A 57011-nucleotide genomic window follows, 5' to 3' on the forward strand; every position below is an offset into this window, starting at 1 on the left:
GCCGCCGCGCGCGGCTGGTGCTGCGCGTGTGCGGGGCGCGGGGGGGTTGCTTGACTTTTCGGGGGTGGGGGGGGGGGGTGCGGTCCCCGTTTTGCGGCCCCCCCCCCCCCCCCCACTTCTGTTCCCGCTCCCGTGGCGGCCGTACGGCCTGACTCAGACGGTGCCGCGCCAGGCACCGGTCTCCGCGCCCCGGGACTCGATGAACGTCTTGAAGCGCTTGAGGTCGCCGGTGACCTGGCGCTTGACGAGGCCGAGCTTGTCACCGACCTTCTCGGCCGCGCCCTCCGGGGCGAACTCCATCCGCAGCGTCACCTTCGTGCGGGCGTCGTCCAGGCGCTGGAAGGTGACCGCTCCCGCCTGCCGCGCCTCGCCCCCGACCGTGGTCCAGGCGACGCGGTTGTCCGGAATCTGCTCGGTGATCTGCGCGTCGAACTCCCTCTTGACCCCGCCGATGGACGTGGTCCAGTGGGTCAGGGTGTCCGACCGCTGCTCGACACGGTCCACGCCGTCCATGAACTCCGGGAACGACTCGAACTGCGTCCACTGGTTGTACGCGGTGGTCACCGACACGTTGACCTCGATCGATTCCTCGACCTGCGACACGTGGGTCTCCTCTCCGGAACACGGGCCCGCGGTAGGGCGGACCCGGAAGGTGCTGTGTCCAGACCCGCGAGTACCCGCGAAACGCTCCCTCATGGTCACGAGGGCCACATCGGCCGAAGAACCCGCCCCGCACCCCCGCTTCCCGGCCGTTGTCGCGGGCCGGGTCATCCCTGCCCGCCGGGGTGCGCGGAGGGGTGCGCGAGGGGCGCGGACAGCGCCGCGTCCCCGTCCCGTACGGGCAGCCGCAGCGGCCCCCGCACCAGCAGTCCGGGCCGGTGGGCGAGGGTGTCGGGGGGTGCGGCCAGGGTCAGGCCGGGCAGGGCGGCGAAGAGGCGGGGCAGGGCGATCGTGGCCTCCAGGCGGGCGAGGCGGGCGCCGAGGCAGAAGTGCGGGCCGTGGCCGAAGGCCGCGTGGGGTGCCGGTCGCCCGGCGGCCAGATAGCGGTCCGGCCGGAAGTCGTCCGGGGCGGGGAAGTGCGCGGGGTCGCGGTTGGCGGCGGCGAGGACGACCAGGACCGAGGCCCCGGCCGGTATGACGGTGCCCCCGTCGAGGGTTACGGCCTCCGTGGTGCGCCGCCAGGTCGTGCCCTCCAGCGGGCTGGCGTGCCGCAGGGTCTCCTCCACGACGGCGGCCCACCGCCCGGCGCCGTCGCGACGCGCGGCGGTGAGTTCGCCGGGGTGGGTGAGCAGCGCGAGCGCGGCCGACGCGAGGAGGTTCATCGTCGTCTCGTAGCCCGCGAAGAGCAGCAGGAACGCCATGGCGAGCAGCTCCTCGTCGTCGAGGCCGCCCTCGTCCGGGGCGGTCACGAGCGAGCTGAACAGGTCGTCGCCGGGGGCGCGCCGCTTGTGCGCGATGAGGGTGCCGAAGTACGCGTGCAGGCTCGACCAGGCCGCGTCGGCCGCGCCGGGCTCCAGCGCGTCGGCGGGCGAGCCGACGCGGTACGTCCAGGCGCGCAGGTCCGCGCGGTCGGCCTCGGGCACGCCGAGGACCTCGCCGATCACCAGGACCGGCAGCGGGAACGCGAAGGCGTCCACCAGGTCGGCCACGCCGTCGCGGGCCAGGCACCGGGAGACGTCGCCCGCGAGCTTGCCCGCGAGGCGCTCGACGCGCGGGCGCAGGGCGTCCACCCGCGCGGGCGTGAACGCCGCCGTGGCCAGGCGGCGCAGCCTGCTGTGGTCCGGCGCGTCGGTGTTGAGCATGTGCCGGGCCAGGCACTGGCGGGCGCGCTCCGCCGCCGACGGAGGCCTGGGCCGCCCGGCGTGCCGCGCCGGCACGTTCGAGAACCGCGGGTCGGCGAGCACCCGCCGCGCCTCCTCGTACCCGGTCACCAGCCAGGCGTGCGTTCCGTTCGCCAGCTCCACCCGGGCGACGGGGTTCCGCTCACGCAGGCGCGCGTAGAACGGGTACGGGTCGCGGGCGAACGCCGGGTCCGCGGGATTCAGCAGTTCAGACACCCGCTCATCCTGATCGAACACCCGGTCCCGCGGCGGGGGCCGACCGTGCAGAGCTGAGGGGCGTGAACTGTGGGGTTCACACAAAGCCGGTCCCGTACGCGCCCCGGACCGCGCGCGGCGAACACACGGCCGAGGGCCGCGCACACGCGATCGGGGGCGGGCACGGAAGCACCGCCCGGCGTGACGCCACGGGACGCGGCGCCGGCGTCCTGCGCGAAGCCGACAACCGCCTGTCGGCCTCGACGTGCGGGCGCGGCGAGCCGGCGGCGCGTGCGAAGGGGCGTCGGACCGGTGCGGTCCGACGCCCCTCGGGCACCAGGGCCAGTGGGATGGGACGAAGGCGGATGTGCGATGCGGTGACAGGCCGGGGCACCGCCCCGCCCGACCGGCGGCGGCGCCGGCCGGGCGGGGCGAACCGGGCCGCGCACCAGGGCCGAGCGGGCCCGATCTCACGGTGCGCGGCGACCGGCGCATGAGACGGTGACCCTCACAGGTGGAGCGAGAGGCTTCCGCCGGCCAGGCCGGCGGTATTGCCCGCGGCGTCGAGGGCACTGCCGACGCCGGGGAGCGGAGCCGCAGCGGCGAACCCCGCTCCCCACAGGCTCAACACGCTTGCCGCGGCGAGCGTGACCAACACACGACCGATCGCTTTCATCTGTCCTCCTTGACAGGTTCGGCCAGCAGGTACCCCTTGCGGCTACCTCCGGGAGCGCCGCGCGACGCACGCTGTGCTCCCCCACGCCGCCTGATCGCCCCGCGCTCCGAGCGCTGCGCGGCACTCACTCCCGCGCCGGCACTTCTCGCACGCCGTAACTGCCCCTGTGCGCAGGGCTGTCGAGGAACCTGTCCCATGGCGGGAACCCGGCGCTCCTCGCACGCCATCCCCGCGAAAGGTTGTACGCGACGCACGTGGCGATCACCACGGTGATGAAGACGGGGTGAAGAACGTAAGGTCACCTCGTTCACACCTGTCGCCGGGGCATCATCTGTCCCGGCACCTTCTGTGGGGGGACTCCACTCAATGGGACACCGCACCCGTACGGCCGTGCTCGGCTCCGCTCTCGCCGTGGCCGCCCTGGGCTTCGCCGCGCCCGGCGCCACCGCCGCGCCGCAGGACATCACGGTCGAGAAGGTCACCGTCAACGGCGGCAAGCCGGTCGTGCTCGGCACCACCGCCGCCAAGACCTTCAAGGTGACCGTCACGGCCGCGACCGACTCCGCGTTCACCGACACCGACATCACCCTGTACGGCCCGAACTTCGCCATGGCGAGCTCGCAGGGCGACGCCTCCTGCTCGTTCGCGAACGGCAAGTCGACGTGCACGGCGACGTACACCATCGACCCGGACACCGACTTCTACGACAACACCCCGGCGGGCGGCTGGTACGTCAACGCCCTGCTCCAGTCCGACACGGACAGCGTGTACGCGGAGAAGACCGGCGCCTTCAAGGTCCAGCGTGAGTCGAAGCTGACGGTCAACGCCTCGCCCGAGCCGATCAAGAAGGGCAAGACGCTCACCGTCACGGGCGCGCTGACCCGCGCCAACTGGGAGACCCACAAGTTCTCCGGCTACACCAAGCAGTCGGTGACGCTGGAGTACAAGAAGAAGGGCGCCAGCGCCTACTCCGCGGTCAAGACGGTCAAGTCCGACACCAAGGGCAACCTGAAGACCACGGTGAAGGCCACGGCCGACGGTTCGTACCGCTGGAGCTTCGCGGGCAACTCCACCACCCCGGCCGTCAAGGCCGCCGGTGACGCCGTCGACGTGCGGTGACCACCCTGCCGTAGGCACGAGGTGAGCGGCGGGCGCGCGTCGGCATGGCGCGCGCCCGCCGCGCCGCCTCACAGAGCCGGCCGCTCCGCATCCCACGGAGCGGCCGCTTCCAGTTGGGCGGCGAGGGCGAGCAGCGTGCCCTCGCCGCCCAGCGGCCCGGTGAACTGCACGCCCAGGGGCAGGCCGCCGGGCGTGCGGTAGAGGGGGACGGACATCGCGGGGCGGCCGGTGATGTTGGCGAGCTGGGTGAAGGGGTTGGGGGCGAGGTTCGCCACGACGGCCTGCCGCCACAGGCGGGTCCTGCTGAGCCTGCCCGCCACGCCCGCCCTGAGCAGCGCCTTGCCGACCTGCCGGGTCACCCACGGTGTGTCCAGCTCGCCGATCCGCACCGGCGGCCGGGCGAGCGTCGGCGTGAGCAGCAGGTCGTACGTCTCGTGGAACGCGGCCAGTTGCCGGGTGTAGAGGTTCCAGCGCCCCAGCCGGACGGTGTGCTCCACCGCACCCAGCGCGCGGCCCGCCGCGGCGAGCAGCCGCGTGTCGAGCTCGAAGTCGGTGTCGGCCGCGCCGGTCCTGTGCTTGAGCTCCGCCATCGTCGCGGCGTTCTGGGTCGCGTACATGGCCATGAAGTCGTCGGCCATGCGCAGCCCGTCGACGGCGGGTTCGGCCTCCTCCACCTCGTGGCCGAGGCCGGTGAGGAGCTTGACGGCCGTCTCGACGGCCTCGACCGCCTCGCGCGCCACCGGGGTGCCGATCGGCGAGCGGGTGCTGACGCCGACGCGCAGCTTCGGCGGGGTGCGCCGGGCGAGGTCGGCGTACGGCGCGTCGGGGCGTGCCGCGAGGAACGGGGCGCCCGGGTCGGGGCGGGCGGTGAGGACGTCGAGGAGGGCGGCGCTGTCGCGCACGGTGCGGGAGACGACGCCGTCGCTCGCCGCGCCCGCGAGGAGTTCGCCGTGCGCGGGGCCCGCGGGCACCAGGCCCCGGCCCGGCTTGAGGCCGAAGAGCCCGCAGCAGGCGGCGGGTATGCGGATCGAGCCGCCGCCGTCGTTCGCGCCCGCGGCGGGGACGATGCCCGCGGCGACCGCGGCCGCGGAGCCGCCGGACGAACCGCCCGGCGTGTGGGCGAGGTTCCACGGGTTGCGGGTCGGGCCGCCGGCCTCGGGCTCGGTCACGCTCTTGATGCCGAACTCCGGCGTGTTCGTCTGCCCGAAGACGACGAGCCCGGCGTCCAGCCACCGCCGGACCACCTCGCTGTGGCGCCCCGCGACGAGCCCCTGGGACGCCCGCGAGCCGCCGCCCGTCGGCCGGCCCTCGTAGTCCTGGAGCAGGTCCTTGATGAGGAACGGCACACCGGCGAAGGGCCCGGAGAGCGGGCCCGCGGCGCGCTCGCGGGCGATCACCGGCATGGGGCGGACGATCGCGTTGATCTTCCCGTTCACGGCCTCGGCCCGCGCGAGGGCCGCCTCCAGGAGCTCGGCCGGCGTCACCTCGCCCCGCGCCACCAGCTCGGCGAGTCCGACCGCGTCGTACGTCCTGTAGTCCCGGTAATCCACCGCGCACCCCATCGAGTTGGCTGACTTGGAGTCAAGAACGCACGCGAGCGTAGATCGTCGGCGTCGCGGGCGGCAACGGCCGGAACCGGCCCCTGCCCCGCCCCCGGCCCCGGCCGAACTCACGCGGCCCGCCCCGGACTCACCCGGCCGGTTCCGCCCCGCCGTCCCTCACCGCCCGGGCAGCGGCGGGTAGCTGCGCCGGCCGCGGCGGTGGGCGATCTCGCCGAGCACCACGTCCACCGCGAGGAACGCCGCCAGCGGGATGCCGAGCAGGGGCACGAAGTAGCCGAGGACCGCGACCGCCGCCATCAGCGGAACGAGGACGTACGCCGGGACGTGCTGCCACGCGCCGCGCGGCAGCGGGCGGCCGAAGGCGCCGGTGCGCCCCCGCAGCCACCACATGCGGTAGCCCCACACGACCAGCAGGACCAGGGCGAGGGCCAGGACGGCCAGCGCGATCTGGTTCGCGAGGCCGAAGAGCGTGCCGGCGTGCGCGTCGATGCCCCAGCGGGTCAGCTTGGCGAGCACCGGGTAGTCGTCGAACCGCAGGACGTCGACGACCTGGCCGGTCCGCGCGTCGACCGCGGCCGAGTCCTGCTTCTCGGGCCAGCTCCGCTGGATCTGCTTGACGACGTACGCCGGCGACGGCGCGGCGGGGTCGGCGGGCGGCACGATCTCCACCGGGTCCGAGAGCCCCTCGGCCCGGGCGGCCTTGAGGACCGCGTCGAGCCCGATGTCACCCGCACCGGCCGCGCCTCCCCCGCCACCGGTGCCCGCGACGCCCCCGGCGCCGTCGGCACCGCCCGCCGTGCCCGCGCCCGCGGACCCCCCGCCGTGCCCGGCGTGCTCCCCGGCACCAGCGCCCGCACCGCTCGTCGAGACCGTCGGTGTCGTCTGGCCCAGGGCCTGGCGCAGGTCGCTGATGCTCTGCCCCGCGTACGCCGACCAGGTCAGGCCCGTGGCCGACAGGAAGAACAGGCCCGCGGCGGCCCAGGCGCCCACCGTGCCGTGCAGCGAAAGGAGCCGGCGGCGGCCCGCCGTGCCCCGTACCCTGCGCCGCGCCCGGCGCCGTCCGAACCACAGGACGAGGCCGCCGCCCGCGATCACCCACAGCCAGCTCGCGGCGAGTTCGCTGTACAGCCGCCCCGTCTCGCCCAGGTGCAGGTCCTTGTGCAGGCCGGAGATCCAGGTGCGCAGCGGCAGCGCGCCGCTGGAGCCGTACTGCTCCTCGGCGCCGCGCACCTCGCCGGTGTAGGGGTTCACGAACACGGCGAGGGTGCGGTCCTCGGCCACGCCCGGCACCCCGGAGAGCAGGACCCGCGTCGTCGCGCCGTCCTCCGGGGAGGGCCGCACCGCGGTGACCTTCCCCCGCGGGTGTGCCTCGCGGGCCGCGGCGACCTGCCGCTCGACGGGGAGTTCCCTGTCGCCCACGGGCACCCGCAACTCGTCGGCGTACACGATGCGCTCGGCCGTGTACGAGGCGGCGTACAGCAGGCCCGTGACGGCGGCGACCAGCAGGAACGGGGCGATCAGCACGCCGGCGTAGAAGTGCAGGCGCAGCACCAGCGGGCGCAGCGAGGCCCACGCGGACCGCCGTGGGGCGGGCTGTTCCGCGGGCGCGGGGCGGCCGTCGGGCGGGGCGGGGGCGGGAGGTGCGGTGGACATGGCGTGCTCTCCTGGTGCCGGTCGGTGGTACAAGTGCTCCGGCGGTGACCGGACCGGTCCATGGGTCGAGCGGCACGCGAGGGGAGTTCCCCGCCCCTGATGTGATGTACATCACTGTAGTTGGTGCTGTAGTAGGACAACATCGCACGTCACCGGCACGCGCGGGTGACATCGCGCCGCCCCTCCCGGAGGGCCGGTCGCGCCGCACACCCCCGTTGACCTCCGGCGGGGCCGGGTAGCGGGGCCCGCGCGGGCAAGCGGTCTGTGAACAGGGGTGGTTCGCCGGGTGAAATCCGCGCGACGATGGGGCGTATGACGGCGGCGCAGCGTGCCATGACCCAGTTGGAGTCGTGGCCGGATCTCGTAAGTGGCCCTCCCCGGTGCGCGGTGGGCCGCTCGTACGGCACACCTGGCGCGCCCGGAAAGGCGGGCTACGAGCTGGTGCACTTCCACTCCGACGACGCCGCGGACGTCTGCCTGACCCGGGCGGCGGTCGACCGGCTGCGGCCCCAGTTGACGCACAACACCGCGATCCGCGTGCGGCCCGGAGCGTCGTGGGTGACGGTCCTGCTGGACGGCGACATGGACATCGCGCTGCTGCTCACGCTGGTCAGTGTGGGCCTCAAGGCGCATGACGACGCGCTCGCGCTCCGGGGCGCGCCGGGGCCGTCCGGCAGGGCGGCGGGCTGCCCCTCGCCGCCGTGCGACTGGGAGGCCCGTGTCCCGGAGGCCCCGCTCGTGCCGGTGCCGCCCCCGCCCGCGCCGGCCGTGCCGACCGCGCCCGGCCCCGCCGGGCTGCGCGGTCTGCGCGCGACCTGGAAGGCGGTCGGACGGCTGATGCCGCACGGGCACTGAGCCCCGCCGGGGCGCGGCGCGGTGGGTGAGCATGCGCGCCGCGCGGGCCTCGTCGGCGCGGCCGTCAGGCGCCCGCGCCCGCCGGGACGTCGTCGGTGAAGCCCAGGCGCCGGTTCAGGGCGATGACCGGGGCGTTGCCGGGGTGGTGCAGGGTGCGCAGCTCACGCGCCCCGGCCGCGCGGGCGAAGTCGGCGGCCAGGACCTTCATGGCCACCGCGATCCCCCGCCCCCGGTGGCCGCGCAGGACGCCGGTCATCTCGCTGAACGCGTGACCCTCGGGCCGCAGGGTGGTCGCGGCCATACCGGCCCAGGTCCCGCCGTCCACCGCGAGGACGACACCGCGGGGGTCGTACAGCGGCGTCTCGACGCGCTCGGCGAGGTACTCCTCGTACGTGTGGAAGGGCCCGCGCCCCGGGATGTCGGCCGAGCAGGTCTTGTTCAACTCGTACAGGGCCCGCCGGTGCCGTGGGGTGTCACCGGCCTGCGCCATGGTGGTGAAGGTGATCCCGTCCTGCCGGCAGCGGCGCAGGACCGGCTCGAACCGCTCCCGGTCGAACGCGTCCAGGTCGAGCTTCAACCGCACCCAGTCGACCGCCATGGGCCCCTCCCGCCACGTCCATGATCCGAAGTCGCAGCCTATCCGGCGGCCTTGGCCTCACCACCCTGGGTGGACGCCGTGCGGACAACCCGTTCGTATGATCGTCGGTGACTTCTGGGGCGCCGCGGGCGTTGCCCACGGCGTGCGGACCGGAACGGCCGGTCCGCGGGCCGGACGGGTCGCGCCCGCCGGACGAGTCAAGGAGCAGCCTGTGAACGGCAGTTGGGTGAGAAAGGTGTCCCGCTGGGCGCTGGTGGCCGCGGTGGCGACCGGACCGGTCGTCCTGGCGTCCGGCACGGCGCACGCGGACGAGACGCACCGCGACTCACACAACGCGCCCGTGGTGGCGCTGATCAACACGGGGCAGATCGACGACCCGATGGAGGACGTCCTGGAGCACACGCTGAACTTCGGCGACGGCTACAAGTGGGACTGACACGCCGGGCCGGGTGACACGCCCCGGATCGCGAGGGCCGGACGGCAGTCGCCGTCCGGCCCTTCGGCTGCCCGGCGCCGGGGAGCGCCGCGTCCCGGCACCATGTCCCGCCGCCGCGCCCTGGCCGCCGTACCCCGGCGTCGCATCCCGCCACCGTGCCCCCCCGCCGTGCCCTGCCCGCCGTGCCCCGGCACCACGTCGGTGCCGTGCCCCGCCGGCCGGGTCACCTCCAGCCGTACGCGTACGCGGCGACCCACGTGATCTCCAACTGGGCGCTGCTGCCCGGCGCCGCCACCGGGCCCTCCAGGGCGCTCTCGTTCTGCAGCACCCAGGACAGCGGGTGGTCGGGCACGTCGCGGGTGTCGCGGCCCACCTGTCGGCCGTCGACGAAGAAGCGGACCTGGCCCGGTGTCCACTCGGTCGACACGGTGTGCCACTGCGTCCAGTCGTCGGCCCCGTGGAACGAGCCCTGCCTGCCCCCGCCGCACGGGTGGTGGAAAGCGCTCAGGGAGGCCGTCCACTCGCCCTCGGGGTGGTCCATCTCGCAGCCGCCGCCGTAGTGCAGCCACGCCGACTTGTACCCGGCGGCCGGCTTGGTGACCTTGATGCGCGCGCTGTACTTGCCGTACTTCATCTGCATGACGGGCCGCGGTACCACCGCCGCGGCGTGCACGGGGCCGCCGTCGGCGGGCCGCCACATCCGGATGCGCATACGCCCGTCGCCGTTCGCCGCAGGGCCGACGCTCACGGTGTCCTCGGGGTGGTAGACGCCCGCCACGCTCCGGCCGCGCTGCCGTTCGTTGGCGGTGTCGCGCCAACCCGTGGGGTACGCCCACCAGTTGTCGCGGTACTCGCCGCGCAGCCCGCGGCAGTACGCGGCCGAGGTGTCGACCCGGTGGTCGCAGTCGCTGAACGCGCCCAGCGGCACCCGGTCGCCGTTGAAGTCCTCGGCCAGGACCTGCCAGAACGGCCCGCAGTCGCCGCGCGGCAGCGTGGTCCCCGCGGTGCGGCAGGCGTCGGCGGACCGGGGCGCGCCGTCCGCGCGCGGCAGGCCGAGCAGACCGGCGAGCAGGGTGACCGCCGCGGCGGCGAACAGCGCGGGCCTGCGGCGGCGTGGTGCGGCGTGTGTCCCCATGGCAGTGGCTCTTCCTCCCGTGCGCGGGGTGCGGCTCCGGCGCGGCGCGGACGCGTGTGGACCGTGGTGCGCCGGGGAGGAGAGCATCCTTGCCGGGCGGGCGGGAGAGCGCCATCCCCTGGAGGGGGCATGCCTGGAGTTGCCCGTTCCGGTTGGACCGGCCCCGTGGGGCTGCCGCGCGGGCGGGCTCACTTACGGGTGCACGCGCCTACGTACGCGCGTAGGGCGCACGGCGCGTGGGCCGCGCGGCGCGTAGGCGCGCGCGTCCTCGTGCACGGCGCTGGTCCGCGTACTCCGCGCCACGGCTCCCGGTACGGGGGGAGGACGGGCGGAGGACGCCCGGGTGGGGCCCCGCCCGCCCCCGGCCCCTGTCCCGGCTCCGCGCTCGCCTATCGTGATCACATGGTCGATCTGCCCCTCTCCGCGCTCGAGGTCTCCGTCGTCGAGGACGGCGCCACCGCCGCCGACGCGCTGCGCAACTGCCGGACCGTCGCCGGGGAGTTGGACCGCCTCGGCTACGACCGGCTGTGGTTCGCCGAGCACCACCACTCCCCCGCCATCGGCGCCTTCCCGCCCGTGCTGCTGGCCGCGCACACCGCCGCGGCCACCGCCCGGATGCGGGTGGGCTCGGGCGGCGTGCTCGCCCCCAACCACGCGCCGCTCACCGTGGCCGAGCAGTTCGCCACGCTGGCCGCCCTGCACCCCGGCCGGGTCGACCTCGGCATCGGCCGGGGTCCCGGCACCTTCCACGAGCCCACGGCGCGGGCGCTGCGCCGGGGTGCCGGCCCCGCCACCGACGAGGAGTACCGCCGGGACGTCGCCGCGATCCTCGGCTTCCTCGACGAGGCCGGCCTCGGGGAGCTGCCCGAACCGTGGCTGCTCGCCTCCAGTGACGCCGGTGCCGCGCTCGCCGCGGCCCTGGGCCTGCCGGTCGCGTTCGCGCACCACATCCGCCCCGACAACACCGTCACCGCCCTGGAGCGGTACCGGGACGCGTTCCGGCCGTCCCGGTGGTGTGCGCGGCCGCGCGTCCTGGTGTGCGTCGAGACGGTGTGCGCGGACACCGAGGAGGAGGCGGCCGAGCTCGCCGGGCCGATGGACGTCATCAAGGCGGGCCTGCTCAACGGCCGTGCGGAGACGCCCTTCCCGACCCCGGCCGCCGCGGCGGCGCACCCGCTCACCGGGCGCGACCGCGAGGCCGTGGCGGCGTTCGCCGCCCACCAGGCCCGGGGCACCCGGGAGGCGGTCGGCGCGCGGCTCGCGCGGCTCGCGAAGGACACCGGCGCCGACGAACTGATGCTGGTCACCCCGGTCTTCGACCCGGCCGCCCGTATCCGGTCCTTCGCCCTCGTGGCGGACCTGCGTACGAACGGCACGGGAGCGGACGAACCGGGGCAGGTCTGACGCCATCGACACCATGGTGCGGGTCGACGGCGGCGAGGTCTGGGCGGACGACACGGGAGGCGAGGCACCCCCGGTGGTCCTGCTGCACCCGGGGGTCGGCGACTCCCGGGTCTGGGACGGCGTCCTGCCCTTCCCCACCGGGCGGCACCGGATGCTGCGCTGCCGTCGTGTCCGGCCGGCCGGGAGCGACCACTTCCCGACGCTGCGGGAGCCGCGGGCGGTGGCGGAGCTGATTCTGGAGGTGTGCGGCCGGGCGGGCTGAGCGGTGCCCCTCCCGGCCGCACCCCCCACCCCCGCCGTCCCGTCCGCGTGCCGGGAGAGGTGGTTGCGTGACCGGCGGCGGGGCCCGGGGCGTCGGGGCCCCGCCGCCGGAGCCTGATCGGAAGGGGAGCCCCGCGCGCGTCCGGCCGGGGCCCCGGGGAACGCCGGCGGCGCGGCGGCTGCCACGGCCGCCCCCAGGCAGACGGCCGTCCTCGCCATCCGCGACAGCCGCCGCGCCTTCGCACCCGTACCGGGCACCCGCCTCCTCTGCGCGTCCGCCGCGCCGGTCGGACCGGCGCGACGGACCAGGCGGTGCCGGCGGGCAGGACCGGCGCTCCCGCGCGCCGCTCCACCCTGACGGGGGATCAGGGGCGTTCCCGCGGCGACCCCGGGACGGTCGCCGACGCGCCGACGGCTACTGCGGCACGTTCAGGACGAAGTCGAACTCGGCCTCCTTGGCGCCACCGACGTCCCGGACGTTCATCAGGAGCCGCGCGTCGAAGATGGGGTCGGTGTTGTTGCGCGGCTCGTTCGGGAAGTAGAGCTGCGTCGTCAGGATGGGCCGGCCCGGAGCCTGGAGCTTGACGTGCAGATGGCGGGTGCGGCCCGGGTAGAGGCCGGGGAAGATCGTGGTCAGGGTGAACGCGCCCTGCGCGTTGGTGAACTGGTGGCCGCGGTACCGGTAGCCGACGTTGTCGTACGCGCCCCGGTTGTCGGCCTGCCAGAAGTCGAGGAGCACATTGCCCAGGGGCTTGCACCGCAGGCCGAAGACGTAGCCGGTGACGGTCAGGCGGACGCCCTGCGCGCCGGGCTGGATGAGGTTGGTGCGCCGGGGGGAGTTCGGTTTGAAGTACGGGCCCTCCATCTGCGGCGGCGTCGGGTCGTCGCCGTCGTCACAGCTCGGGGTCAGCTCCGGCACGGTGCCGGTGCCCGCCGAGGTGCGGGCCAGGGCGGGGGCGCCCATCATCGCGACCGGTACCGCCACGCCCGCGGCCAGGGCCGCCTTGAGCACGGTCTTGCGGCTGGGGCCCCGGCGGGAGCCGTCCGGCGCGGTGCCGAGGTCGTCGCCGTCCACGGGGACATCGCCCGTGCCGTTCGCGTGCGTCTCGCCGTCCATCGCTCCTCCTGTGTGGGGGGGGTGGGGATCGGCTACGAAGCTATGCGGAGGGCCGGTTCCGGGCGATGGACGGAAGGCGGTGGTCGTGGTGAATATCGCCACCGCCGCGGCGGAAGTCGCCCGGGCTCGTCCCCGTTTCACGGCGGAAGAAGCGACAGAAGTAGGCGGGATCGGTGAAACCGACCCGGCCCGCGACCTGGCGGACCGTCAACTCCGTGCGGACCAGGAGGCGTTTGGCCTCGTGGACGCGCGCCTGGCGGAGCAGCTCCCCGGGGGTGCGGCCCATGGCGGTCTTCACCACCTCGTTCAGATAGCTCACGGAGACGCCGAGCCGGGCGGCGCACTCGCGGACCGACCACAGCGGCGTCCCGGCCGTGTCCAGCAGGGCGAGGAAGTCGGCGGCGACGGCGGCGGGGCGGGCGGGCGGGGCGCCGCCGCGGGCGTCCCGCTCGGGGTCGAGCAGCCGGGCGGCGCGCACCACGAGGACGTGCAGCAGGGCCTGGAGCACGCCCTGGAAGCCCTCGGCGCCGGTGCGGTACTCGTGGTCCAGGTCGGCCACCAGGCGGTGCACCCAGGCCGACTCCTCCTCGGACAGGTGCAGCCAGGAGCGGCGGCCGAGCCTGCGCAGGGTCTCCTGGTCGCGCGGGTTGTCCAGGAGGAAGTCGTCGGTGAAGAGGATCACACAGCCCTCCAGGTCGCGGACCTGGTCCCAGTAGTGCACCTGGCCCGGCGCGAGGAAGCACAGATGGGGCGGGCGCAGCGTGAACCGGGAGAGGTCGACGACGTGGCTGCCGGTGCCCCCGGTCACGTACACGATCTCGTGGAAGGTGTGCCGGTGCGGGAAGGAGGCGCGCGACATCGGGCCGATCGTGTCGAAGCTTCCGATCGCGAAGGGCAGGGCGTTGGGCCGAGGCACCTCCAGGCGGTGGATGGGCAGCCCTCCCCTCTCGGGCTCGCTGCCGTTCGCCGTGCCGCCGGGCAGGACTGTGGTGCCGCGCATGCGTCCGCTCCTCACCCTGACGCGTCCGGGCGCGGTCGCGCCGATCTTGTCAGGTTCAGACCAATCGGTGCGTCCACGATGACACGCGAGCGGAGCGTGTCCCACCGCAACTCAGGCCAAGTTGCGGCGGAACATGTTCGGCTGCCGCGGCCACGGCCGTACCCCCGTACCGGTCGTGGCCGCCGCAGCCGCCTGTACCCGCGCGGTCGGCGCGACGGTCGCGATGCCGTCGCGCGGACCGCGCGGGGGTCTCAGTGCCCCATGCCCGCGCCGCCGTCCACCGGGACGACGGCCCCGGTGATGTAGGCGGCCTCGGGTGAGGCGACGAACGCCACCGTGGCGGCGACCTCCTCGGGGCGCGCGAGGCGGCCGAGGGGGATCTGCCGGAGCAGGGCCTCGCGCTGCTCGCCGGTGAGCGCCTCGCTCATGGCGGTCTCGGTCAGGCCGGGCGCCACCACGTTCACGGTGATGCCGCGCGAGCCCAGCTCCCGGGCGAGGGAGCGGGCGAAGCCGACGAGGCCGGCCTTGGACGCCGCGTAGTTGGCCTGCCCCGCCTCGCCGCGCAGGCCCACCGCCGAGGAGATCACCACGATACGGCCGGCGCGGGCGCGGAGCATGCCGCGGGTGGCGCGCTTGGCGACGCGGTAGACACCGGTGAGGTTGGTGTCCAGGACGGAGGTGAAGTCCTCCTCCGTCATCCGCATCAGGAGCTTGTCGTGGGCCACGCCCGCGCAGGCCACCAGGACCTCGACGGGCCCCTGCTCCTCCTCGACCCTCCGGAACGCGGCGTCGACCTGCTCGGCGTCCGTGACGTCGCAGCGTACGCCGAGCAGCCCCGCCGGGGGCTCGCCCCCGCGGTAGGTGACGGCGACGCGGTCGCCGGCGGCCTGCAGCGCGCGGGCGGTGGCCAGGCCGATGCCGCGGCTGCCGCCGGTGATCAGTACGGAGCGGGACACGAAGGACCTTTCGAAGTGAGGGGTGGTACGGGTGCGGTGGGCGTCCTCGCCGCGCGGGGCGGCCGCCGGGTCAGCCCACCCGCCGGACGCGGGTGCGGGTGAGCAGGCCGCTCATGGCGGCGGCGGTGTCCATCACGGCGTGGACGCAGCGGGTGCGGGCGGCCGCGCCGCGCAACCGCTCCCGCGGGGCCAGCAGGGCCACCGCCCCCGCGAGGACGGAGCCCCGCCACACCGGGGCGGCCACCGACTCCCAGCCGGGCAGCGGCGAGGGGCCCACGGCGTGACCTTGCTCACGGACGCGGTCCAGCGCCACCCCCGGCGGCGGCACCCCGTCGAGACAGGCCAGCATGGCCAGGCCCGCGGGGTCCTCGTCGAGCGGCGCGCTCCACACCCGCCGCAGCGCCGTCCGCGGGGCCGCGGCCAGCTCCGCGGCGTGCGCGCCGACGGCCCGGTCGATGCAGAACCGCAGGGCAGCGCCCACCAGTAACGGAGCGTACAGGAGCGAAACTTGCCCGGTCCGTGACTGTAGAGTGACGAGCTCGGCACGCAACGCAGGCGAGGTCTGACCGACTCCAGTATCCCTGACCTCATCGACGAGGTGGGTGGATCGGTGTGACGTCTCCGTCAGCGCGTAGTGCCCCCGGGGACCACACTGCTCGGCGGCGCCCTCCCGGACGAGGGCCCGCACGTAGCGGTGCGCGGTGGGCGCGGGCAGCTCCGCCCGTGCCGCGACGACGGCCAGCGGGTGCGCCCCGGGACCCAGTTCGCGCAGGGCTCGGAGCACGGCCAGCGTGCGGGCCACCGCGCTGCCGGCGGGCTCTCGCACCGCCGTGGCGGCCACCGGTCGCAGCACCGTGTCCTCCTCCTCACCGGCGTGGCCCGTGGCCCCGCCCCGCATGTCCGGTCCGGTCACCCATTCTCGCGGCGGGCCGCGGTGGATCACCAGGCCGTGTTTTTTCCGGTCCGCGTTTTTCAGGAAGTTCAACTTCCGATGAAAATGTTTCCTACGCATCGGTGACATCGCCCGGCACAGCGCGGGAGAAAGGTTGGAAATTGAACAACAAGGAGGCCCTGCAGCAATTGCTGCAGTTCAAGCGGAGCCAGATCAGCCCGACCGACCTCGGTTCGCCCCGGCGCACCGGGCGCGGGCGGCGCTCGCGCGGGCTCTCGCAGGCCAGGGTGGCGCAGGAGCTGTTCGTCTCCGAGCGCACCTACGCGCTGCTCGAGCGCGGCGAGATGGCGCAGCCGTCGGCCGAGTTCCTGGACAACGTGGCCGCGGTGCTGCGCATGGAGGAGCCGGAGCGCACCGCGCTGTATGTCTATGCCCTGGGTTATGAACCGCCCTTCCCGATGGACCCGCTGGCCGGAACGCAGGTGGGCCCCGCGTGGCTCACCGCCGTGAACCGGGTCAAAGGACAGCCGTGCTACATCAACGACGTGGCCTGGAATGTGCTGGCCTGCAATGACGATTTCATCCGGATGTTTCCGCAAGTACCGGACACGGTGCCGCAGTTGCCGGAGCGCAACCTCATGCGGTGGATGCTGCTGCGCGAGGAGGCGCGGGAGTGCCACCTGGTCGACTGGGAGCGGAACTGGGCCCTCAAGGTGACGGCGCAGTTGCGCACCGCGTACGCCGCGCACCCGCACAACAAGGACCTCCAGCAGCTCGACGAGGAGGTCAACGACGACCCGGTCGCGGGTCCCATCTACCGCCGGCACGACGTGGCCTACGTCCACCCCGACGGCGACGCGCGCCTGATGCGGCACGCGGGGATCAGCACGGCCGGGCTCGATCCGGCGAGTTTCAGCCGTTGCTGTCCCCGGCACGAGCCGTCGGTGCTCGGCTCGGTGACGATGTGCACGGCGCAGCCGCTGGGGTCGCCCGGGTCGCGCTTCTTCTTCCTGGTCTTCGTCCCCACGCCGCCGGGTGAGAATGCATGACCATGAACACTGCTCCGACCCTCGTCCCCCTGGCTGCCGGTGGCACCGGTGGCACCGGTGTCTACGTATGGGCCCCGGGCTCCGCGGGAAGCTGGGGACTCGCCAACTGCGGCCTGCTCGTGGCCGACGGGGAGGCGGCCCTGGTGGACACCCCGTACACCCTCGACCGCACCGACGACTTCCTCGCCGCCGCGCGCGGGGTGCTCCCACCCGGCACCGAGATCACCACCGTGCTCACCACCCACGGCAACGGCGACCACGGCTGGGGCAACCAGCGGGTGCGCGGCGCACAGCTCGTGGCCACCCGCCGCACGCTGGAGCACCAGTGTGTCGAGCCGACGCCCGAGCAACTGCGCCACCTGGTCGAGGAGACCGATCCAGAGCAGCCGCTGGGCTGGTACTTCCGGCGCCACTTCGGCCGGTTCGACTTCCGGGGCATCACCGTGCAGCGGCCGACGCGGACCTTCGAGGGACGCCTCGACCTGCGCGTCGGGGACCTGCCGGTGGAGCTGCACGACGTCGGTCCGGCGCACACGGTGGGCGACATGGTGGTGCACCTGCCCACGGAGCGGATCGTCTTCGCCGGTGACGTGGTGTTCGCCGGGGACCACGTGTGCCACTGGGCGGGTCCGCTGGAAGGGGTGGCCCGCGCCGGCGAGCGCATCCTCGCCTGGGACCCGGACGTGGTGGTGCCGGGTCACGGTCCGCTGCTCGACCAGGACGGGCTGCGGGGCCACATCGCCTACCTGCGGGACCTGTCCGAGCAGGCGTCCTCCTTGCACGCGCGCGGCCTCACGCCGACCGAGGCCGCGCGCCACCTCATCGAGGAGGACCGCTACCCGGACCTGCACCTGCCCGAGCGGCTCGTCATCACCCTGGCCTCGGAGTTCCGGCACCTGGACGCGTCCGACGCGGAGCCGGACATCCTGGCGCTGATGAGCGACTGCTCCGAGATCGCCTGGCAGCGCGAGACACAGAGCGCCCTCCGGTAGCGCGTCCCGCGACCGCCGCGCCGCGTGGGAGCCCCGGGATTCCGGCCGCCGGAATCCCGGGGCTCTCCGTTCCGCCAGGTGAAACACGACACGCTCCGGGGGCGCCCGCGCGTTGCGCGCGCCCCCGGCCCTGGGATGAGGTGAACACGTCGGCGCACCGCACCGGTTCCGCGGGTGCCGACCGCCCCACCGAGCAATGGTTCTCCCCCACGTTCGGTGACACGGCGGGGACGACGGGACGCCGTCGGCCCGCAGCCGGATGCCGCCGCCGATGCCCCGGCGGCGGCATTCGCGCGTTTCCGCGGCCCGGCCGCCCTCGCGCCCGCCCCGCGCTCCTCCGTGACTCCTCCACGGCTCCGCCGTGACGCCCCCGCGGCCCCGACGACGTGTGCCCCGTCCCCTTCCTGGCGAGGAAGGGGACGGGGCACGTCATGCCGTGCGGGGCGGGGTGCCGTGCGGCACCGGGACGGCGTCCGGTCGGCTCGGGGCCCTCCCGGTCCCGCGCCGCGGCGCGCCTCCCGCTCTAGCCGGCGCGTGCGGCGCGGCCGCTCACATCTCGACCTCGAGGCACACCAGGCGCTCCTCCTTGCGGGCGGTCAGGGCGGCCTCCCACATGGGGATGGCGAAGGCCGGGATCAGCGAGCCGTCGATGAGGTCCGGCGGGGTGAAGCGGTACCGCACCGGTCCGTCCTCCCCCGAGCAGATGGCCCGCCGCTGCGCGGCGTCCACCTCGCCGCCGTCGAAGACGTAGTACACCCGCGGCATACGGCCGCCGGAGTCCACCCAGGCGACCACCAGGAGGTCGCCCATCGTCACGTCGAGGCCCAGCTCGGCGCGGATCTCCCGGGCGCACGCCGCGCTCGGGTCCTCCCCTCCCTCCATGTGCCCGCCCGGCAGGTTCCAGTACGCCGTGTGCAGCGGGTTCACCATGAGCACGTGGCCGTGCTCGTCGGTGATGATCGCCCCGGCCGAAGCGGCGAGGGACGTAGCAGTAGCATCCATGGCATCTTCCTGAATAAAGCCCCGTCTGATGAGAGCAACGGCCCATCAGGAACGGGCGGTCCAGCGAGCGGAGTCCCCAACCCCGCCCAGCGGGCGCGCACACGAGCGTCGTACGCGCCACCGGCAGCGGTGTGGTCCCGCGTGCGGGGACGCCGACGCGCCCCCGGACCGGACCATGGACGCTGCCGCCTCGACGACCGCACCACCGAGGAGCGCACCGGTGGTACGCGATACCGCGACCTGACCATCGCCCCTCCCCAACCGCCGCGCACCGGCTCGGGCCGCGGCGGCCCTGGCATCACCTGACGAGCACACGGTTCCATCCGCAGGGGCCGACCACTTCCCGGCAGTCGCACCGCAGTCGGGCGGGCGCCCGTCAGCACTGCGGAGCGGCACGACGCCGACCGGGAGGTGAGCAGGACCGTCGGCCGTTCACCGGTACTCCCGCCCCCACGGGAGAGTCGACAACAAGCCGGACGGACGAATGGAACATGCGGGCAGGTTTCGTTCCCCGTCAGAGCCCACCTGCCCCCGGCTCTGGCGTAGACAGATCCTGATGCACTATCACAGGCGGTGTCAACGATTGAGAACGACGCATGTCATGGCGGTGCAGAGGGAGGTACGTCCCGGCGCGGCCGGCCGTGCGGCCCACCGGAGCCCCTACGACCGCTTCCGCCCACGGCAACGCGCGTAGCGCGCCGTCTCAGGCGGGCCCGCCCGCGCGGCCGGAGCCGCCGTCGGGCTCGCGCGCCCGCACCACCCTGACCAGCTCGTCCAGCGCGGGCAGCAGGTCGCGGAGCGTGTCGATCTGCGCGCCGTCCGCGGTGCTGCGCAGCGCCACCGACCGGGCCCCGAGCTCCTGGAGCACCGCGTGCGTGGCCAGTTTGGGCAGGTCCTCGTGGACCATGCGGCGCAGGTACGCGATCAGCGCGGTGCCCTCCGTGCGGGAGCAGAACCCCTCCGGCGCGCCGAAGAACAGCTCCAGGCGGGCGGCGTGGTCGTGGTTCGCCCCGCGCTCGCCGTTCAGGAGGTTGGAGACGTGCTGCGCGGAGATGCCCGTCGCGCGGGAGATCTCCCGCAGGCCGTACGGCTCCCTGCCCGAGGGCGTCTCCTTGAGCCGGGTGCGCTGGAGGAACCGCAGCCGCTGCTGGAACAGCGCCTTGCGGAACGTCTCCCGCGCGTACTTCTCGCGCGGCTCCTCCTCCGGTGGCTCGCCGTGCAACAGGGCGCGCACGCGCCCGGGTTCGATCCCGGTGGCGTGGGAGATGAGCCCGGGGTCCAGGAGCCGGCCACGTGTGGTCCCCAGGCGCGCGGCGTAGGCGTCGACGTCGTCGAGGAGACGGGCGATCTCGTGTCCAGGCGCCGGGGGGTGGTCGGCTGCGTTCACCTGAGGGTCTCCATGGGCCATGGAACTCGTGGGCGCCCTGAGAGTATCCGCCCGGACCCTCACCGGCCAGGACCGTCCTCGATCGTTGACACGCCGGCCCCGGGGCCGGTGCGCCACTTCCCGGCAAAGGGGGCGAACCGGTACGTCCTGCCTCCGTCCGCCGCCCTCCGGATGTCCTGGCGGCCGTACAACGCGAGGCCCGCGAAAGCGTCCGCGGGTGCCACCGTACAGGCGTCCCGGCGTGCCCAACTGGGCACGTCACCAAGGCGGATGGCCACCGGTGCCGTATCCACGCATCCGACCGCGCCACCGCTGAATCCGGCCTGATAATGTCCCAGCGCAGGTCAGCGGGCACACGCCTGTCACGTGGACGGAACGGGAGCGTGAAGGGCCTTATGAAGACGGCCAGCACACGGGCTCAGGGCCCGTGTCCCGCCTGGAGCGGGCGAAGAACCGTGCCACCCCGGCGCGCCGGGCACGCGCGGCCGCCGCGGGAGAGCTGACCCGTGCTGTTCACCGGTGCCTCCGCGGCGTGGCGCCGCACCGGCGGGGCCCGTGTGAGCGCAGCCTCGGCCCGGATCCGCGGCGCCGTGCACAAGCGCCGCGCCTGGGCCCGCGCGCGGCGGCGGGCCGTCCGCATCCTCCACGACGACCTCGGCCTGCTGCCCGGCCAGCGGCTGCCGGACCTCGTGAACGCCGTGGCGCGGGTGCGCCGCAGGCCCGTCACGGTCCTGCGCGTGGCCCTGCCCCCGCACGTCAGCGGCTTCTGCGTGCGCGGCGAGTGCGAGGACACCGTCGTCGTCACCACCAACACCAGTGAACGGCAGGGGCTGCACGTCCTGCTCCACGAGCTCTACCACCTTCTGTGCGGCGCACCGTCCGCCGCGGGCCCGGCGCCGGACGCCCTCGCCGCCCCGGTCGACCCGGGGGCGCTCAGCGCGCAGTTGCCCTCCCTGCCCCCGACCGTGGTGGCCGAGGTGCTCGCCCGGCCCGCCCGGCCGCGCGCCGCCGCCCCGGCCCCCGCCGGCACCGTGGGCGGCGCCGGGCACGGCGCGCACGGCGGGGACGGCGAGGACGAGGAGTGGGCCGCCGAGGTGTTCGCCACCGTGGGCCTGCTCATGCTGTCCCTGGACCCGGCCTGCCGCCACACCGACCCCCTGCTCTGCTCCTTCGCCCACCGGCGCGTCGGCGTCTGATGTGGCACACCGCCCTGACCACGGTCGGTCTCGCCGTCGCCGCGACCACCCTGGTCCTCGGGGTCCTCAAGCTCCTCGCGGCCCGGCGCGCGCCGACCCTGGTCCTCACCCTCACCGCGTCGTCCCTGTTCCACGCGGGCGCGGTCTTCCTGCTCACCGTGCCGCCCGTGTACCGCGCCGTCGGCGACGCGACCGGCGTGCCCCATCTGGCCGCGCTCCTCGCGCACTTCGCGGCCCTGCTGTCCGTCGGCCACGCGCACCTCAAGGCGCACCTGTGGGCCGCGCCCGACCGCACCGGCGCGGTCCTGCGGCGCACGGTGACGGCCTGGGCGCCGCTGTACGCGGGCGTACTCGCCGTCATGGCCGCCCTGTTCGCGCAGGCGGACCTCGGCGGCCCGGCCCGGCCGCTGCTGCTCCCCGTCGACCACGCGCGCGTGCCGCAGGTGGTGGCGCTGCATTTGCTGTACGCCGCCGCCCTGCTGGTCGTCGTCACGGCGACGGTGCGCCAGTGCCGTGCGCTGCGGGCCCTCGACGCCCCCTGGCTCACTCCGGCGCTCGACCGGTACCTCCGGGGTTTCGCCGCGGGCGTCGCCCTGGATCTGGTGCACGCGGTGTGCCTGCTGGTCGCCGTGGCGGCCGCCGCGCACGGCCGGTGCCTGGACGCGCTCGCCGAGGGGGCCTGGCTGACCACGGCCGTGAGCTGGCTGGTCGCCCACTTCAGCTTCGTCCGCTCCTCGCTGCACGCGCGGCGCCGGGACCGCGGCGACTACGTCACGCTGCGGCCGCTGTGGCAGACGGTGGTGCGCGCCGACCCCGGTCTGGTGCTCGCCCCGGGCCTGCTGTGGGGCGGCTGGGACACCCGGATCGCGCTGTCCCGCAGGCTCGTGGAGATCCGTGACGGCGCCCGCAGCCTGCGCCCGTGGATGTCCGGCGCGCCCGCCCACGTCGTGGCGCACCTGGCCCGGCGGGGCCGCCACCCGGGCGTCGACGTCGTCGCGGCCCAGGCCGCGGCCACCCTGCTGTACGCCGCCGAGCGGCGGGGCGCGGGCCGCCCGCCCTCGCCCTCGGACACCCGGCTCCCGGTCCTGCCGGGCGAGGACGTGCCCGCCGCCGAGGAGCGCGCCCACCTCGTCCTGGTCGCCCGCCACCTCGACCATCCGCTGGTGCTGGAGGCGCTGGCGCTGGTCCGCCGGGACGCGCCGGCGAGGTGCGGCACTCCGTAGGCGGGGCCGCTCCCCGGCGGCGGGCGGCCTGGCGGCTTCTTTCCGGCGGCTTCGGCTTCCTTCTTCCCGGCGGGTGCGGCGCCGGTCACGTCCCTCGGGTGACCGCCGCGTCGAGCAGCGGGCCGAGTTCGGCGACCGCCGTCGTCAGGGCCCGGGCGTCCCGCTCGGCGCGGGCGATGAGGAGGGCGCCCTCCAGCGTGCTGATCATGAGCGTGGCGAGCGGCTCGGCGCGCGCGGCGGGCACGCCCATGTCCGTGAGCGCCCGGGCCACCGGACGGGCCCACCGGGCGAACGCGGCCGCGGCGGCCTCCCGGGTGGACTCCGCGGACCCGGCGCGGTCCACGACGGCGGCGGCCACCGGGCAGCCGGTGGCGTCCGGGGCGGTCGCCAGCTCGTCCGTCCACTGGCGCACCATCGCGGCGAACAGGGCGCCCGGCGAGGGCTCGGGCAGCTCGGCGAGGAACCGCCCGACCCGCTCGGCCGCGTAGCCGCCGCCCCACTCCACGGCCTCGTTGACCAACTGCTCCTTGCCGCCGGGGAAGTAGTGCTGGAGCGAGCCGCGCGGCGCCCCGGCGTGCGCGACGACCTCCCGCATCCCGGTGGCGGCGACACCGCCGCGGCGCAGCAGCTGCGCCGCGCTGAACACCATCCGCTCCCGCGGGCCTCGCCCGGACCCCATCGCCGCCCTCCCGTCGTACGCAGCAGGCCGGGCCACTGTACAGAGAGCGCGGAGGAGTAGCTCGGCGCCGGTGGCCGGAGTCTCGCCCGGCCCCCGGCTCGTACCCCCGTACTACTATGACAGCGGTCATAATCGCGGAGTCACGACGTCACAAAGTCACGACGTCACGACGTCACGGGGGTGCGCGGATGGACGTGGGATTCATCGGGCTCGGCGTCATGGGGCGGCCCATGGCGCTCCGGCTGGCCCGCTCCGGCACGGAGGTGATCGTCTGGAGCAGGACCGCCGCCAAGTGCGCACCGCTGCGCGCCGCCGGGGCGCGCGTCGCGGCCGGTCCCGACGAGGTCTTCCGGGAGGCGCCCGTCGTCCTGCTCATGCTCGCCGACGGCGACGCCGTCGACGCCGTCCTCGGCCGGGGCACGCCCGACTTCGCCGCGCGCGTCGCCGGCCGCACCGTCGTCCCCATGGGTACGACGTCACCGGCGTACTCGCAGGGGCTCGAAGCCGACGTCCGCGCGGCGGGCGGGCGGTACGTGGAGGCCCCGGTGTCCGGCTCGCGCGTGCCCGCAGAGGCCGGGCGGCTGGTGGCGATGGTGGCGGGCGAGGAGGCGGCGGTCGCGGCGGTGCGCCCCCTGCTGGAGCCCATGTGCCACGAGACCTTCGTGTGCGGGCGGGTCCCGGACGCGCTGCTGACGAAGCTGGCGGTGAACCTGTTCCTCATCACCACGGTGACGGGCCTGGCCGAGTCCTTCCACTTCGCCGAGCGGCACGGCCTGGACACGCGCCGGTTCCTGGACGTCCTCGACGCCGGGCCGATGGCCAGCGCCGTCTCCCGGATGAAGGCGCCCAAGCTGCTCGCCCGCGACTTCGACGTCCAGGCGGCGGTCCGGGACGTCCTGATGAACAACCGGCTCATCGCCGACGCCGCCCGGGCCCGCGGGGTGGCCTCCCCGCTCCTGGACGCCTGCCACGCGCTGTTCGCGGACACGGTGGCCCTCGGGCACGGCTCCGCCGACATGGCGGCCGTCCTGCACGCGCTGGAGGCACGCACCGAGGCCGTGGCGCCGGGCCGCCCCGCCGACGGGGGCGGAACGGCCCCGCGCGTCACCGGAGCAGGCGGCCCAGGAGGGCCACCCCCTCGGTGATGTCCGTCGGGGTGCTCGCCGCGTAGCCGAGGACCAGGCCCGGGGGCTGCGGGTGCTGGGCGTGCCAGGACAGCGGCTGCACCTTCACGCCCCGCTCCAGGGCCGCCGCGGCCAGGGCCGTGTCGTCGTACCGGTCCGCGAAGGTCACCATCAGGTGCAGGCCCGCGGCGGCGCCGTGGACGACGGCGCCCGGCAGGTGGGTGCGCACGGCCTCGATCATCGTGTCGCGGCGGGCGCGGTGGCGGCGGCGCAGGAGGCGCAGGTGGCGCTCCAGGCCGCCGGTCTCCATCAGGTGCGCGAGGACCAGTTGGGGCAGCGCCGCGTTGCCCAGGTCCGCGAAGCGCTTGGCCTCCACCAGCGCCGCGTGCAGCCCGCGGGGCGCGAGCAGCCAGCCCACGCGCAGCGCGGGTGCCAGGAGCTTGGACACGCTGCCCGCGTAGGCGACGTGCTCCGGCAGGGTGGAGCGCAGGGCGGGCACCGGCGGCCGGTCGTAGCGGTGCTCGGCGTCGTAGTCGTCCTCGACGATCAGCCCGCCCTCGCGGGCCCACGCGGCCAGCTCCCGGCGCCGGGCGCCGTCGAGGACCACCCCGGTCGGGAACTGGTGCGCGGGCGTCAGGAGCACGGCGGGCGCGCCGGTGGCGCGCAGCGCGTCCACGCGTACGCCGCGCGCGTCCACCGGTACGGGTGGGGCCTGGAGGCCCGACACGTGCAGGTGCTGGCGCAGGCCGAGCGAGCTCGGGTCCTCGATGGCGACGCGGGTGGTCCCGGCGTCCTGGAGCACGGCGGCCAGCAGGCCGAGCGCCTGGGCGGTGCCCGCGACCACGAGCACCTCCTCGGGGTCGGCCGCGATGCCGCGGTTGCGGGCGAGCCAGCGGGCGACGGCACGGCGCAGCGCCGGGGTGCCGCGCGGGTCGCCGTAGCCGAAGTCCGCCGGGACCAGTCCGGCGAGCACGGACCGCTCGGCCCGCAGCCAGGCCGCGCGCGGGAACGCGGCGAGGTCGGGCAGGCCGGGCGACAGGTCGATGCGGGCGGGCGCGGCGCGCAGGGCGTCGAAGGCGTCGGTGCCGGGCGGGGCCCGGAACAGTGCCCGTCTCCCTGATGCCTCGTCACCTATGGGTGCCCGTACGGCAGTTGGTGCTGCCAGGGGTGCCGTCACCACCACGGTGCCGCCCCTCCCCCGCCCGGCGACGTGCCCGTCCTCGGTCAGGCGCCGGTACGCCTCCGTGACCACGCCGCGCGAGACGCCGAGTTCGGCGGCGAGCACCCGCGTCGCGGGCAGCCTGCTGCCGACCGGCAGCAGGCCGTCGGCGACCGCGCGCCGGATCTGCCGGGCCAGCCAGTCGGCCAGGCCGCCCTGCGGGGCGTCGGCGGGGTTGAGCTGGAGGAAGTCCGAGGCGGAGGGCGCGGCGGACGGGGTGGCGGCAGGCGCGGCGGACGGGGCAGGCGCGGACGGGGTGGTGGCGGGCGCGGGGCCGGAAGGCGCAGGCGCAGGCGTAGGCGCAGGGGCGGGAGGAGGCGCCGGAGCCTTTCGCTCCGCTCGGGCAGCGGGCGTTATGGACCTGTCGGATGGAGATCCTTTGGACCTGTTCACCGATCCATTGTGGCGGCAGAGTCGAGCCATGGAGTTCCTGCTGACCTCGCTCGTCATGACCGTGACCCCCGGCACCGGCGTCCTCTACACCGTCTCGGCGGGCCTCTCCCGCGGCAGCCGCGCCGGCTTCGTCGCCGCCGTCGGGTGCACGCTGGGCATCGTTCCGCACGTGCTGGCCGCGATCACGGGCCTGGCCGCGCTGCTGCACACCAGCGCGCTCGCGTTCCAGACGCTCAAGTACCTCGGCGTCGCCTATCTGCTGTACATGGCGTGGAAGACGCTGCGGGACACCGGCGCGCTCACCGCGGAACAGGACGGCGGCGCCCCGCGCTCGACGTCCGGGGTGATCGTCTCCGCCGTCCTGCTGAATCTCCTCAACCCCAAACTCACGCTGTTCTTCTTCGCGTTCCTGCCGCAGTTCGTGCCCGACGACCACCCGCACGCCGTGGTCCGCATGCTCGAACTCAGCGGTTACTTCATGCTCCTGACGCTCGTGGTGTTCGCCGCGTACGGACGGTTCGCCGCGGCCATGCGGGACCACGTCATCGCCCGGCCCGCGGTGGTGACGTGGCTGCGGCGCGTCTTCGCGGGCGCCTTCGCCGCCCTGGGCGCCAAGCTCGCCCTCACCTGAGGGACCGCCTGCTCCCCGACCCCCACGCACCACCCCAGCGAACCCGACGACCCGAACCCGACAGGAGAACCAGTGCGCTTCCAGCATGCGACCGCCCTCTGGCAGGACTTCCCGAGCCTGGTCCCCGGTGTGCTCCACGCCCGCGGCATCCGTACCGGCGTCCCGGTCGACGGCCCCGTGGCCGCGTACGAGGCGGTGGCCGCCGAGCGCCTCGCCGAGGTCCCGGAGAGCCGGTTCCCGGAGGTGGCGGCCTGGCGGCGGGCCTTCTCCGCGATGGGGCTCAAGCCCACCCAGTACCGGTGCGCCTCGGAATCGCTGCTGCGGCGGCTCCGCCGGGAGGGCTCGCTGCCGCGCATCCACCCGCTCATCGACCTCTGCAACGCCGTCTCCGTCGCGTACGGCATCCCGGTCGGCGTCTTCGACCTGTCGCGCGTCAGCGGGGACCTGTACGTCCGGTACGCCGACGGGGACGAGGCGTACGAGACCTTCGCCGGGGGGACCGAGCGGCCGGACGCCCGCGAGGTGGTCTTCGCCGACGACGGGCGCCGGGCCCACTCCCGGCGCTGGACCAACCGGCAGAGCGGCCTCTCGGCCGTGCGGGACACCACCACCGACGTGCTGATCATCACGGAGGCGCTGCACGACTCGGCCCCGCAGGACGTGCCGAAGCTGGTGGCGGCGCTCGCCGACGAGCTGCGCGCGGTGTGGTCCACCGAGCCGACGACGGCCGTACTGTCCCGCGAGGCACCGGTGTTCACCTGCTGAGCGCGCTCGCCCCGCGGCCGCCGCCCGGGCTCAGCCGCCGTACTCCACCAGCTCCGTGGCCAGCACCACGCGCCGCGCGCCCGCCGGATCCGCCCTGTCCGGCGGGCCGGGCTCCCGCATCCGGTCCAGGAGCAGCCTCCCCGCCGTGCGGCCGAGTTCGTCGCTGTCGTACGTCACCAGGGTGAGCGGCAGGCCCAGGGCGTCGGCGAGTTCGAAGTCGTCGAACCCCGCGAGGGCGACGTCGGCGCGAGCCGCCCGGACGGCGCGGAACGCCCCTATGGTGTTGCGGTTGTTGGAGCAGAACAGGGCCGTGGGCGGGTCGGGCAGCGCGAGCAGGCCGGCGGCGGCGCGCTCCGCCTCGTGCGGCTGGGTCTGCCCCTGGCGGATGTGGCGCGCGTCGGGGCACAGGGAGGCTGCGGACAACGCGTCCCGGTAGCCGCGCAGGCGTTCGGTGCCGGTGTAGACGGCCGGGGGCGAGCCGAGGAAGCCGATGCGGCGGTGACCGCGGGCGATCAAACGGGCGGTGGCGTCGCGTGCGCCGCCGTAGTCGTCGACCAGGACGCAGTCGGCGGCGAAGCCTCGGGGCGGGCGGCTGGCGAGGACCACCGGCACGCCGTCGGCGGCCGCCGCGGCCAGGTGGCGCTGGTCGTCACCCGCGGGAACGGCGACGATGCCGTCCACGCGGCGGCCCACCAGGTCGGTGACCAGCTCCCGCTCGGCGCCGGGGTCCTGGCCGGTGTTGCCGATGACGGTCTTCAGGCCGTCCGCGCCGAGCACGGAGTCGAGGCCGAGGGCGAGGCGGGAGTAGAAGGGGTTGGCCAAGTTGGTGACGACGAGGCCGACCAGGCCGGTGCCCCGGCCGAGGCGCAGGCGGCGGGCCAGTTCGTTGGGCCGGTAGCCGAGCGCGGCGGCGGCCGCGCGCACCCGGTCGCGGGTGGCGGGCAGCACCCGGGGGTCGTCGCGCAGCGCCCGGGAGGCGGTCATCGCGCTGACCTCGGCCTTCTCGGCGACGTCCCGGAGGGTGGGGCGGCCGCTCCTGGGCTCCCGCGGAGTACCGGGCATGGCGTGCCCTTCCTGTGCGTACGTCGAGTGACCCCACGATCATGGCCCCTGTGGCCGCCCGCCGAGGCGCGGCGCCCACCGCCCGGCCGCCTCCCCGCCTCCTTACACGTCCCCGCCGGTGGTCCGCACGTCCCGGTCCGTCGCCCGCGCTTCCCCGTCCGTCGCCCGCTCGTGCGCGTCCGTCGCCCGCTCGTCCGCGTACCTCGCCGCCCCCACCAGCGCCGCGTCGCCGCCGAGCGCGCCCGGGCGCGGCAGCACCGGCGTGTCCCCCAGGCCGTCGCGCAGGGCCGGGCCGACGAGGTCCCAGGACGCGGCCATGCCGCCGCCCACGACAAGCGCCGTGGCGCCGAACTCCCGTACGTACGGGGCAAGAAGCGCGCCGAGGGAGCGTACGGCCTCGTGCAGGACGCGCGCGGCGCGGGGCTCGCCCGCGCGGGCGCGGGCGGCGATGTCCCGGACGTCCGCGCGCGGGTCGCCGTAGCGGGCGCGGAGGGCCCGCCGGGACACGGTCTCCTCCAGCGGGCGTCCCGCGATCCGCGTCAGGTCGACGCGGCCGAGCGGCGGTACGCCGGGGCCGTCGCGGCGGACGGCGCCGTCCGCGAGGAAGGCCGAGCCGACGCCCGTGCCGAGGGTGATGCCGACGCAGCGCCGGTGGCCGCGCCCGGCGCCCGCGTGCCACTCGCCGAGCGCGAAGGCGTGCGCGTCGTTGAGGAACACCACGCCCGCGGGGCGCGGCAGCACGCCGTCGCGCAGCACGGAGCCCATGTCGACGCCGTACAGGGCGTCGAACTTGCCGACACCCGCGAAGCGGGCGATGCCCCGGTCGTGATCGAAGGGGCCGGGTACCGCCGCGCCCCACCGGGCACCGGGCGGCGCGCCGAGGGCGGTGGCGCAGCGCACGACCTCGCCCAGGACGTGCACGGCGCTGCCGCCGCCGTCCAGGGCGCGCCGCACCCGGCGCACGACGCGCGCGCCGTCCACGAGGGCGGCCGTGACATGGGTGCCGCCCAGCTCCAGGACGGGCCTCGGGCCCGGCCCCGCACCGTGTCGCGCACCGGGCCTCACGGGCGCCTCGCCCCTGCGGCCGGGCGGACCAGCGCCTTGACGACGCGGGCGGGGCCGTCGAGCGCCGCGATCCGGTAGGGGCCGACCGCGGCGGGGACCGTGAGCGTCTCGGCGCCCGCCAGCGGGTGCCGGTCGCCCGCGGCCGTGCGCAGCTCCACGCCCGCGCCCTCCACCACGTTCAGGACGTGGAAGCGCCCGGCGGTGTCGTCGTCCGCCACGGCGCCGGCGTCCAGGCACCACCGCCGTACCTCGTAGAACATCTCCGGCAGGGCGCCGAGGAGTTCCTCGCGCCGTCCGGGGGCGGAGCGCAGGACGCGCGGTTCCTGCACGAGGTCGCGGGCGACGGCGGTGCCGCGCCGCGCGGTGTCCAGGTTGGCCAGGCCGTGCTCGTAGGGCAGCGGGCGCGGCCTGCCGTCGGCGTCGGGGCGCAGCCAGTCGTAGAAGCGCAGGCTGTACAGGTAGGGCGTGGCGCTGATCTCCAGGACGACGTTGCCGGCGCCGCTCGCGTGCGGGGTGCCGGCGGGGATGAGGAAGAGACGGCCCCGGTCGGCGGGGAAGGTCTGGACGTGGTCCTCCGGGTCCATGGGCACGCCGTCCTTGGCGGACTTCTCGACCTGCTTGCGGAACAGCTCGGCGTCGGCGTCCTCGCGCAGCCCCAGGAAGACGCGCGCGCCGGGGCCGCCGAGCGTCACGTAGTACGACTCGTGCTGGGTGTAGGGCCAGCCGAAGCGCTCCCGCATGTACGCCTCGCGCGGGTGGCAGTGCACGGACAGGTTGCCGCCGCCGACGGTGTCGAGGTAGTCGAAGCGGATCGGGAAGGACGTGCCGAAGCGGGCGTGCGCCTCGGCGCCGAGCACCTCCCGCGGGTGCAGGGCGCACAGCAACTGGAAGGGGACCTCGGCCTGGAGGTCCGGCCCGGTGCCGACGAGGACGCCCGCTTCGGGGGCGATGAGTTCGTAGCCCAGGGCGGTGTTGCGGGCCTGCGGGTTGAAACCGAGCTCGCGCTGTGCCCAGTGGCCGCCCCAGGGCGTGGAGTTGAAGTACGGGCGGGTGCGCACCGGCCTGCGGGCGAGGGCGGCGAGGGTGGCGCGCAGGCCGTCGCCGTCGAGGAGGACGGGCCGGCCGGGGTCCTGGACGTCGAGCCAGGCGTCGACGCGGGGGGCGAGGGCGTCGCGGTGCCGGTCGAGGACGGGCCAGTCGGTGTAGAAGAGCCGGCGCAGGTCGGGCGGTTCCCCGGGCAGGCCGAGGTTGCGGCCGGTGCCCGCGGCGACGGCCGCCTCCGCGTACCGCTTGGGCACGTCGGCGTACCACAGCACGTCGTGCGGGACGAGGGAGGCGCCGGGGCCGTGCACGAGCAGCAGCCCGGTCGACGGCGGTGGTGGGCCGGGGAGTTCGTCGAAGAAGTCGCTGAGGGGGTTGGCGGCGAGCCTGCGGTAGTACGGGTCGCCGGTGCCGTCGTCGGTGCGGCGGCGCACGGTGGCGGGCGGCGCGTGGTGTGCCCGCACGTCGAGGGTCCGCACGGGCGCGCCGTGGTGCTCGGCGAGGCGGGCGGCCAGGCGGGTGAAGTCCACGGACGGGGGCCCCTCCACCGCCACCGTCCGCGGGGTCCGGGGCAGGTGCGCGGCCACGGCGGGCCAGCCGGCGGCCATCACGGTCCCGGGCGCGGGGCCGTAGCGCGGGTCGAGCCGGTACACACGTTCTCCTCACCGTCGCGACAGGCGTCGTGGTGGTGCGGGGCCGCTCGGGCCCCGTGCGCGGTCAGGGGCGTTCGTACAGCACCGCCGCCGTGCCGAGGGCGGGCACGGCGACGCTCACCTCCCCGTCCGCCAGCGGGAGCCGCTCGCCGCGGCCGCCCAGGTAGCCCGCCCGGTACGCGGCCCGGGCGGCGAAGCCGACGCGCAGGCGGCACACCACCCGCTCCTCGGCGAAGGACTGGAGCCGCAGCAGCGTCTCCCCCGCCCGGGGCGTGGTGGCGCCGACCAGCCGGACGCGGGGGTCGTCCAGGGTGAGGAAGCAGTGCGAGACCGGGGCGTCCCCCCATGCGCCCCGGGCCCGCACCGCCCGCAGCGGCCTGCTCCACGCCGCCGCCGTCCGGGTCCCGAGCCCGGTCGCCGTCGGTCCGCAGGCGACGCTGTAGCGGAAGGTGAACTCGAACCCCTGCTCGCTCGGGAAGTTGGTGTCCCACAGGTTGTTGTGGATCCAGGAGAAGACGGTGGCGGGCTCGTCGTGGCCGAGGGTCTTCGGGAACGGCGCGTAGGGCAGCGCGATGTTGCCGAACTGCACGAGCGGCGCGTCCTGCGTGGCCCAGGCGACGGCGTGCCCGTCCTGCGCGAGCGTCACCCAGCGGCGCACGGCCCGCATGTGCGGGGCGGAGCCCGGCACCACCGGCAGGCCGGTGCCGGTGACGCCGCCGGAGGCCTCCATCCGCACGACGGGGTCCTCGAAGGCGAAGGGGAAGGCGAAGTAGGCGCTCTCCTTGCCCAGGGTGCGGTCCTTGTCGAGGCGGTTCTCGATGTCGAGCCGGGCGACGCCGCGCGGCAGGGTCAGGGTGACGCGCAGCCGGTTGGCGCCGAGGGGGCGCGTCTCGTAGGTGACCGACTCCGCGACCGCGGTGGAGCGGCGGGCGACGAGCGCGGCGGGCGGGGCGACGGCGCGCCGTCCGAGGTGCTCCAGGCGCTCGGACGCGGTGGTGCGGCTGGAGTTGTGGTTGAAGGCCCCGGCGGTGGTGTAGCTGTCGTGGACGTACGCGTTGAAGCCGGTGATCGCGTCCGGGCGGACGAGGTCGCGGCCCGTCGCCTTGTCGACGACGGAGGCCACGCAGGCGTGCGCGAGGTCGACGCGGACGGCGAGGTACTCGTTCTCCAGGAGCGTCGGGTCGGGGTGGGCGGCCGCGCGGGCGGCGCTCTCGGCGGGGTCCTCGCGCTCGCTGGACCCGGTGGGGTTCCAGCCGGTGGCGGCCCTGACGGCGGCGGGTGCCCGCGGCGGCCCGGCCCGCCCGGTGTCGGCCCGCACGTCCAGGCGCACCGTACCGGCGGAGGGCACCTCGTCCACGCGCACCAGCAGGAAGCGGCCCGCGTCGCGGTGGTCGTCGTTGGTCTGCGGCCGTTCCTCGTGGTCCAGGCGGTGTCCGTCGCGGGCGTCGTGCACGGTCACCCGCTGGTCCAGGGGCGCGGTGCTCTCCGGCAGGAAGATCCGGACGACGTCGGTGCGCGGCCACGAGCAGGTGTTCACCACGTGGTACGTGGCGACGGCGTCGCCCGCGGCGGCGAGGCGCTGGCCGAGCCGGGCCCCGGCCCGGCGCAGCAGGGACGCGCCGTCGTCGTGGGCGCGCAGGGCCTGCCCGTACTTCCAGTGCCACTGGTGCTCACCGGAGTGGCCGCCCTCGTCGCCGTGGGTCCACGGGTCGCCGGCGCCCCAGGTGTGCTCGTCGAAGAGCGACACCGCCTCGTACACCCCGGCGGCGTCGCGCGTGTCGTCCTCGGCCCCCGTGGCGTCGAGGAAGGACGCGAACGCGCCGATGGTCTGGGCGTCGGCGACCTCGGCCTGGGCGGTGCGGGCGAGCGCCAGCGGGCGGGCGCCCGCGCCGACGCCGTCCACCCACCAGTCGGCCCAGTCGCCCTCGAAGGTGCGGATGGCGTCGCCGAGCCGCGCCTCGGCGTCGCGGAAGAAGTCCTCGTTGCGGGACAGGCGCAGGCGCGGGTGGGCCCAGGTGTCGTTCCAGCGCCGTACGGTGTCGGCGATGACGCGGCGCGGCGGCGCGTTGTCGCCGAACTTCCCCTGCACGCGCAGGTGCAGCACGTCCCACGGGTAGGGCTCGCGCTTGACCTCCGCCCGGTCCACGGCCCAGCCGAAGACGCCGCCGTCGTAGGGGTAGGGGCGCGTGGCCAGGGCGGTGAGGTAGGCGGGCAGCAGGTCGTCGACGTCGGCGTACGCGGTGTCGAAGCCGAGCAGCGGGCCCTCCATGTAGGCCAGGCCGTGCGGGGTGTCGGTGACCCACACCAGGACGCTGTTCCCGCTGGGGGCGCGCCAGCGGAACAGGCGGGGCAGCTTCTCGCCGCCCACCAGGTGCGGCACCGAGCGCCCGGCCCAGTTGTGCGCCACCGACAGGTAGCGGACGCCCGCCTGCGCCAGGGCGTCGACGAGGCCGACGACCGCGCCGGGCACGTCGGTCTGCATCGCGGCGGTCAGGGCGACGCCGTGGCGGGCGCGCACGTCGTGGGCGAGGCGCAGCAGTTCATGCAGCTCGTCCGTGGAGCAGGTCTCGGTGTGCAGGTTGAACGGCAGGGCCGTCAGCTCGATGCGGCCCTCCCGCACCCGGCGCACCAGCTCCTCGACCTGCTCGGCGGGGCGCGCGTCGGCCCACTGCCGGAAGGACCACAGCGACTCCACGCACCACCGGAACCGGGAGTCGGGCGGCCAGTCGTCGGTCGCCCGGGTCAGCTCCAGGCACGAGTCCAGGAACGACAGGTGCTCGGCGAGGACCTGGCCCTGCGGGTCGGTGTAGCCGATGTCGAGGTGCGAGTGGTGCACGAGGTGCACCGTCCAGCGGCGCTGCGGGGTGAGCCGGACGCCGATGCCGTCCGCCGCCGCGCCGGGCAGTCCCACCGTGAGCCGCGTCGGCGCCTCCACGGCGGGCACCAGCAGCCGCACCCCGCCGCCGGGCCCGGGCGCGCGCTCGGTCCGCACGGCCGCGCCCGACTCCGTCCGCACCGCCCACTCCCCCGGCAGGCTGCCGCCGTTGACGGGCTCGACCCGCAGGGACTGGAGCAGGGTGCCGTCGGCCGCGCGGCGCAGCAGGGGTTCCTCGGTGAGGCGCAGTGCGGTGCCGCCGAGGGTGCCCTCGGCGGTGACCACGCCGGAGCGCAGGGCGGCGCGGACGCGGTCGTTGTCCCAGTCGGTGGTGCGGACCAGGGCCCGTGTGGTCATGCGGATCTCCCCGGGTGCGGGCGGACGGTGCGGACGTACGGACGGTCGGCGGACGGACGGTGCGGTCGGGTCAGCGGACGGACGCGGTGATGCCCCGCAGGAACAGGCCGCGGAACAGCAGGAAGAGCACGAGCGTGGGCACGGACACGACGAGGGCACCCGCGAGGATCACGGGCGGGCCGCTGGAGGCGTAGGTGGCGCGGAGCGTGGCCAGCGACGCCATGACGGGCTGGACGTCGCCGCTGCGGCTGAGGGTCAGGCCGAGCAGCAGGTCGTTCCAGACGGCGGTGAACTGGAAGAGGAAGGCCGCGCCGAGCCCGGCGCGCATCAGCGGCACGTGGACGCGCCAGAAGATGCGGCCGAAGGAGGCGCCGTCGATCAGGGCGGCCTCGGTCAGCTCGGGCGGCATCGTGGTCATCTGGTTGCGGATGAGGAAGAACGCGAACGGCACGGCCCAGGCGACGTACACGAGCATCAGGCCGAGCCGGGTGTCGTACAGGCCGGTGTCCGCGTACAGGCCGAAGAGCGGCGCGAGGAAGATCTGGAGCGGGAACAGCGTGCCGGAGTAGATCAGCCAGAACCAGAGCGCGGGCCGCGGGATCGGCAGGACCACCACCGCGAAGGCCGCCGTGGCGGCGACGAGCACCGCGACCAGGCCGCAGACGGTGGCGTACAGGAGGGACGCCTGGAAGCTGTCGCCGATCCGGGCCTCCTTCCAGGCCGTCTCGACGTTGTCGGCGAGCGCGAAGCCCTGGAACGTCCAGTCGGGTTCGCCCCGGTACTCGGCCGCGGGGGTGAGCGCGTTGACGACGAGCAGGTACAGCGGCAGCAGCCAGAGCGCGACGCACCCGGCGACGAAGACGTGGCGTGCGGTGCGGCCCATGGCGTCCCCTAGGCCTTCGCCCAGCCCGTGTCGGGCATCTGGCGGCGCAGGTACAGCCACGAGGAGGCGACGACGACCACCGTCAGGACCAGGGCGATCGCCGAGCCGTAGCCGACGTGGAAGAGGCGGAACGTCTCGCGGTACATGGTCAGGGCGAGGGTCTCGGAGGAGCGGGACGGGCCGCCCTGGGTGAGGATCCAGATCATGTCGAATGCCTTCAGACTGTTGACGATGGCCATGCCGACCACGACGACGGTCACGGCGCGCAGGTGCGGGAGCGTGATGTGGCGGAACATGCGCCAGCCGCTCGCGCCGTCGAGCTGGGCGGCCTCGACGGTGTCGCGGGGTAGGGCCCGCAGGCCGATGGCGAAGAGCACCACGTTCAGGCCGGTGGCCTGCCAGGTGCTCGCGACGATCAGCGCCAGGGTGTTCTGCGGCCACTCCAGGAGCCAGGTCTGCGCCCAGGAGTCGAGGCCGACGGCGCGCAGGGCCTGGTTGACGGCGCCGTCGGAGGACAGCATGAAGTACCACAGGGCCGCGGTGGCGGTCCCGGAGATCGCGAAGGGCAGCACGATCACCAGTTGGGCGGCGCCGCCCCAGCGCAGCCGGTGCGTGGCCACCGCGATGACGAGACCGGCGAGCACCGGCAGGAGCAGCGTCCCGGCCACCCACAGCAGGGTGTTGAGCAGGGAGCGGCCGAAGACGGGGTCGTCGGCGAGCCGGGCGTAGTTGTCGAAGCCGGTGAACTCGCTGGTGAAGCCGTTGTCCCCGAAGAAGCTGCCGTAGACGCTGCGGACGAACGGGTACACGAGCAGGACGCCGACGAAGGCGAACGCGGGCAGCGCCCAGGGCAGCGCGGCGAGCGGACCGCCGAGCCGGGCGCCGGGGCGTACGGCCTGGTGGGGGCTCCGCACGGGGACGCGGCGGCGGGCGCGCGGCGGGCGCGGCGCCCGGGCCCCGGGCGCGGGCGGGCCGGCGGGGGTCACCATCTCGGTCATGTCTCGGCCGCCTCCCGCCACACCTGCCAGGCGTCGTCGGCGCGGTCCTGCATGGTGCGCAGCACCTTCCGGTACGAGGACGGGTTGAGCAGAAAGCCGGCGAGGTCGTCCACGGTGGCCTCGACGAGTTCGGGCGGGCCCTGCTCCCAGAAGCGGTTGAGCAGCCACAGCCTCTCGCCGCGCACCTTCTTCTGGAGTCCGGCGATCACCGGGTTGGCGGGCGCGACCGCGGGGTTGGGGCAGCCGTCCTGGAGGGTGTCCGAGAAGGCCTTCATCACGGCCGGGTGCAGCCAGGCGCGGGTCGCGCGCACGGCCTCGTCGTGGTCGGGGCCCTTGACGGTGGCGACGAGGGCGCTGGACTCGAAGACGACGCTGGGGCGGGCCGCGGGGTCGGCCATGGGCAGCACGAAGGCGCTCATGTTCCTGCCGGGCTTGCCGCCCGCGGCCGCCAGCGTGGAGCCGAGCCAGGTGCCGCACGGCACCATGCCGACCTCGGCGTGGACCAGGGCCGCGGCGGCGTCGACGTGGTTCATGTCCATGGGCGTGAACCAGTCGTCGTCGAAGAACGTGACCAGGGTGCGCAGGGCGCGTTCGGCGCGCGGATCGGTGTAGCGGGCGCGGCCGTTCATCAGGTCCTGGTAGTAGCGCGGGTCCTGGCGGGTGAGGACCTCCTGGAACCAGATGAAGGACGGCCAGCGGCCGTCGGCGGTGCCGTGCAGCGGGGTGACGCCGTTGCGCTTGAGCCGGGCGCAGGCGGCGAGGAAGTCGTCCCAGGTGCGCGGGGGCCTCAGGCCGTGCTCGGCGAAGACCTCGGGGTTGTGGAAGAACACCCAGTACGCGAGGTTCATGGGCAGGCCGTGGACGCGGCCCCGGTCGGCGAACGCGCCCCGCAGCGAGGGGTCGGCCCACCCCTTGCGCACGGCGGCCTCCCACGCGGCGGTCAGGTCGACGGTGCCGCCGGTGCGGGCGAGGTCCTTGAGGCGGTAACCGGACCAGTACTTGAGCAGGTCCGGGGTCTTGCGGGTGCGCAGCGAGGACTTGACCACCTGCTCGAAGGACTCCAGGAGCGGGTTGACCTCCGGGACCAGGCTCAGCCCCGCCACCTCGCGCATGGCCTTCCCGGCTGCGGACATGGGCCCGGCCCAGGCGGCGCTGTCCCCGAACACGGCGACCTTGCCGCGGGGTTGGCCCCCGTCGGTGCCGCAGCCGGCGGCCAGGGTCCCGGCGACGGCGGCGACGGTTCCGGCGAGCAGGGTGCGGCGGGCCGGGCCGGACGGCCCGAGCGGTGCGGTGCGCGCGATGGGCGTGGTGGGCTCGGTGCGCGCGGTGGGCGTGGTGCCTGACATGGGCGGCCCCCAGGTGGGTCCCGAGTGTGCCGTGCGTGCGGTGCGTGCCGTGCGTGCCGTGCGTGCGGTGCGTGCGTGCGGTGCGTCTCCCGGGGTGTGCCGGGCGGTTCCGAGTGGTTCGGGAGGTGCCCCGGGGGTTCTCGGGGTTCCCGGTGCGTCTCGGCGGTGGCCGGAGGACGTTCCCCGGCCTGGTGTTAGCGTTAACACGAGCGTGAGGGAGCGTCGCGGCGGCGGGGGCGGATGTCAAGGGGCGGCGCATGGTTCGGGCCATGCGGGCGCGAGGGGCCGGGGGCGGGCGTTGAGCCGGGGGTGAACGGGGCTGCTGGGGCCGGTGCGGCAAGTGGGCTCTGTTGCGCGGCTGTTGCTTCGGCTGCCGGGTGGTTGTTCGCGTCGGCCGGTGGTGGCCTCCGCTGCCAGGAGGGGTGGCGTACCTGAAGGCCGTTGCCAGGGCTGGGTGGACCGGAGCACAGGAGCACAGGAGCAGGGTCGAGGCGAGGCGGGGCAGGGCCGGTACGCGGTCCTGCCGGGGGCGGGGCGGGCTGGCCAGGCGCGGCACGGCTCGGCCGGAGCGGGGCGCGGGGAAATCGGGTTGCCAGGGCCGGGTCCTGGCCAGCAGGCTCGGCGCATGCCCAGCGACACGACGCCCGCCCCGCTGCCCCTCGCCTCCGCCGGCCGCCCGGCACACGGGCGACAGCAGCCCGGCCGTCCGCGGAGGCCGTCGCCGCGCCCGCGGTGACCGGCCACCTGGTCGCGGGCCTCGTCGCCGGGTACGGCATCGCCGTACCGGTCGGGGCGGTCGCGACCTACCTGGTGGCGCTCACCGCCCGCACCTCGCTGCGCGTCGGCGCCTCGGCCGCGCTGGGCGTGGCGACGGCGGACGGACTGTACGCGCTGGTGGCCACGGTCGCGGGCGCCGCCGCGGCCCGGGTGGTCACACCGGCCGTCGGACCGCTGCGCCTGCTCTCCGCGGCGGTCCTGGTGTTCCTGGCCGTGCGCGCGGCCCGCGCGGCGGTGGCCCGGTACCGCGAGCCCGGGGAGGCCGCCGCGCCCCGCGCCGAGCACCCGCCGACCCCGGCCCGCGCGTACGTCACCTTCCTGGGGATCACCCTCCTGAACCCGATGACCGTCGTGTACTTCGCCGCGCTGGTGGTCGGCACCGGGACGGGCGCGGAGCCGGACCGCCTCGGCCAGGCGGTCTTCACCGGCGCCGCCTTCGCGGCGTCCGCCAGTTGGCAACTGCTGCTCGCGGGCGGCGGGGCGCTCCTGGGCCGCGCCCTGACCGGCCGCCGGGGCCGTCTGGTCACGGCGCTCACGTCGAGCGCGGTGACCACGGCGCTCGCGGCGCACCTGCTGGTCGGCGCCTGACGGCCCGGCGGGAGCGCCCGAGCCGGCGCGCTTCCGCGGCCCGGCGGTCGTACCGTTGCTGCCATGTGCTGGAGCGCCACGGCCGACCTGGTCGCGGGCACGGGCATCGCGGCCGTGGGGGTCGCCTCGGTGGCCCTGGCGGCCCGCCGCCCCCGTGACCTGCCGCTGGCCGCGCTGCCGCTCCTGCTGGGGTGGCACCAGATCACCGAGGCCGCGGTCTGGCGCGACGGCGGCGGTACCGGGCCCGCCACCGTCGCCTGGGCCGTCGTCGCGCTGCCGTTGCTCGCGCTGTGGGTGCCGGTGGCCGTGCTCTGCGCCGCGCCGCCGGGCGCGCGCCGCCGCCTGCTCGTCCCGCTGGCGGCGGGGGCCGTGACGGCGGCGGTGCTCGCCCACGCGCTGGCCACCCGCACCGTGACGGCCGAGATCCGGGGACACACCGTCGGGTACTCCCTGGGCCTGCCGTGGGCGGGCCCCACCGTCGCCGGCTACCTCTTCGCCACCATCGGCTCCCTGCTCCTGTCCCGCGACAGGGGCCTGATCGGGTTCGGCGTCCTGGTCGCCGTCGGGGCGGCGGTGTCCTTCGCGCTGTGGCGGCAGGAGTACGTCTCCACCTGGTGCGCGTCCGCCGCGCTGTGCTCGGTGGTCCTCCTGCTGTGGGCCGGACGGCGCCGCCCGCGTCCGGACGGCTGAGGAGCGGCGGCGGCAGGCCCGGGATTCCGTCGCACCTCGCCCCTACCCAGCACGGGGGTCCCGTTCTAGGGTCCCCGTCCACAGCGCCCGGGCCGGTCGGCCTCCCGCCGGCCGTTCGCGAGAGGCCGACGGTACAGCGACGGGAAGAACTCGGCGAAAGGCACATCATGAAGTGCGCGGTCATGGGCGGTACCGGTCTGATCGGGTCACAAGTCGTCACGAAGCTCACCGCGGCGGGACACGAGGCGGTGCCGCACGCGCAGTCCACCGGGGTCGACGTCATCAGCGGCCGGGGGCTGGACGCGGCGGTGGCGGGATCCGACGTCCTCGTCAACCTCACGAACTCCCCGACCTTCGACGAGGCCTCCGCGGCCTTCTTCCGGACCTCCATGGACAACCTCCTCGCCGCGGCGCGGCGCGGCGCCGTCGGCCACTTCGTCATCCTCTCGATCGTCGGCGTCGACCAGGTGCCCGAACTGGCCTACTACCGGGCCAAGACGCTCCAGGAGCACCTGCTGGCCGCGGGCCCGGTCCCGTACTCGATCGTGCGGGCGACGCAGTTCATGGAGTTCATGGACAGCGTCCTGTCGTGGACCAGCGACGGCGACACCGTCCGGCTCCCCGCCACACCGGTCCAGCCGATCGCCGCCGAGGACGTCGCCGCCGCGGTGGCGGAGGTCGCCGCCGGGCGCCCGCTGCGCGGCATCCGCAACATCGCGGGACCCGACGTCTTCCCCCTGGACGAGCTGGGCCGGCTCACCCTGTCCCGCAGGGGCGACCACCGGACCGTCGTCACGGACCCCGCCGCCGGCATGTTCGCCGCCGTCCAGGGCGACGTCCTCACCGACAGGGACGCCTACTTCGGCCCCACCCGCTACACCGACTGGCTCGCGTCACCCTCGTAACCTCGGCGTCCCCGCTCGAAAGGGTCGCGCCAACGCATGCGCGCTCCCGTCGCTCGACACTCCGCGCCCCATCCGCACTCCCCATCCGCACCCCCTCTGTACCTACTAGTATGTACATCCACTCGACGACAAGGAGCCCGTCATGCCTCTGGTCCGCATCGACGCCCTGCGCGCCGACAGCGAGCGCCTGGACGCGCTCGGCCGCGCCGTCCACGAAGCCCTGGTGGAGACGATCGGCATCCCGCCCGACGACCACTTCCAGATCCTGACGAGCCACGACGGTCACCGGAGCACCCTGCGCCACGGGAACTACCTCGGCGTGCGGCGGGACGACGGCATCGTCTACGTCATGATCGTCATGCGCGCGGGACGCACGGCCGACCGGAAGCGGGCGCTGTACCGGCGCATCGCCGAGCTGGCGGAGGAGTACGCCGGTACGGAACCGCGGAACGTCTTCGTCACCGTGCTCGAGAACCAGTCGGTCGACTGGTCACTCGGCCACGGGGAGGCGCAGTACGCCCCGGGGTGACGGCGAGCGGGGCCCGCGCGACGCGCGGGGCGTCGAGCGCGATCGGCCGGAGGTGCGAGGCAGCCAGGGGCACGTACGGACCGGGCTGCGGTCCGGTGCGTCCCCGTGCCGTGTCACGTGCGGTGTCGCGTCCCCGCCCGGCGCGGTCGCGCGTCTCTGGCCCCGTACGGTGACGTACGCCTGTTTCCGTACGGTGACATACGCGACAAGGCTGTGACGGCCGTGCGCACAACGTCAGTTGGGTGCACGGAGTCGAAGAGAGTGACAGTGCCGAGCGGCACGGAAAAAGGGGGAACACCTGTGAGCATTCGTCATCGAGGTGCACTGGTCATGGCGGCGGCCGGGCTGTGCGTGGCGGCGACCGCGGCGGTCGCGGGCCCCGCCGCGGCGGCTCCGGCCGGCGGCGGGGAGCCGCGGTTCCTCGACGCCCGCGAGCTGCCGCCGCACCCGTCGTCTGCCTGGCATGCCGGGCCCGTGACGCCGGGCCAGCCCGAGGGGCCGCCGGTGTGCGCGGGGGAGGCGCTGCCGTCGACGTCGGTGCACCGTACGTTCTGGACCGAGTTCGACACCAACGCCGTCCAGGTGACCGTGGTGGAGCGCGACGTCCAGCGCGCCAAGGAGTTCGCCGAGCTGCTGCGCAAGAAGCTCGACGGCTGCGCCGAGCGCCTGGAGAAGGAGCACCCGGACGTGAAGGCCGAGCAGAAGTACTACGGCAAGGTGAACGTGGAGGAGGGCGCCCACGTCTACGGCGTGCACACCGCCTGGGACTCGGGGGCCTCGGACGTCGGCCTCCTCGCCGTCGGCCGCGACGGGCGGACGGTGACGCTCGTCCAGTGGGGCCAGATGGGCACGCTGCCCGACGCGCCGGTGAGCAAGTTCAAGACCACCGTGAAGACGGCCGTGAACAAGCTGTACTGAGCGGAGTTGTGCTGAGTTGTGCTGTGCTGCGCTGCGCTGAGTACTGAGTTGTACTGAGCCGAGCTCGGCCCCGTGCCGCCTCGTCGGCCCCGTCGGCAGCCTGCCGGCGGGGCCGACGTGTGCTCCGGGGGCCGCTTCCGGGCCCGCGCGGGCGGCGGGCCGCTCCCCCGGGCGCCTACCGCCCTTGCGGGACGGCGCGGTGCGCCGGGCCGTGGCCGTTCGCGCAGTGGGCGGCCGCGGCCGGGGCGGGGGCGGGGTCCTCGTGGTCGATCTGCAGGGTGGTGTGCGTGAGGCCGTAGGAGTCGGCGAGGAGCTTGCCCAGGTCGCGGCGCACGGCGTGGCAGTCGCCGCCGGGGCGGACCAGGACGTGGGCGGACAGGGCCGGTTCGCCGGAGGTGATGGTCCAGATGTGCAGGTCGTGGACCTCGGCCACCGAGGGCGTCCGGGCCAGCTCGCTGCCGATCGCGTCCGGGTCCAGGCCCGCGGGCGCCGCTTCGAGGAGGATGCGGCCGGAGTCGCGGAGCAGCCCGCAGCCCGCCTTGACCATGAGGGCGACGACGAACAGCGTGGCGATGGTGTCGGCCCGCGCGAAGCCCGTCGTCATGACGACGACCCCCGCGACGGCGGTGCCGATGAAGGCGAACAGGTCGTTGAGGATGTGCTGGTAGGCGCCCTCGACGTTGAGGGAGGCCCGGTTCGCTTTGGACAGGCACCAGGTCGCGGCGAGGTTGACGGCGACGCCGGCGAGCGCGGTGACGAGCACCATCCAGCCGGTGACCTCCGGCGGACGCAGCAGCCGCTCCACGGCCTCGTAGCCGAGCCAGACCGCCGCGAGCAGCAGGGTGATGCCGTTGGCCTGCGCCGAGAGTATCTCCGCGCGCTTCAGACCGAAGGTGTACGTGCCCTTGGCTGGCCGCGCGGCCAGCCGCATCGCGATGAGCGCGAGGACGAGGGAGAAGGCGTCCGTGAGCATATGGACGGCGTCGGAAATCAGCGCCAGCGATCCGGCGAGGAAAGCGACGACCGTCTCGACGGCAATGAAAACGCCAATCAGTACGAGCGCGAGGGAAAGCCAGCGGCGATCGGCGTCGGCGGAGACCCCGTGGCCGTGCCCGGCATGGCCTCCGGCCTTGTGGTCGTGCCCGTGCTGATGCGTATGAGCGTGCCCCACGGAGAATTCCCCCCACGTCGTACCGGCGGCTTACGCACGGCAGTCAAGCGCAGTCCGACGAGAACCGCAAAGGCTGCATCGGTGACCGTTTTCAATTCCGCTACGGGAGTGTTCGCGGGAGTACCACAGGGCGGATACAAGACCACTCCAGGCCGAATTCAGTCCGGGTGGAAGGGTGTTCCGGGATTCCGCATACGCCCTCGCCCCCGAGGGCCTGGCCCCGTCACCGCCCCTCGCGGCGCCCGCCTCACCGAGGGACGATCCACCGCCATCCCGGCATACCCCTGCTTGTCCGAGCGAGTGCGACAAGGCGTCGCATACCCTCTCCCGCACCGCCGCAACTTGTGACCCACGCCACAACGAATGCCCAAAGGATCATGATGCGGCGTATCCACATCCCGGTCGGCCGTGTGCCACGATGCCGTCTGTCGTTCAACCTCTTGGAGAAACCGCCTCACGGGTTACTGAAGAATTCTTGAACGCTTCGGCTGGACGTCATACGGGGGACGAGAATGCCGACCATCATTGTTCTCGGATACAGGGACGATCTCGACCGGGCACTACGGCGACGAGGGCTGGATCCCTGGTATCTCACGCAGCCACCGGGACTTCCGCCCGGGAAAGTCCGCCACACCCGCGTCTCCGACATCGAGAACGTCCAGGAAATACTGCGGGCGGTACTCGCCGCGGACCTCGACGACGTGGCCGGGGTGCTCACCGTCCACGAGATGGGCGTCTTCGGCGCGGCCTGCCTGCGGCAGCACCTCGGGCTGCCCGGTAACACGGACGCGAGGACGGTGCCCTCCTTCCGCGACAAGTGCCTTCAGAAGCGCGCGCTGCCGTCGCACATCAGCCGCGCGCGCTGCCGGTACGTCTCCCGGGACACGCCGTTCGCCGAAGTCGTCGACGAACTGGGGGACGTCTTCGTCGTCAAACCGGCGACCGGCGCCGGTTCCCTCCGTACGACCGTCGTGCGCTCCGCCGACGCGTACGGGCGCGCCCTGGAGCTGTTTCCCGGCGACTCGGACGTCGCGGTCGTCGCCGAGTCCTTCGTCGACGCGCCCGAGGTCTACATCGACGGCGTCTGGGCGGACGGCCGCCTGCGCTGGTCGTCGATGACGCGCTACCACGACTCGCCGCTCAGCGCCGCCCACGGCGGCGTCCTGGCCGCCCACCTCCTGGACAGACGGCGGCACGAGGCGCTGTTCCGGGAAGCGGAGACGCTCGCCCGCGACGTGCTCGCACACCTGGGCGCCCCCGCGTGCGTGTTCCACCTGGAGGCCTTCGTACGGGAGTCCGGGCTGACCTTCGGCGAGTGCGCCATCCGGCTGCCCGGGGCGCTGTCCCCGCAGGTCAACGAACTCACCTACGGCGTCGACCTCTTCGACGTGGAGATCCGGCTCGCGCTCGGGCAAGGCCTCGACGGAGCGCTGCCCGTCCGGAACGGGCGCGCACCGGACCGCTTCCACGGCTACGTCCTGCTGCGCCGCCCGCGGAGCGGAACCCTCACGCGCGAGGACTTCGAGCGCGGCTTCCGCTTCGACGACCTGGCCTACTCGTCGTCGCCCGATACGCCGCCCGGCCCCTACGGGAAGGTCGGCCACGCCATCGTGTCCGACCCGGACGAGCGGGAGCTGCGACGGACCATCGAGGGCATCGTCCTCTTCAACGAGGCGGGGCGCCCCGACGCGGCCGCCCAGCTCACCTGAGTCTTCGCCTCTCCTGAGCCTTCGCCTCTCCTGAGTCTCCGCCTCCCGCGTTTCCCTTTCCCGCTGCTTCCTTTCCCCCTGCTTCCTTTACGCGCCGTTCCCTTTCCGCGCCGTTTCCCTTTCGCGCTGTTTCCCTTCTTCAGCGCTTCCCGTCTTCTGCGGTTCCCGTCCCCTCTCTCAGGTCCCGGTTCCCGGTTCGGACGGGTACTCCATCCCTGTCGGTCGGAGGTCTTCGCCCCTATGCCGGATCAACGTCCTGCTTCGACGATCTCGTACCTCCTCGAGCGCGCGGCTCACGAGGCCGCGTCCCGAGGCATCACCTTCATCGGCGGCTCGTTCCTGTCCTACGCCGAACTGTGGGACAGCGCCCGCCGGATCGCCCACGGGCTGCGCGGCCACAGTGCGCCGGGCGACCGCGCGCTGGTCGCCGCCCAGGAGCCGGAGGGCTTCGTCCGCGCCTTCTGGGGGTGCGTGCTCAGCGGCGTCGTACCGTGTCCCGTCGCGCCGCCGGCGGACGCGCCCCGGTGGCGCGCCCAACTGGAGCACCTGCGGACGCTGTTGGGCGGCCCGCTGGTGATCCTGCCGAAGGCGGCCGCCGGGGACCTGCCGGACACCGGGCTGCGGGCCGTGACCGTGGAGGAGCTGAGCCAGGCCGCGTCGGACGACGGGCCGCACCACACGGCCGCGCCCGGCGACCTCGCCCTGCTGATGCTGACCTCGGGCTCCACCGGTGCGAGCAAGGCGGTCCGGCTCACCCACGCCAATCTGCTGGCCGCGGTGGCGGGCAAGGCCGAGGCCCTGGAGACGGGTCCCGACGACACCACGATGAACTGGATCTCGCCCGACCACATCGCCGCGATCGAAGCGCACCTGCTGCCGATGTCGCACGGCGCCGACCAGGTCATGGCGACACCGGAGACGGTGCTCGCGGACCCTGTGGAGTTCGTCAGGCTGCTCGCCGCCCACCGGGTGCGCGTGACGTTCACGCCCAACTTCCTGCTCGGGCAGATCAACCAGGCGCTCGCGCGCGGAACCGCCGTGCGCCGGGCGGGTGAGCCGGGCCCGGACCTGTCCCGGGTGCGGCACATCATCTCCGGCGGCGAGGCGACCGTGACCGCCACCGCGCGGGCCTTCCTGACGGCGCTCGCGCCGTACGGGCTGTCCCCGGACGTGATCGTTCCGGCGTTCGGCATGACGGAGACGTGCGCGGGCAGCGTGTTCAACCGCGACTTCGCCGCCCGCGACCTGGGGACGGAGTTCCCGCCGCTGGGCCGCCCGGTGCGCGGGCTGAGCATCCGGATCGCCGACGGCGGCGGCACGGTGCCGGCCTCCACAGAGGACCCGGGAAGCGACGGCACGGGCGGCGGCGGACCCGAGGCGCCCGCCACCGGCCGGGCCCTCCCGTCCGAGCCGGGCGAGGTGCAGTTGCGCGGCACCATGGTCACCGCCGGGTACTTCGGGAACGACCGGGCCACGGCGGAGGCCTTCACGGCCGACGGCTGGTTCCGCACCGGCGACCTGGGCCGGCTCGACGCCACGGGCCGGCTGGCGCTGGTCGGCCGGACCAAGGACTCCGTCATCGTCAACGGCGTCAACTACCACAGCCACGACCTGGAAGCGGTCCTGGACGAGCTGCCCGAGGTGCGCCGCGGCCACGTGGCGGCGTTCCCGGTGCGCCCGGACGGGGCCGACTCCGAGCACCTGGCCCTCGCCTTCGTCCCGGCGGGCGACCCGGGCGACGACGCGGCCGTGTACCGCGCCGTCGTCGCGGTGCGCAGCTCCACGGTGATGCACTGGGGGTTCCGCCCCCAGCTCGTCCTGCCGGTCACCGCGGCCGAGATCCCCCGCGGCAACCTCAACAAGATCCAGCGCTCCCGGCTGCGGGCGGCGGTCGAGGCCGGGGGCCTGGAGCACGCGGCCCGCCGCGCGGAGCAGGTGACCACCAGGTTCCTCGGCGCCTACGTGGCCCCGGAGGGGGACGCCGAGACCACGCTGGCCGGCATCTACGCCCGCGTGCTCGCCACCCGGAAGGTGTCCGCGACCGCGAGCTTCTTCGACCTGGGCGGCACCTCGCTGGACGTGCTGCGGCTCAAGCTGGAGATCCAGGCCGCCTTCGGCATCGACGACGTCCCCATGGCCACGCTCCTCCAGGCCCCGACGGTACGCGCCCTGGCCCGCCGCCTGACCGCCGGGCGCGGCACCGGCGGGGACCGCGCCTACGACCCGCTGGTGCCGCTCCAGGTGACGGGCGAGGGCACCCCCCTGTTCTGCGTCCACCCCGGCCTCGGCGAAGTGCTGGTGTTCGTCAACCTCGCCAAGTACTTCACGGGCGAACGGCCCTTCTACGCGCTGCGGGCCCGCGGGTTCGGGCAGGGCGAGACGCACTTCGGGTCGTTCGCCGAGATGGTCGACACGTACGTCGCCGCCGTCCGGCGGACGCAGCCGCGCGGGCCCTACGCCGTCGCCGGCTACTCCTACGGCGGCGCGGTCGCCTTCGAGATCGCCAGACGTCTGGAGGCCGACGGCGACGACGTCGCCTTCGTGGGCGTCTTCAACCTGCCGCCGCACATCTCCGGCCGCATGCACGAGATCACCTTCACCGACGGCGCGATCAACCTGGCGCTGTTCCTCGAACTGATCGGCCCCGCCGACGTCGAACGGCTGACGGCGACGCTCCGCCCGCTGCCCGAGGCCGACCAGCTCGCCTTCCTGGTCGAGCAGGCGCCACCGCGCCGCCTGACCGAACTCGACCTCACCGTCGACCGGTTCGCGGCCTGGGTGCGCCTGGCGCAGAACATGGTGCACCTCGGCCGTACGTACGAGCCGTCCGGGTCGGTCGAGCGGGTGCGGGTCTTCTACTGCACTCCCCTGCGCGGCACCAAGCAGGAGTGGCTGGACGGCCAACTGCGCCGCTGGGACGACTTCACCCGCGCCCCCACCACGTACATCGAGGTCGACGGGGAGCACTACACCCTGATGAGCCCCCGGCACGTGGGGACCTTCCAGGCGACCCTGCGGCGCGAACTCGCCCGCGCCCTGGACCGATGAGCCGCCGGGGCCGCGCGGCCACCGACACGACCAGGAGGCACTGAGCATGCGAGGCAGGAAGATCCTCATCACCGGCGGCACCGGACAGGTTGCCAGGCCCGTCGCCGAGGCGCTCGCCCCCGCGAACGAGGTGTGGTGCCTGGGCCGCTTCGGCGACACGGCCGCCCGCGAGGAACTGGAGGCGCGCGGCGCCCGCACCTTCACCTGGGACATGGACTCCGGCGACCTGGACGGCCTGCCGCGCGACTTCACCCACGTCCTGCACTCGGCGGTGTACCGGGGCGGGAGCGGCGACTTCGACGGAACGGTACGCGTCAACTCCGTCGGCACCGCGCGGCTGATGACGCACTGCGCCACGGCGGAGGCGTTCCTGTACGTGTCCTCCGGGGTGGTCTACGACCGGACCGACCCCGCCCACCGCTACCGGGAGAGCGACCCCCTCGGCACGGGAGCGCCCTGGCTGCCGACGTACCCCGTCGCCAAGCTCGCCGTCGAGGGGCTGGTGCGCGGCCTCGCCGAGGCGCTCGGCCTGCCCTCGGTGATCGCCCGGCTCAACATCGCCTACGGCCCGTACGGGCACGGCGGCGTGCCCATGATCCTGTTCCGGGACATGCGGCGGGGCACGCCGTGCGCGGTGCCCCGCGAGGGCCAGAACTACTGCAACCCGCTGCACACCGACGACATCGTCCGCCAGGTGCCGCTGCTGTGGAAGGCGGCGCGGACGCGCGCGCGGGTCGTGAACTGGGGCGGTGACGAGGAGGTCGGTATGACCGACCTCCTGGAGTACATGTCCGCGCTCACCGGGGTGCCGGTCACCCTGGACCGCGGCGACCGCAGCCGGGGCACGGCGATGTTCGACCACACCCTGCGCCGCGAGCTCATCGGCGACTGCTCCGTCGGCTGGAGGGCGGGCATCGCGCGCACCGTGGCCGAGCTGTTCCCGGAGTACCGGGACCGTGTCGCCGCGTACGCCGCCACATACGCCGAGGCCGACGCCGACACCTACGCCGACGCGGGCGCGGCGGAAGCGTCCTAGCGGGCGAGGCCCCCCACGCCAGCACCCAGCACCAGCACCGCCCCCGTGACAGCGACAGCGACAGTGACACGAAGGAGTGCCCGGTATGCGCAGGACCGCAGACATCGACGCGCTGCAGCACGTGCTGTGCGCCGCGCTCGGGTCGAGGGAGCCCGTGTGCTCCCTGGCCCGACTGGGCGAGGGCGCCGCGGCGTTCGCCGCCCTCGGCCCCGCGGTCCTGGACCGCCCGACCCTGATCGGGGGTGCGGCGCCGTACGCCCCGTCCCACCCGGCGCCCTCGCACCGCTCCCTCGACGAGCTGGTCCGCCGGGCGAAGGCGCTGGAGGTGTCCCAGGTCCTCGTCCCCCATGTCCGCCGCAGCGACGACACCGGCCCGTTGCGGGAGGCGGGCTTCGTCCCCGTGGCGGCGGCCGCCGAGGGCGTGGTGCGCCTGGCCGGGCCCACCGGCCAAGCCGTCACGGCCTACGACACCGGCGGAACCGATGAAGTCGACGGGGCGGCCCGTGGGGCCGACTGGGAACGGTTCACGCTGAGTGAACTGGACGCGCGCCCGTGGGCGCGCGAAGCCTTCGCCGCCCTGCACCGGCGCGCCGACGACCGTGCCGGTGGGGGCGCGCACGGCGGGGGCTTGTACGGCGCCGCGGCTCTCGACGCGCTGGCGCGGGGGCCGTTGGGGAAGCGCACCGAGATGCTGGTGAGCCGTGCCGACGGCGCGGTGGTGCACGTCGCGCTGCTGACCGCCTCGCACAACGGCCGGGGCGTCTACGTGCTCGCCCAGGCCACGGACGACGGCGCCCCGGCCGCACGGGACGGTTCCGCGACGGCGGCGTGCCTGTGCGAGGTGTGCCTCGGCGCGCGGCGCTCCGGCCTCGACTGGGTCCACCTGGGCCGCGGGGACGCCACGCGACTGCGGCGCCTGGGCGCCGACCTGCTCGTCCCTCTGGACCACTGGCTGCGCGCCCCCGGCCTCGCGCCGGTGCCGGGTGAGGCGGAGCGGGCGGGTGAGGCGGAGGAGGCGGCCGTCACGGCCTTCGCGGCTCCGGCCGTCAGGGCGGTGCCGGTCCCGGGCCCGGCCCGGTTCCGGCGTCAGCCGCGGTTCGACCTGGTCGACCTGTCGAGCAACACCCACCCGTTCCTGGGCGCGGGGAGCCGCTACCCGCAGCTCGACACGACCGAGCTCGCCACGGCGTACCTCGCCACGCTCGGGCGGTGGCCCGGCCACGACGGGCTCGGGGCGCTGAACGCGGACCACCTGCTGTTCACCAGCGGGGCCGTCGACGGTGCCGCGCTGCTCCTGACGGCGCTGGCCTCGCCCGGCGACCGCGTGTGCGTCACGTCGCCCACCTTCCCGCTGTACGAGCACTTCGCCCGGGTCCAGTGGCTGTCCGTCGTCGACGTGCCGTTGCGCGGCGACGACGCGGCAGACCTCGACGTCGACGCGATCCTGGCCGCCGGTCCGCGGGTGACCGTCCTGTGCGACCCGAACAACCCCGTGGGGACCCGGCTCGACGAGGACCGCGTACGGGCCCTGGTGGAGCGCGGCGACGGCCTGGTGGTGATCGACGAGGCCTACGTCGAGTTCAGCGAGAAGCCGTCGTACGCCCCTCTGGTGGGGCGGTACGACAACCTCGTCGTGCTGCGGACGCTGTCGAAGGCGTGGGGGCTCGCGAGCGCGCGCTGCGGTGTCGTGCTGGCCCGGCCCGGCGTCGTCGAGGCGCTGCGCCGGGTGCAGGTGCCGTTCGGCTTCACCGACGCCTCGCAGCGCGCGGTAGGGGACCGGCTGACCCGCGCGGAGGAGGTGCTCGCCGGCGTCCGGCGCGTCCGTGCCGAGCGGGAGCGGATGGCCGCGGCGCTGGCGGAGCACCCGGCGGTGGACCGCGTGTTCCCGTCCGAGACCAACTTCCTGCTGGTGCGGCTGCGCGAGCACGAGCAGGTGCTCGACCGGCTGTACGGCGCGGGAATCCTCGTCGCCGACACCGGCCGCGCCCTGCCGGACACCTGCCGTATCTCGATCGGCGACCGGCACGCGAACGACGCCTTGCTCGAAGCGCTCCCGGCCGCCCTGTGACAAGGACGGCCGAGAAAGAGAACCACGGAGAAACGAGCCGATTAACTCCTAACTCCCGGATGAACTTCCCGGCCAGAAAGCTGGCCCTTTTCCTCGATGACCACGAAGGAAAGGACGTCGTCGCCGATGTTCTTCAGGTCGTGCAGGTGGTGACGGCCTTCGGAGCAGCGGAAGTACTGGGTGTGGCCGCGGGCGTACGTGATCTCGCGGCTGCTTCCGTCGCTGAGGTGCTGACGCGCCTTTCCACTGGTCAGGGCTATCCAGAAGTAGTCCAGGACGTGCCGGTGGACGGGGATCCGCTCCCCTGGCGCGAGGTCGGTCTGCCAGACGCGCAGGGTGCCGGTCTCCTTGAGGAGCGTCCGGCCGACGCAGCCGTTGTGGGCGTTGTCGTCGAATTCCTTCCGCAGTTGGGGGCTCCAGCGGGCGAATCCTTCGGCCACGGTCGTACTGACCAAGGAGGGGGCGGTGTGCGCGTCATGACCCACGAACCAGGTCCTTCCGGTCTCGGACGAGCCTTTCCGGTCCACCGGAATATACCGGCGGATTTCCGGGCCATGTTATAGCGAACAGCCAAGGCGAACCAGGCCGCGGCGAAAGGAAATGGACCGGTGCGAATCCAGTGCTATTCCGTACGGGAACGGGCCACCGTGAGGCGGGGCCAGTCCGCGAGGTCGCGGAGGAGTTGCCGGTCGTGCGTGGCGACGACGACGGCCGCGCTCGTGGTGCGGACGGCCGCCGTCAGCTCGTCGACGAGGGCCGGGGACAGGTGGTTGGTCGGCTCGTCGAGCAGGACGAGGCCGGGCCGTCCGGCCAGGGCCAGCGCCAGGTCCAGGCGGCGTCGCTGACCCTGCGACAGGCGCCCGACCGGTGTGCGCCGCGCCTCGGCGTCGAGCAGGCCGAGCGCGTCCAGCGGCACGGCGTCGGCGTCCCGCAGCACCCCGCGCGCCACCAGCAGGCCCGCGTGGCGGGCGTACGCGTCGCCGGCGGTGAGGTCGGGGTCCTGCTCGGCGGTCTCCTGGGCGAGCCGCACGACCCGGGCTCCCCGCGCCGTCCGCACGTACCCGTCGGTGGGTTGCAGGGCACCGGCGAGGACCGCGAGCAGCGTGGACTTCCCGGCGCCGTTCGGGCCGGTGACGAGCAGCCGGTCGCCGCCGTCGAGGGTCAGGCCGACCGGCCCTGCGAGGCGTCCCGCGACGGCGACGCCGTGCGCCCGCAGCAGCGGCGTACGCGGACGGACGCGCGGGTCCGGCCAGCGCGGTGCCGGGGGCGGCTCCGGTAGGTCGACCCGGTGCGCCGCCAGGGCCTCCCGCTGCCGGTGCAGCGCCTGGACGACGCCCGGCGCGCGCGACTGGCGCCGGTGCTTGCCGGTGCCCTTGTCGGGCCGCCAGCCGGTGGAGAGGCGGTCGCGGGCCCTCGCCACCGCGTCGGTCAGGCGCCGGTGCTCGGCCACCTGCTCGTCGTGGTCCCGTTCCCAGCGCTCGCGCTCACGCCGCCGGGCGTCCTGCCAGGCGTCGTAGCCGCCCGCGTACAGGCGAGGCCTCCCGTCCCGGGTCGGGTCGAGGTCGAGGAACCGGTCGGCGACGTCGCGCAGCAGCGCCCGGTCGTGGCTGACGACGGCCAGGCCACCGTCGTGGGCGCGCAGCGCGCGGGTCAGGAAGGCGAGGCCGTCGGCGTCGAGGTGGTTGGTCGGCTCGTCGAGCAGCAGCACGTCGTGGTGCGCGCCGAGCAGGCACGCGAGCCGGACCCGGTGGCGCTGTCCGACCGACAGCGTCGACAGCGGGCGGTCGCGGTCGGCGGGCGCCCCGAGGGAGGCCAGGGCGACGTCGACGCGCCGCTCGGCGTCCCACGCGTCGAGCCGGGTCGCGGCGTCGAGCGCGGTGGCGTAGCGGTCCTCGGCGGTGGGGTCGCCGTCGGCCAGGGCGCGGGTCGCCCCGTCCAGTGCGGCGAGGGCGGCGCGCGAGGCGGCCAGCGCCTGTGACGTGAGGGTGCCGACGGTGTCACCGGGGCGCGCGGGCAGGTCCTGGCGGGCCAGGCCGATGGTGCCGGCCCGGTGCACGGTGCCCCGGTCGGGCTCGACGAGCCCGGCGAGGACGTGCAGGAGGGTCGTCTTGCCGCGGCCGTTCTCGCCGACGACGGCGAGGCGCGACCGGGCCGGGACGGTGACCGAGACGTCGTGCAGCACGCGCCGGGATCCGCGGACGACGGTGACGCCCTCGGCGCGGACGTGCGCGGCGCCGCCCGCGTCGACGGGCAGGCAGAGGGTCTCTGGGGCGGGGTTGAGGTTCACGGGTGCTCCGCAGCTCGCAGGGAGCCGGGCAGCGAGAGGCGCCGCCCGGCGGGAACCGGGACGGCGGGCGCGGTGTCAGCAGGAAGGGGGCGCCGCCGTCAGCGGGTGGAGCGGACCTTCTGCGACCAGATACCTCGTGCCATGCCTCTCAGGGTAACGCGGCCCCTCCCCGCGCTTCCTCCCGTTTACGGGCCCGCCCGGTCACCGCCCCGGGCCGGGTTCCGCCGGTCTCGTCGGACCCGTCAGCCTTGCCGGTTCCGTCAGTCCCGTCGGTCCCGCCGGTCCCGTCGGCGGGAACACGTACAGCACCTGCGGCTCGCCCCAGGCGGCGAAGTCGTCGGCGGGCTCGGCGCCGAGGGCGTCCAGGAGCCGCCGTGAGCGGCGGTTGGCCCGCTGGGTGACGGCGGCCACGCCGGGGACGGGCGAGCGCACCGCGCCTCGTGCCCAGGCGGCCACGGCGGCGACGGCCTCGCGCGCGTAGCCGCGGCCCCAGTGCTCGGGCAGGAACTGGTACGACACCTCGGTACGGCCGTCGTGGCCGTCGGCCTCGGCCACGACGAGGCCGAGCACCGCGCCGTCCTCGTGCCGTACGGCGGCGAACGCCCCGGGGACACCCGCGCAGTGGCGCTCGCGGACGCGCACGACGTCGGCGGGCACGGGACCGCCGAGGTACCGCCGCACCCGCGGGTCCGTCCAGAGCCGCACGGCGTACGGCACGTCCGCCCGCTCGACCGGGCGCAGGGTCAGCCGCGCCGTCGTGAGGGTCGCGGGCCAGTCGACCGGCGTCCGCGCGGGGCCCGCCCGGCCGGGTGCCGTCGCCGTGTCCCCGCCGTCCCGGCCGTCCCCGCCGTTCCCGCCGGCCGTCATGGGCTGCATGGATGCCATGGGCCCATCGAAGCAGAGCCGGAGATCGCACCGCACGGCTTCCGTACGCGCCGACCTGCGGGGGCCGCGTGCCGGGACGCCCCCGACGGCCGCCCGCCCGGCTCACAGCGGCGGCGTCGCGGGGGCCGGGCCCAGTGTCGTCGTGCCGGGGGCGGCCCGGTGGCCGAGGCCCGTGCGGTAGGCGTCCAGGGCGGCTTCGACGCGGCCGGTGCGGCGGAACAGGTCGCCGAGGAGGCGGCACAGGTCGGCGAGGTCCCCCGCGGCGCTGGAGCGCTCCAGGAGGGACAGGGCCGCGCAGTAGTGCTCCTCGGCGGTCTCGGTGTCGCCGCGCTCCTCCGCGATCAGGCCGAGCAGACGGTGCGCGCCGCCCGCGTGCACGGCGCCGCGCTCGGCACCGAGCGGACCGCCGTCCCTGGGGTTTCCCCGGCCGCCGGTGCCCTCGGCCTCGGCCTCGCGGTCACCGTGGTCCTCGTACGCGCCGCTCTCGCCGCCGGTGCCGGTATCCGCGCCGAGCAGCGGCCTCAGCAGTGCCTCCGCCTCGCTCGGCCTGCCCCGTCGCCGCAGTACGTCCGCCAGTTCGACCTCCACCTGCTCGGTGAACAGGGCGGCGCGTTTGGAGGCGAGCATGTCGCGGGCGGTGCGCAGTTCCCGCTCGGCGCTCGCCAGGTCGCCGTCCTGGGCGTGGACGTAGCCGCGCATCCAGTGGCAGTGGGCGAGTTCGGTACGGATGTGCAGGTGCTGGTAGAGCTCCTGGGCCTTGGCGAGGGAGGCGTCGGCCTCGGCGGTGCGGCCCTCGGCGATGAGGGTGCGGGCGACGCCGCGGTGCATATGGGCGACGAGTGCCGGGTCGCTGACGCGCGGGGCCAGGGCGAGGGCCAGCTCGGCGGCGTGGGCGGCGCGCGCGTGGGCGCCCATGTCCATGTAGGGGGCGATGGACGCGGTGTAGAGGAGCAGCAGGGCGTCGGGGTCGTGCAGGCCGGAGGCGTTGAGCTCGTCGAGGGCGGTCTCCAGGAGGTAGCAGGCGTAGCGGAGTTCGCCGGTGAGGAGGTGGGCGGTGGCGCGGCCGCGGATGGCGGGGACGCGGCGCGGCAGCGGCTCGTCGGCGAGGAGCCGCTCCACGGCGGCGAAGCAGTCGCGGGCCTCGCCCAGGTCGCCGGATTCGAGGAGGCAGTCGCCGAGCCCCTGGAGCGCGGCGGCCTGTTCGGGCACGAGTTCGTGCGCGGCGGCCTCCTCGTGCAGGGCGCGGAAGACGGCGGCGGCGTCCTCGGGCGCGCCGGTGGCCAGGGCCCGGCGGGCGTCGGTGAGGCGCAGCCGCAGCTCGGTGCCCAGCCGGGCGGGGCGTCCGGTGGCCAGTTCCTCGTAGCCGACGCCGAGGCGCCCGGCGAGGTGCCGGAGGGCGGCCTCGGAGGGGCGGACCCGGCCGGACTCCAGGGTGGAGACGTAGGCGGGCGTGTACGCGGGCTCGGCCAACTGGCGCTGGGTGAGGCCTCGTTCGGTGCGCAGCCGCAGCACCCGGCGGCCGATCTCCGCCGGGTCGTCGAGCCGTGCCCCCTCGGGGCTGCTTTCCGCCACCTCTCCCCCTCCGTGCAGCGTTCACAGGTCCGTGACCTGAGCTAAGTCGATGGACGCGGGGGTTGGATAGGGGCCGGACGGGTTTGCCGGGGGGCGCGAAGGCGCCGCCAACTCACGCGCCCCTCGGGCAACTTCGCGCGGCCCATTGCCACCACTCGCGGGGGCCTCTACGTTGAGCCACGCCTTAACTCGGCTTAACACGCCGTTTAATCGGCGCACTTCAGGAGACCCCCACATGCGTAACGACCCTTCCCGCTCGTCCGGCACACCCGACATACCTGGCATATCCGGCATACCTGGTTCCGCCAGACGTACGCGCCTGCGGATCGCCCTGGCCGCGGGCGTCCTGGCCACGGCGACGCTCGCCGCCACCGGTGCCGCCACCGCCCACCCGGAAGCGCACCCGGAGGCCCACTCGGGAACCCACGCGGAAGCCCCCACGGAAGCCCGCCCCGGAACCCACCCGAAGGCCCACCCGGATCCGTCCGGCGGCTCGTCCCACCAGCGCGTGGAGTACTTCGGCGAGGACGGCCACCCCCGCCACACGCGGGTGGCGGCGTCCGAGCCGCTGTCCGCAGCGGAGCGCTCGGCCGTCGCGGGCGACGGCGACGTGGTGCCGATCGTGCGCAACGGGCCCGTCGGCTCCAAGGCCGACGTCGTGTTCATCGGCGACGGCTACACCGCCGCGCAGCAGGAGGACTTCCACGCCGACGTGCGCGCCAAGTGGGCGGAGGTCTCCGCGGTCGAGCCCTACGCCTCGTACAGGCACCTCTTCAACGTCTGGGCGGTGGACGCCCACTCGCGCCAGTCGGGTGTCTCCGGCGACCCGGCGAGCGGGGTGCGCAAGGACACCGCGCTCGGCTCGGCCTTCTTCTGCGACGGCATCGAGCGGCTGCTGTGCGTCGACACCCACAAGGTCGAGGCCTACGCGCGCAAGGCCGCCGACCCGGACCTGGTGATCGTCCTCGCCAACTCCGCGAAGTACGGCGGCGCGGGCTACAACGACATCACCTCGCCCTCCGGCTACGACGGCATCGCCACCGCCTCCTCCGACAACGCGCAGTCCTCCCAGGTCGTCGTGCACGAGACGGGCCACTCGCTGGGCAAGCTGGCGGACGAGTACTGGTACGACGAGTACGGCACCTACACGGGCGCCGAGCCGTGGGAGTCGAACATCAGCAAGCTCAC

At 74.8% G+C, this 57011-nt stretch carries 48 protein-coding genes and 1 pseudogene (1 of these 49 running past the window's edge); 22 read left to right on the top strand and 27 right to left on the bottom strand.

Features of this window, described 5'->3' with window-relative positions; genetic code table 11:
- Positions 1–153 precede the first annotated feature (153 nt).
- From QK440_RS19510 to QK440_RS19520, 3 genes are all read right to left on the bottom strand, one after another.
- A complete protein-coding gene (locus QK440_RS19510) occupies positions 154–603 on the bottom strand; it encodes an SRPBCC family protein (RefSeq protein ID WP_282794422.1) in 450 nt (149 codons plus the stop codon).
- Positions 604–767: 164 nt separating this feature from the next.
- Positions 768–2057 (bottom strand): cytochrome P450, encoded by a 1290-nt coding sequence (locus QK440_RS19515; RefSeq protein ID WP_282794423.1) that lies wholly within the window; start codon positions 2055–2057, stop codon positions 768–770.
- Between the two features lie 487 nt (positions 2058–2544).
- Positions 2545–2712, bottom strand: a complete 168-nt coding sequence (locus QK440_RS19520; RefSeq protein ID WP_282794424.1) for a hypothetical protein — start codon at positions 2710–2712, stop codon at positions 2545–2547.
- Between the two features lie 366 nt (positions 2713–3078).
- On the opposite strand from QK440_RS19520, the gene QK440_RS19525 reads away from it, so the two are divergent.
- Positions 3079–3831, top strand: coding sequence for a calcium-binding protein (locus QK440_RS19525; protein WP_282794425.1), 753 nt, complete (start codon positions 3079–3081; stop codon positions 3829–3831).
- A gap of 68 nt (positions 3832–3899) precedes the next feature.
- On the opposite strand, the gene QK440_RS19530 is transcribed toward QK440_RS19525, so the two are convergent.
- Together QK440_RS19530 and QK440_RS19535 are read right to left on the bottom strand one after the other, a co-directional pair.
- Positions 3900–5381 carry an amidase family protein gene (locus QK440_RS19530; RefSeq protein WP_282794426.1) on the bottom strand — a complete coding sequence of 494 codons (1482 nt, stop codon included), beginning with the start codon at positions 5379–5381 and terminating at the stop codon, positions 3900–3902.
- Between the two features lie 168 nt (positions 5382–5549).
- Positions 5550–7046, bottom strand: coding sequence for a PepSY domain-containing protein (locus tag QK440_RS19535; protein ID WP_282794427.1), 1497 nt, complete (start codon positions 7044–7046; stop codon positions 5550–5552).
- Positions 7047–7358: 312 nt separating this feature from the next.
- Here QK440_RS19535 and QK440_RS19540 point away from each other — a divergent pair, with 312 nt between their 5' ends.
- The gene (locus QK440_RS19540; protein WP_282794428.1) at positions 7359–7901 is read left to right on the top strand and encodes a luciferase family protein; all 543 of its coding nucleotides are present in this window, start codon (positions 7359–7361) and stop codon (positions 7899–7901) included.
- Between the two features lie 64 nt (positions 7902–7965).
- Here the strand turns inward: QK440_RS19540 and QK440_RS19545 are convergent, their stop codons facing one another.
- Positions 7966–8499 carry a GNAT family N-acetyltransferase gene (locus QK440_RS19545; protein ID WP_282794429.1) on the bottom strand — a complete coding sequence of 178 codons (534 nt, stop codon included), beginning with the start codon at positions 8497–8499 and terminating at the stop codon, positions 7966–7968.
- 235 nt (positions 8500–8734) lie between these two features.
- On the opposite strand from QK440_RS19545, the gene QK440_RS19550 reads away from it, so the two are divergent.
- Positions 8735–8935 (top strand): hypothetical protein, encoded by a 201-nt coding sequence (locus QK440_RS19550; RefSeq protein ID WP_282794476.1) that lies wholly within the window; start codon positions 8735–8737, stop codon positions 8933–8935.
- A gap of 223 nt (positions 8936–9158) precedes the next feature.
- Here the strand turns inward: QK440_RS19550 and QK440_RS19555 are convergent, their stop codons facing one another.
- Positions 9159–10070, bottom strand: coding sequence for a glycoside hydrolase family 16 protein (locus tag QK440_RS19555; protein WP_282794430.1), 912 nt, complete (start codon positions 10068–10070; stop codon positions 9159–9161).
- 402 nt (positions 10071–10472) lie between these two features.
- Here QK440_RS19555 and QK440_RS19560 point away from each other — a divergent pair, with 402 nt between their 5' ends.
- Positions 10473–11474 carry an MsnO8 family LLM class oxidoreductase gene (locus tag QK440_RS19560; protein WP_282794431.1) on the top strand — a complete coding sequence of 334 codons (1002 nt, stop codon included), beginning with the start codon at positions 10473–10475 and terminating at the stop codon, positions 11472–11474.
- A 13-nt stretch (positions 11475–11487) separates the two neighbouring features.
- Positions 11488–11736, top strand: coding sequence for an alpha/beta hydrolase (locus QK440_RS19565; RefSeq protein ID WP_282794432.1), 249 nt, complete (start codon positions 11488–11490; stop codon positions 11734–11736).
- A 417-nt stretch (positions 11737–12153) separates the two neighbouring features.
- Here the strand turns inward: QK440_RS19565 and QK440_RS19570 are convergent.
- From QK440_RS19570 to QK440_RS19585, 4 genes and pseudogenes are all read right to left on the bottom strand, one after another.
- A pseudogene (locus QK440_RS19570) lies at positions 12154–12852 on the bottom strand (dioxygenase); the annotation flags it as partial.
- 40 nt (positions 12853–12892) lie between these two features.
- A complete protein-coding gene (locus QK440_RS19575; RefSeq protein WP_282794434.1) occupies positions 12893–13852 on the bottom strand; it encodes an AraC family transcriptional regulator in 960 nt (319 codons plus the stop codon).
- A 251-nt stretch (positions 13853–14103) separates the two neighbouring features.
- Positions 14104–14808, bottom strand: coding sequence for a 3-oxoacyl-ACP reductase FabG (gene fabG / locus QK440_RS19580; RefSeq protein WP_282794435.1), 705 nt, complete (start codon positions 14806–14808; stop codon positions 14104–14106).
- A 70-nt stretch (positions 14809–14878) separates the two neighbouring features.
- On the bottom strand, positions 14879–15793 hold the full coding sequence (locus tag QK440_RS19585) for a helix-turn-helix domain-containing protein (RefSeq protein WP_282794436.1): 915 nt from the start codon (positions 15791–15793) through the stop codon (positions 14879–14881).
- A 68-nt stretch (positions 15794–15861) separates the two neighbouring features.
- On the opposite strand from QK440_RS19585, the gene QK440_RS19590 reads away from it, so the two are divergent.
- Both QK440_RS19590 and QK440_RS19595 read left to right on the top strand, forming a co-directional pair.
- Positions 15862–16749 carry a helix-turn-helix domain-containing protein gene (locus QK440_RS19590; protein WP_282794437.1) on the top strand — a complete coding sequence of 296 codons (888 nt, stop codon included), beginning with the start codon at positions 15862–15864 and terminating at the stop codon, positions 16747–16749.
- A gap of 2 nt (positions 16750–16751) precedes the next feature.
- On the top strand, positions 16752–17741 hold the full coding sequence (locus QK440_RS19595) for an MBL fold metallo-hydrolase (RefSeq protein ID WP_282794438.1): 990 nt from the start codon (positions 16752–16754) through the stop codon (positions 17739–17741).
- A gap of 549 nt (positions 17742–18290) precedes the next feature.
- Here the strand turns inward: QK440_RS19595 and QK440_RS19600 are convergent.
- Both QK440_RS19600 and QK440_RS19605 read right to left on the bottom strand, forming a co-directional pair.
- Entirely contained in the window at positions 18291–18743 is a 453-nt protein-coding gene (locus QK440_RS19600) for an NUDIX hydrolase (RefSeq protein WP_282794439.1), read from the bottom strand.
- Between the two features lie 703 nt (positions 18744–19446).
- The gene (locus QK440_RS19605; protein WP_282794440.1) at positions 19447–20130 is read right to left on the bottom strand and encodes a hypothetical protein; all 684 of its coding nucleotides are present in this window, start codon (positions 20128–20130) and stop codon (positions 19447–19449) included.
- 557 nt (positions 20131–20687) lie between these two features.
- On the opposite strand from QK440_RS19605, the gene QK440_RS19610 reads away from it, so the two are divergent.
- Both QK440_RS19610 and QK440_RS19615 read left to right on the top strand, forming a co-directional pair.
- Complete coding sequence (locus QK440_RS19610; RefSeq protein ID WP_282794441.1) at positions 20688–21326, top strand: hypothetical protein; 639 nt, start codon at positions 20688–20690, stop codon at positions 21324–21326.
- A complete protein-coding gene (locus QK440_RS19615) occupies positions 21326–22549 on the top strand; it encodes an MAB_1171c family putative transporter (protein WP_282794442.1) in 1224 nt (407 codons plus the stop codon). Before QK440_RS19610 ends, QK440_RS19615 begins: the two co-directional genes overlap by 1 nt.
- A gap of 85 nt (positions 22550–22634) precedes the next feature.
- On the opposite strand, the gene QK440_RS19620 is transcribed toward QK440_RS19615, so the two are convergent.
- The gene (locus QK440_RS19620; protein WP_282794443.1) at positions 22635–23228 is read right to left on the bottom strand and encodes a TetR/AcrR family transcriptional regulator; all 594 of its coding nucleotides are present in this window, start codon (positions 23226–23228) and stop codon (positions 22635–22637) included.
- Positions 23229–23416: 188 nt separating this feature from the next.
- Here QK440_RS19620 and QK440_RS19625 point away from each other — a divergent pair, with 188 nt between their 5' ends.
- On the top strand, positions 23417–24373 hold the full coding sequence (locus QK440_RS19625) for an NAD(P)-dependent oxidoreductase (protein WP_282794444.1): 957 nt from the start codon (positions 23417–23419) through the stop codon (positions 24371–24373).
- On the opposite strand, the gene QK440_RS19630 is transcribed toward QK440_RS19625, so the two are convergent.
- Complete coding sequence (locus QK440_RS19630; protein WP_282794445.1) at positions 24333–25964, bottom strand: PLP-dependent aminotransferase family protein; 1632 nt, start codon at positions 25962–25964, stop codon at positions 24333–24335. The two genes, QK440_RS19625 and QK440_RS19630, sit on opposite strands and share 41 nt — an antisense overlap.
- Positions 25965–25992: 28 nt before the next feature.
- Here QK440_RS19630 and QK440_RS19635 point away from each other — a divergent pair, with 28 nt between their 5' ends.
- A complete protein-coding gene (locus tag QK440_RS19635) occupies positions 25993–26595 on the top strand; it encodes a LysE family translocator (RefSeq protein WP_282794446.1) in 603 nt (200 codons plus the stop codon).
- Between the two features lie 72 nt (positions 26596–26667).
- Entirely contained in the window at positions 26668–27360 is a 693-nt protein-coding gene (locus QK440_RS19640; protein ID WP_282794447.1) for a phenylalanine--tRNA ligase beta subunit-related protein, read from the top strand.
- Positions 27361–27390: 30 nt separating this feature from the next.
- Here the strand turns inward: QK440_RS19640 and QK440_RS19645 are convergent, their stop codons facing one another.
- The 7 genes from QK440_RS19645 to QK440_RS19675 all read right to left on the bottom strand — a co-directional run bounded on the left by QK440_RS19645 (position 27391) and on the right by QK440_RS19675 (position 37640).
- Complete coding sequence (locus tag QK440_RS19645; protein ID WP_282794448.1) at positions 27391–28422, bottom strand: LacI family DNA-binding transcriptional regulator; 1032 nt, start codon at positions 28420–28422, stop codon at positions 27391–27393.
- A 102-nt stretch (positions 28423–28524) separates the two neighbouring features.
- Positions 28525–29487, bottom strand: coding sequence for an ROK family protein (locus QK440_RS19650; RefSeq protein WP_282794449.1), 963 nt, complete (start codon positions 29485–29487; stop codon positions 28525–28527).
- Positions 29484–31181 carry a hypothetical protein gene (locus QK440_RS19655; protein WP_282794450.1) on the bottom strand — a complete coding sequence of 566 codons (1698 nt, stop codon included), beginning with the start codon at positions 31179–31181 and terminating at the stop codon, positions 29484–29486. The genes QK440_RS19650 and QK440_RS19655 overlap by 4 nt, the downstream gene beginning before the upstream one ends.
- 64 nt (positions 31182–31245) lie before the next feature.
- On the bottom strand, positions 31246–34413 hold the full coding sequence (locus QK440_RS19660) for an alpha-mannosidase (protein ID WP_282794451.1): 3168 nt from the start codon (positions 34411–34413) through the stop codon (positions 31246–31248).
- A gap of 70 nt (positions 34414–34483) precedes the next feature.
- Positions 34484–35296 (bottom strand): carbohydrate ABC transporter permease, encoded by an 813-nt coding sequence (locus QK440_RS19665; protein WP_282794452.1) that lies wholly within the window; start codon positions 35294–35296, stop codon positions 34484–34486.
- A gap of 8 nt (positions 35297–35304) precedes the next feature.
- Positions 35305–36294 carry a sugar ABC transporter permease gene (locus QK440_RS19670; RefSeq protein ID WP_282794453.1) on the bottom strand — a complete coding sequence of 330 codons (990 nt, stop codon included), beginning with the start codon at positions 36292–36294 and terminating at the stop codon, positions 35305–35307.
- Entirely contained in the window at positions 36291–37640 is a 1350-nt protein-coding gene (locus QK440_RS19675) for an extracellular solute-binding protein (protein ID WP_282794454.1), read from the bottom strand. Before QK440_RS19675 ends, QK440_RS19670 begins: the two co-directional genes overlap by 4 nt.
- A 732-nt stretch (positions 37641–38372) precedes the next feature.
- Between QK440_RS19675 and QK440_RS19680 the strand changes: the two genes are divergently transcribed.
- The 5 genes from QK440_RS19680 (at position 38373) to QK440_RS19700 (ending at position 42047) form a co-directional block, all read left to right on the top strand.
- The gene (locus tag QK440_RS19680; RefSeq protein ID WP_282794455.1) at positions 38373–39005 is read left to right on the top strand and encodes a LysE family transporter; all 633 of its coding nucleotides are present in this window, start codon (positions 38373–38375) and stop codon (positions 39003–39005) included.
- Between the two features lie 63 nt (positions 39006–39068).
- Positions 39069–39695 carry a DUF6629 family protein gene (locus QK440_RS19685; protein ID WP_282794456.1) on the top strand — a complete coding sequence of 209 codons (627 nt, stop codon included), beginning with the start codon at positions 39069–39071 and terminating at the stop codon, positions 39693–39695.
- 167 nt (positions 39696–39862) lie between these two features.
- Complete coding sequence (locus QK440_RS19690; protein WP_282794457.1) at positions 39863–40600, top strand: NAD(P)H-binding protein; 738 nt, start codon at positions 39863–39865, stop codon at positions 40598–40600.
- A 142-nt stretch (positions 40601–40742) separates the two neighbouring features.
- Positions 40743–41129 (top strand): tautomerase family protein, encoded by a 387-nt coding sequence (locus QK440_RS19695; protein ID WP_282794458.1) that lies wholly within the window; start codon positions 40743–40745, stop codon positions 41127–41129.
- Between the two features lie 300 nt (positions 41130–41429).
- A complete protein-coding gene (locus QK440_RS19700) occupies positions 41430–42047 on the top strand; it encodes a hypothetical protein (RefSeq protein ID WP_282794459.1) in 618 nt (205 codons plus the stop codon).
- Positions 42048–42222: 175 nt separating this feature from the next.
- Here the strand turns inward: QK440_RS19700 and QK440_RS19705 are convergent, their stop codons facing one another.
- Complete coding sequence (locus QK440_RS19705; RefSeq protein WP_282794460.1) at positions 42223–43218, bottom strand: cation diffusion facilitator family transporter; 996 nt, start codon at positions 43216–43218, stop codon at positions 42223–42225.
- 512 nt (positions 43219–43730) lie between these two features.
- Between QK440_RS19705 and QK440_RS19710 the strand changes: the two genes are divergently transcribed.
- The 4 genes from QK440_RS19710 to QK440_RS19725 all read left to right on the top strand — a co-directional run bounded on the left by QK440_RS19710 (position 43731) and on the right by QK440_RS19725 (position 51079).
- A complete protein-coding gene (locus QK440_RS19710; RefSeq protein WP_282794461.1) occupies positions 43731–44927 on the top strand; it encodes an ATP-grasp domain-containing protein in 1197 nt (398 codons plus the stop codon).
- Positions 44928–45167: 240 nt separating this feature from the next.
- Positions 45168–47975 carry a non-ribosomal peptide synthetase gene (locus tag QK440_RS19715; protein WP_282794462.1) on the top strand — a complete coding sequence of 936 codons (2808 nt, stop codon included), beginning with the start codon at positions 45168–45170 and terminating at the stop codon, positions 47973–47975.
- Positions 47976–48021: 46 nt separating this feature from the next.
- Positions 48022–49011 (top strand): NAD(P)-dependent oxidoreductase, encoded by a 990-nt coding sequence (locus tag QK440_RS19720; RefSeq protein ID WP_282794463.1) that lies wholly within the window; start codon positions 48022–48024, stop codon positions 49009–49011.
- A gap of 85 nt (positions 49012–49096) precedes the next feature.
- On the top strand, positions 49097–51079 hold the full coding sequence (locus QK440_RS19725) for an aminotransferase class I/II-fold pyridoxal phosphate-dependent enzyme (protein ID WP_282794464.1): 1983 nt from the start codon (positions 49097–49099) through the stop codon (positions 51077–51079).
- Positions 51080–51120: 41 nt separating this feature from the next.
- Here QK440_RS19725 and QK440_RS19730 read toward each other — a convergent pair whose 3' ends face one another.
- The 4 genes from QK440_RS19730 to QK440_RS19745 form a co-directional block, all read right to left on the bottom strand.
- On the bottom strand, positions 51121–51564 hold the full coding sequence (locus QK440_RS19730) for a hypothetical protein (protein ID WP_282794465.1): 444 nt from the start codon (positions 51562–51564) through the stop codon (positions 51121–51123).
- A 137-nt stretch (positions 51565–51701) separates the two neighbouring features.
- Positions 51702–53366 (bottom strand): ABC-F family ATP-binding cassette domain-containing protein, encoded by a 1665-nt coding sequence (locus tag QK440_RS19735; protein WP_282794466.1) that lies wholly within the window; start codon positions 53364–53366, stop codon positions 51702–51704.
- Between the two features lie 201 nt (positions 53367–53567).
- Positions 53568–54251, bottom strand: a complete 684-nt coding sequence (locus QK440_RS19740) for a GNAT family N-acetyltransferase (RefSeq protein WP_282794467.1) — start codon at positions 54249–54251, stop codon at positions 53568–53570.
- Between the two features lie 102 nt (positions 54252–54353).
- A complete protein-coding gene (locus tag QK440_RS19745) occupies positions 54354–55823 on the bottom strand; it encodes a helix-turn-helix domain-containing protein (protein ID WP_282794468.1) in 1470 nt (489 codons plus the stop codon).
- A gap of 235 nt (positions 55824–56058) precedes the next feature.
- Here QK440_RS19745 and QK440_RS19750 point away from each other — a divergent pair, with 235 nt between their 5' ends.
- Positions 56059–57011: the 5' portion of a M64 family metallopeptidase gene (locus QK440_RS19750; RefSeq protein ID WP_282794469.1), read on the top strand. 493 nt of this gene lie beyond the right edge of the window; only the first 953 of its 1446 coding nucleotides appear in the window; its start codon is at positions 56059–56061; its stop codon lies beyond the right edge, outside the window.

Source organism: Streptomyces sp. CC224B (genome assembly GCF_030010595.1).
Classification (GTDB): domain Bacteria; phylum Actinomycetota; class Actinomycetes; order Streptomycetales; family Streptomycetaceae; genus Streptomyces; species Streptomyces longispororuber.

What these genes read in the sequence shown, in the direction of transcription:
- QK440_RS19645 (WP_282794448.1), bottom strand. Translation starts at nt 28,422, where the DNA reads ATGCCCGGTACTCCGCGGGAGCCCAGGAGCGGCCGCCCCACCCTCCGG.
- QK440_RS19695 (WP_282794458.1), top strand. Translation starts at nt 40,743, where the DNA reads ATGCCTCTGGTCCGCATCGACGCCCTGCGCGCCGACAGCGAGCGCCTG.
- QK440_RS19725 (WP_282794464.1), top strand. Translation starts at nt 49,097, where the DNA reads ATGCGCAGGACCGCAGACATCGACGCGCTGCAGCACGTGCTGTGCGCC.
- QK440_RS19560 (WP_282794431.1), top strand. Translation starts at nt 10,473, where the DNA reads ATGGTCGATCTGCCCCTCTCCGCGCTCGAGGTCTCCGTCGTCGAGGAC.
- QK440_RS19600 (WP_282794439.1), bottom strand. Translation starts at nt 18,743, where the DNA reads ATGGATGCTACTGCTACGTCCCTCGCCGCTTCGGCCGGGGCGATCATC.
- QK440_RS19620 (WP_282794443.1), bottom strand. Translation starts at nt 23,228, where the DNA reads ATGGGGTCCGGGCGAGGCCCGCGGGAGCGGATGGTGTTCAGCGCGGCG.
- QK440_RS19615 (WP_282794442.1), top strand. Translation starts at nt 21,326, where the DNA reads ATGTGGCACACCGCCCTGACCACGGTCGGTCTCGCCGTCGCCGCGACC.
- QK440_RS19535 (WP_282794427.1), bottom strand. Translation starts at nt 7,046, where the DNA reads ATGTCCACCGCACCTCCCGCCCCCGCCCCGCCCGACGGCCGCCCCGCG.
- QK440_RS19675 (WP_282794454.1), bottom strand. Translation starts at nt 37,640, where the DNA reads ATGTCAGGCACCACGCCCACCGCGCGCACCGAGCCCACCACGCCCATC.
- QK440_RS19575 (WP_282794434.1), bottom strand. Translation starts at nt 13,852, where the DNA reads ATGCGCGGCACCACAGTCCTGCCCGGCGGCACGGCGAACGGCAGCGAG.
- QK440_RS19665 (WP_282794452.1), bottom strand. Translation starts at nt 35,296, where the DNA reads ATGGGCCGCACCGCACGCCACGTCTTCGTCGCCGGGTGCGTCGCGCTC.
- QK440_RS19690 (WP_282794457.1), top strand. Translation starts at nt 39,863, where the DNA reads ATGAAGTGCGCGGTCATGGGCGGTACCGGTCTGATCGGGTCACAAGTC.
- QK440_RS19740 (WP_282794467.1), bottom strand. Translation starts at nt 54,251, where the DNA reads ATGGCATCCATGCAGCCCATGACGGCCGGCGGGAACGGCGGGGACGGC.
- QK440_RS19540 (WP_282794428.1), top strand. Translation starts at nt 7,359, where the DNA reads ATGACGGCGGCGCAGCGTGCCATGACCCAGTTGGAGTCGTGGCCGGAT.
- QK440_RS19545 (WP_282794429.1), bottom strand. Translation starts at nt 8,499, where the DNA reads ATGGCGGTCGACTGGGTGCGGTTGAAGCTCGACCTGGACGCGTTCGAC.
- QK440_RS19715 (WP_282794462.1), top strand. Translation starts at nt 45,168, where the DNA reads ATGCCGGATCAACGTCCTGCTTCGACGATCTCGTACCTCCTCGAGCGC.
- QK440_RS19555 (WP_282794430.1), bottom strand. Translation starts at nt 10,070, where the DNA reads ATGGGGACACACGCCGCACCACGCCGCCGCAGGCCCGCGCTGTTCGCC.
- QK440_RS19625 (WP_282794444.1), top strand. Translation starts at nt 23,417, where the DNA reads ATGGACGTGGGATTCATCGGGCTCGGCGTCATGGGGCGGCCCATGGCG.
- QK440_RS19660 (WP_282794451.1), bottom strand. Translation starts at nt 34,413, where the DNA reads ATGACCACACGGGCCCTGGTCCGCACCACCGACTGGGACAACGACCGC.
- QK440_RS19670 (WP_282794453.1), bottom strand. Translation starts at nt 36,294, where the DNA reads ATGACCGAGATGGTGACCCCCGCCGGCCCGCCCGCGCCCGGGGCCCGG.
- QK440_RS19565 (WP_282794432.1), top strand. Translation starts at nt 11,488, where the DNA reads ATGGTGCGGGTCGACGGCGGCGAGGTCTGGGCGGACGACACGGGAGGC.
- QK440_RS19520 (WP_282794424.1), bottom strand. Translation starts at nt 2,712, where the DNA reads ATGAAAGCGATCGGTCGTGTGTTGGTCACGCTCGCCGCGGCAAGCGTG.
- QK440_RS19635 (WP_282794446.1), top strand. Translation starts at nt 25,993, where the DNA reads ATGGAGTTCCTGCTGACCTCGCTCGTCATGACCGTGACCCCCGGCACC.
- QK440_RS19720 (WP_282794463.1), top strand. Translation starts at nt 48,022, where the DNA reads ATGCGAGGCAGGAAGATCCTCATCACCGGCGGCACCGGACAGGTTGCC.
- QK440_RS19710 (WP_282794461.1), top strand. Translation starts at nt 43,731, where the DNA reads ATGCCGACCATCATTGTTCTCGGATACAGGGACGATCTCGACCGGGCA.
- QK440_RS19525 (WP_282794425.1), top strand. Translation starts at nt 3,079, where the DNA reads ATGGGACACCGCACCCGTACGGCCGTGCTCGGCTCCGCTCTCGCCGTG.
- QK440_RS19595 (WP_282794438.1), top strand. Translation starts at nt 16,752, where the DNA reads ATGAACACTGCTCCGACCCTCGTCCCCCTGGCTGCCGGTGGCACCGGT.
- QK440_RS19685 (WP_282794456.1), top strand. Translation starts at nt 39,069, where the DNA reads ATGTGCTGGAGCGCCACGGCCGACCTGGTCGCGGGCACGGGCATCGCG.